49 protein-coding genes and 1 pseudogene (1 of these 50 running past the window's edge) are annotated in these 51825 nt (G+C 59.1%); 33 read left to right on the forward strand and 17 right to left on the reverse strand.

Features of this window, described 5'->3' with window-relative positions:
* The 3 genes and pseudogenes from A3H92_09520 to A3H92_09530 form a co-directional block, all read left to right on the forward strand.
* Positions 1–41 (forward strand): annotated as a pseudogene (locus A3H92_09520) (DNA topoisomerase I); it begins 2536 nt to the left of the window's first position.
* A gap of 46 nt (positions 42–87) precedes the next feature.
* Positions 88–834 carry a hypothetical protein gene (locus A3H92_09525; GenBank protein OHC74143.1) on the forward strand — a complete coding sequence of 249 codons (747 nt, stop codon included), beginning with the start codon at positions 88–90 and terminating at the stop codon, positions 832–834.
* Between the two features lie 206 nt (positions 835–1040).
* Positions 1041–1244, forward strand: coding sequence for a hypothetical protein (locus A3H92_09530; protein ID OHC74144.1), 204 nt, complete (start codon positions 1041–1043; stop codon positions 1242–1244).
* A 170-nt stretch (positions 1245–1414) separates the two neighbouring features.
* Here the strand turns inward: A3H92_09530 and A3H92_09535 are convergent, their stop codons facing one another.
* Complete coding sequence (locus tag A3H92_09535) at positions 1415–1897, reverse strand: AsnC family transcriptional regulator (GenBank protein OHC74145.1); 483 nt, start codon at positions 1895–1897, stop codon at positions 1415–1417.
* Between the two features lie 152 nt (positions 1898–2049).
* On the opposite strand from A3H92_09535, the gene A3H92_09540 reads away from it, so the two are divergent.
* Both A3H92_09540 and A3H92_09545 read left to right on the forward strand, forming a co-directional pair.
* Positions 2050–2988, forward strand: a complete 939-nt coding sequence (locus A3H92_09540; protein OHC74192.1) for a thioredoxin-disulfide reductase — start codon at positions 2050–2052, stop codon at positions 2986–2988.
* Positions 2989–2997: 9 nt separating this feature from the next.
* Positions 2998–3885 carry a LysR family transcriptional regulator gene (locus A3H92_09545; GenBank protein OHC74146.1) on the forward strand — a complete coding sequence of 296 codons (888 nt, stop codon included), beginning with the start codon at positions 2998–3000 and terminating at the stop codon, positions 3883–3885.
* Positions 3886–4141: 256 nt separating this feature from the next.
* Here the strand turns inward: A3H92_09545 and A3H92_09550 are convergent, their stop codons facing one another.
* Positions 4142–4426, reverse strand: coding sequence for a ferritin (locus A3H92_09550; protein OHC74147.1), 285 nt, complete (start codon positions 4424–4426; stop codon positions 4142–4144).
* A 131-nt stretch (positions 4427–4557) separates the two neighbouring features.
* Here A3H92_09550 and A3H92_09555 point away from each other — a divergent pair, with 131 nt between their 5' ends.
* Complete coding sequence (locus A3H92_09555) at positions 4558–5670, forward strand: hypothetical protein (GenBank protein OHC74148.1); 1113 nt, start codon at positions 4558–4560, stop codon at positions 5668–5670.
* A gap of 13 nt (positions 5671–5683) precedes the next feature.
* On the opposite strand, the gene A3H92_09560 is transcribed toward A3H92_09555, so the two are convergent.
* The 5 genes from A3H92_09560 to A3H92_09580 form a co-directional block, all read right to left on the reverse strand.
* Positions 5684–6841, reverse strand: a complete 1158-nt coding sequence (locus tag A3H92_09560) for a hypothetical protein (GenBank protein ID OHC74149.1) — start codon at positions 6839–6841, stop codon at positions 5684–5686.
* Entirely contained in the window at positions 6832–7908 is a 1077-nt protein-coding gene (locus tag A3H92_09565; GenBank protein ID OHC74150.1) for a hypothetical protein, read from the reverse strand. The genes A3H92_09560 and A3H92_09565 overlap by 10 nt, the downstream gene beginning before the upstream one ends.
* A 56-nt stretch (positions 7909–7964) precedes the next feature.
* A complete protein-coding gene (locus tag A3H92_09570; protein ID OHC74151.1) occupies positions 7965–10271 on the reverse strand; it encodes a hypothetical protein in 2307 nt (768 codons plus the stop codon).
* 333 nt (positions 10272–10604) lie between these two features.
* Positions 10605–20402, reverse strand: coding sequence for a hypothetical protein (locus A3H92_09575; protein ID OHC74152.1), 9798 nt, complete (start codon positions 20400–20402; stop codon positions 10605–10607).
* Between the two features lie 180 nt (positions 20403–20582).
* A complete protein-coding gene (locus tag A3H92_09580) occupies positions 20583–21947 on the reverse strand; it encodes a cobyrinic acid a,c-diamide synthase (GenBank protein ID OHC74193.1) in 1365 nt (454 codons plus the stop codon).
* 98 nt (positions 21948–22045) lie between these two features.
* Between A3H92_09580 and A3H92_09585 the strand changes: the two genes are divergently transcribed.
* From A3H92_09585 to A3H92_09615, 7 genes are all read left to right on the forward strand, one after another.
* Entirely contained in the window at positions 22046–23011 is a 966-nt protein-coding gene (locus tag A3H92_09585; GenBank protein ID OHC74153.1) for a hypothetical protein, read from the forward strand.
* A gap of 54 nt (positions 23012–23065) precedes the next feature.
* Positions 23066–23365 (forward strand): hypothetical protein, encoded by a 300-nt coding sequence (locus tag A3H92_09590; protein ID OHC74154.1) that lies wholly within the window; start codon positions 23066–23068, stop codon positions 23363–23365.
* A complete protein-coding gene (locus A3H92_09595; protein OHC74155.1) occupies positions 23358–23729 on the forward strand; it encodes an antitoxin in 372 nt (123 codons plus the stop codon). Before A3H92_09590 ends, A3H92_09595 begins: the two co-directional genes overlap by 8 nt.
* A 33-nt stretch (positions 23730–23762) precedes the next feature.
* Positions 23763–24965, forward strand: coding sequence for an aspartate aminotransferase (locus A3H92_09600; protein OHC74156.1), 1203 nt, complete (start codon positions 23763–23765; stop codon positions 24963–24965).
* A gap of 227 nt (positions 24966–25192) precedes the next feature.
* Entirely contained in the window at positions 25193–25600 is a 408-nt protein-coding gene (locus A3H92_09605; protein ID OHC74194.1) for a hypothetical protein, read from the forward strand.
* The gene (locus A3H92_09610; GenBank protein OHC74157.1) at positions 25600–25944 is read left to right on the forward strand and encodes a hypothetical protein; all 345 of its coding nucleotides are present in this window, start codon (positions 25600–25602) and stop codon (positions 25942–25944) included. Before A3H92_09605 ends, A3H92_09610 begins: the two co-directional genes overlap by 1 nt.
* Positions 25945–26024: 80 nt before the next feature.
* Positions 26025–28061 carry an elongation factor G gene (locus tag A3H92_09615; protein OHC74158.1) on the forward strand — a complete coding sequence of 679 codons (2037 nt, stop codon included), beginning with the start codon at positions 26025–26027 and terminating at the stop codon, positions 28059–28061.
* A 326-nt stretch (positions 28062–28387) separates the two neighbouring features.
* On the opposite strand, the gene A3H92_09620 is transcribed toward A3H92_09615, so the two are convergent.
* From A3H92_09620 to A3H92_09640, 5 genes are all read right to left on the reverse strand, one after another.
* Positions 28388–28576, reverse strand: a complete 189-nt coding sequence (locus tag A3H92_09620) for a hypothetical protein (protein ID OHC74159.1) — start codon at positions 28574–28576, stop codon at positions 28388–28390.
* A 253-nt stretch (positions 28577–28829) separates the two neighbouring features.
* Entirely contained in the window at positions 28830–29033 is a 204-nt protein-coding gene (locus tag A3H92_09625; protein ID OHC74160.1) for a hypothetical protein, read from the reverse strand.
* Between the two features lie 6 nt (positions 29034–29039).
* Positions 29040–29525, reverse strand: coding sequence for a hypothetical protein (locus A3H92_09630; GenBank protein ID OHC74161.1), 486 nt, complete (start codon positions 29523–29525; stop codon positions 29040–29042).
* A gap of 9 nt (positions 29526–29534) precedes the next feature.
* A complete protein-coding gene (locus A3H92_09635; GenBank protein OHC74162.1) occupies positions 29535–31439 on the reverse strand; it encodes a molecular chaperone HtpG in 1905 nt (634 codons plus the stop codon).
* Between the two features lie 160 nt (positions 31440–31599).
* The gene (locus A3H92_09640) at positions 31600–31863 is read right to left on the reverse strand and encodes a hypothetical protein (GenBank protein OHC74163.1); all 264 of its coding nucleotides are present in this window, start codon (positions 31861–31863) and stop codon (positions 31600–31602) included.
* Positions 31864–32002: 139 nt separating this feature from the next.
* Between A3H92_09640 and A3H92_09645 the strand changes: the two genes are divergently transcribed.
* Both A3H92_09645 and A3H92_09650 read left to right on the forward strand, forming a co-directional pair.
* Positions 32003–32293 (forward strand): hypothetical protein, encoded by a 291-nt coding sequence (locus A3H92_09645; GenBank protein ID OHC74164.1) that lies wholly within the window; start codon positions 32003–32005, stop codon positions 32291–32293.
* Complete coding sequence (locus tag A3H92_09650; protein ID OHC74165.1) at positions 32277–32531, forward strand: hypothetical protein; 255 nt, start codon at positions 32277–32279, stop codon at positions 32529–32531. The genes A3H92_09645 and A3H92_09650 overlap by 17 nt, the downstream gene beginning before the upstream one ends.
* A 20-nt stretch (positions 32532–32551) precedes the next feature.
* Here the strand turns inward: A3H92_09650 and A3H92_09655 are convergent, their stop codons facing one another.
* A complete protein-coding gene (locus A3H92_09655) occupies positions 32552–33250 on the reverse strand; it encodes a hypothetical protein (protein OHC74166.1) in 699 nt (232 codons plus the stop codon).
* Positions 33229–33978: a hypothetical protein gene (locus A3H92_09660; protein OHC74167.1), complete on the reverse strand. Its 750-nt coding sequence runs from the start codon at positions 33976–33978 to the stop codon at positions 33229–33231. The genes A3H92_09655 and A3H92_09660 overlap by 22 nt, the downstream gene beginning before the upstream one ends.
* Positions 33979–34103: 125 nt before the next feature.
* On the opposite strand from A3H92_09660, the gene A3H92_09665 reads away from it, so the two are divergent.
* From A3H92_09665 to A3H92_09710, 10 genes are all read left to right on the forward strand, one after another.
* Complete coding sequence (locus A3H92_09665) at positions 34104–34712, forward strand: hypothetical protein (protein OHC74168.1); 609 nt, start codon at positions 34104–34106, stop codon at positions 34710–34712.
* Between the two features lie 17 nt (positions 34713–34729).
* Positions 34730–35308 (forward strand): hypothetical protein, encoded by a 579-nt coding sequence (locus A3H92_09670; protein ID OHC74169.1) that lies wholly within the window; start codon positions 34730–34732, stop codon positions 35306–35308.
* Positions 35301–36749, forward strand: coding sequence for a hypothetical protein (locus A3H92_09675; protein OHC74170.1), 1449 nt, complete (start codon positions 35301–35303; stop codon positions 36747–36749). Before A3H92_09670 ends, A3H92_09675 begins: the two co-directional genes overlap by 8 nt.
* A 15-nt stretch (positions 36750–36764) precedes the next feature.
* Positions 36765–37556 (forward strand): hypothetical protein, encoded by a 792-nt coding sequence (locus A3H92_09680; protein OHC74171.1) that lies wholly within the window; start codon positions 36765–36767, stop codon positions 37554–37556.
* Between the two features lie 277 nt (positions 37557–37833).
* On the forward strand, positions 37834–38502 hold the full coding sequence (locus tag A3H92_09685) for a hypothetical protein (GenBank protein OHC74172.1): 669 nt from the start codon (positions 37834–37836) through the stop codon (positions 38500–38502).
* Between the two features lie 6 nt (positions 38503–38508).
* Entirely contained in the window at positions 38509–39021 is a 513-nt protein-coding gene (locus A3H92_09690; protein OHC74173.1) for a pyridoxamine 5'-phosphate oxidase, read from the forward strand.
* Positions 39022–39031: 10 nt separating this feature from the next.
* Positions 39032–39970 (forward strand): radical SAM protein, encoded by a 939-nt coding sequence (locus A3H92_09695; protein OHC74174.1) that lies wholly within the window; start codon positions 39032–39034, stop codon positions 39968–39970.
* A gap of 67 nt (positions 39971–40037) precedes the next feature.
* Positions 40038–40328, forward strand: coding sequence for a DNA polymerase subunit beta (locus A3H92_09700; GenBank protein OHC74195.1), 291 nt, complete (start codon positions 40038–40040; stop codon positions 40326–40328).
* Positions 40321–40686 carry a nucleotidyltransferase gene (locus A3H92_09705; protein OHC74175.1) on the forward strand — a complete coding sequence of 122 codons (366 nt, stop codon included), beginning with the start codon at positions 40321–40323 and terminating at the stop codon, positions 40684–40686. The genes A3H92_09700 and A3H92_09705 overlap by 8 nt, the downstream gene beginning before the upstream one ends.
* A 205-nt stretch (positions 40687–40891) precedes the next feature.
* Positions 40892–41293, forward strand: coding sequence for a clan AA aspartic protease (locus A3H92_09710; GenBank protein ID OHC74176.1), 402 nt, complete (start codon positions 40892–40894; stop codon positions 41291–41293).
* Between the two features lie 13 nt (positions 41294–41306).
* Here the strand turns inward: A3H92_09710 and A3H92_09715 are convergent, their stop codons facing one another.
* Entirely contained in the window at positions 41307–42149 is an 843-nt protein-coding gene (locus A3H92_09715) for a pantoate--beta-alanine ligase (protein ID OHC74177.1), read from the reverse strand.
* Entirely contained in the window at positions 42139–42981 is an 843-nt protein-coding gene (locus A3H92_09720) for a 3-methyl-2-oxobutanoate hydroxymethyltransferase (GenBank protein OHC74178.1), read from the reverse strand. Before A3H92_09720 ends, A3H92_09715 begins: the two co-directional genes overlap by 11 nt.
* A 43-nt stretch (positions 42982–43024) precedes the next feature.
* Between A3H92_09720 and A3H92_09725 the strand changes: the two genes are divergently transcribed.
* From A3H92_09725 to A3H92_09735, 3 genes are all read left to right on the forward strand, one after another.
* Entirely contained in the window at positions 43025–43291 is a 267-nt protein-coding gene (locus A3H92_09725) for a hypothetical protein (GenBank protein ID OHC74179.1), read from the forward strand.
* 63 nt (positions 43292–43354) lie between these two features.
* Positions 43355–45118, forward strand: a complete 1764-nt coding sequence (locus tag A3H92_09730) for a gamma-glutamyltransferase (GenBank protein ID OHC74180.1) — start codon at positions 43355–43357, stop codon at positions 45116–45118.
* Entirely contained in the window at positions 45118–46317 is a 1200-nt protein-coding gene (locus A3H92_09735; GenBank protein OHC74181.1) for an SAM-dependent methyltransferase, read from the forward strand. Before A3H92_09730 ends, A3H92_09735 begins: the two co-directional genes overlap by 1 nt.
* Here the strand turns inward: A3H92_09735 and A3H92_09740 are convergent.
* Entirely contained in the window at positions 46314–47024 is a 711-nt protein-coding gene (locus tag A3H92_09740; GenBank protein ID OHC74196.1) for a hypothetical protein, read from the reverse strand. The two genes, A3H92_09735 and A3H92_09740, sit on opposite strands and share 4 nt — an antisense overlap.
* Before the next feature lie 334 nt (positions 47025–47358).
* Between A3H92_09740 and A3H92_09745 the strand changes: the two genes are divergently transcribed.
* From A3H92_09745 to A3H92_09765, 5 genes are read left to right on the forward strand one after another with little or no spacing between them, the layout of a single operon-like run.
* Complete coding sequence (locus A3H92_09745) at positions 47359–47724, forward strand: ribonuclease P protein component (protein OHC74197.1); 366 nt, start codon at positions 47359–47361, stop codon at positions 47722–47724.
* Between the two features lie 27 nt (positions 47725–47751).
* Entirely contained in the window at positions 47752–47994 is a 243-nt protein-coding gene (locus tag A3H92_09750; protein OHC74182.1) for a membrane protein insertion efficiency factor YidD, read from the forward strand.
* On the forward strand, positions 47991–49730 hold the full coding sequence (locus tag A3H92_09755; GenBank protein OHC74183.1) for a membrane protein insertase YidC: 1740 nt from the start codon (positions 47991–47993) through the stop codon (positions 49728–49730). The genes A3H92_09750 and A3H92_09755 overlap by 4 nt, the downstream gene beginning before the upstream one ends.
* 11 nt (positions 49731–49741) lie before the next feature.
* On the forward strand, positions 49742–50380 hold the full coding sequence (locus A3H92_09760) for a YihA family ribosome biogenesis GTP-binding protein (protein OHC74184.1): 639 nt from the start codon (positions 49742–49744) through the stop codon (positions 50378–50380).
* A gap of 41 nt (positions 50381–50421) precedes the next feature.
* The gene (locus tag A3H92_09765; protein OHC74185.1) at positions 50422–51330 is read left to right on the forward strand and encodes an acetylglutamate kinase; all 909 of its coding nucleotides are present in this window, start codon (positions 50422–50424) and stop codon (positions 51328–51330) included.
* Positions 51331–51825: the final 495 nt, after the last annotated feature.

The following is a 51825-nucleotide window of genomic DNA, read 5'->3' on the forward strand; positions in this document are numbered from 1 at the left end:
CCAAGAAGAAAAAGCCCGCCGCTAAAAAAGCCGCAGCCTGACACGATTCGTTAACTAATTTCCTTCATGGTCGGCAGTCACAACTGTATGGAGAAGGAATCCATGTTCCGGTTCTCACGCCTGTCCGCCTTTGTTGTTTTCCCCCTGTTCCTGTCCGGCTGCGGGATCGAGATGCAGGTCGCGGCCCTGGTCGCCGACGGCATCAGCCTGTTCGCCACCGAAAAGACAATCGCCGATCACGGCATTTCTGCGGTCGCCGCCAAAGACTGCGCCGTCTGGCGCGGCGTTTCCGGCGGAGAGTTCTGTCAGGATAATGGAACAGCGGTCGCCAAGGTTGTTAAGGTCGCCAACGAAGGAGACGAATGGGACGGCGGGCCGGAAGACAAGTCGGTTCCTGTCGAGGTTGTTGATTCCCGGCCTGCTCGGCCGGCGGCGCCGAGCGCCCCCAAAATCACCCCAGGCACGGTGCTGGTCTCCGCCCTCGAACCGGAGTTTGAAGCCAGATTCGCCGCTATGTCCGCCGCTGCGCCGGACGCAAAACCCGCCCCCGAACCGGCTATAGCTTCAGAAAGCGGCGGCCTGCATTTTGTGCTGGCCAGCTTCGCCGCGCCCGGAAACGCCGAACGCATGGCGCGGCGTAATTCCGGCCTTTCCGCCAGGGTGGTGGCGGCAACGGTCGGCCGACGCACCGTGCATCGGGTAGTGGTCGGCCCCCTCACCCCCGAAGACGCCAAAGCTTTGCGTCCCCGTCTGGAGAGCGCCGGGTTCAACGCCGCTTGGGCTTTGAACATTGATGCCGGTCCTCAATCCTATCAACTGGCGGCGCTGCGCTAGGCTTGGAAAGAAGCCACCAGGCGGCGCTCGCCATAAAGACGCCCATGGCGGCGAGTAGGTGCCAGGGGGCTTCAGAGAACAGGGATACATAGATCATGCTGCCGGTCATCCCCGCTATTGCTCCCAGTTTGGCGATGGGCGGGATCACGCGGTGCTTCTCCCATAGCTGAAGGGAAGGGCCGAAGAGACGGTGGGTGTAAAGCCATGTGTGGAACCGCTCCGAACTGCGGGCGAAGCACCATAAAGCCAATATCATGAACGGCATCGTCGGCATTACGGGCAAAAACGCGCCTATTATCCCGAGGCCGACGAAAAACAGGCCGGCCGCCAGAAAAAAACTCCGCTTGATGCGTTTCCTCATTGATCAGCCTGATTTACTCTGGAAGCGGTTGGAATTTTCCGCAATTTAACCCCTCCTGACCTCCCCTTAGTTAAGGGGAGGAACTTTTCTCCCCTCCTTGCCAAGGAGGGGCCGGGGGAGGTTATACCAGAGGTCGCCATTAATGACCTTTGGTATTATGGAACCACGGATAAACACCGATGAACCCGGATGATTATCTTCGCGGCTGTTTTAAGGCGCTCACCACTCAATGGGAATGCCGGGAGCGTGTTTCGAGGTGCGGATGGTTTCCAGCGTCGTTACCTTGGCGACATGAGGGGCGGCGGTGAGGCGCATGGTCAGATCGTCACGGTGTTCCTTGTCCCGCGCCACCAGTTTCAACAAAAAGTCGCCGCCGCCCCGGATCATGTGGCATTCCCGCGCCTCGGGCCAAGCGGCGGCCAAGGCCTCGAACTCCTGAAGCACCGTCTGCGCCTGACTGTCCAGGCCGACCAGCGCGAAAAATGATTCCTTGAAGCCGAGCAGCGCCTGGTCGATATCGGCGTGGTAGCCGTGGATATAGCCGGATTCCTCCAACGCCCGCACCCGGCGCAGGCATGGCGGCGGCGAAATGCCGGCGCGTTCGGCCAGTTCGACGTTGGTGATGCGGCCATGGGCTTGCAGGTCGTTGAGGATGTGCCGGTCAACGCGGTCCAGCTTGACCCGTTGTCTCTTGTCTTTCATCGGCGGCGCCTCCTTTCACGCAACAATATTACAAAAAAGCCGCCAAAAAGCAAATATATTGCCTGCGGAAAAATGAACGGCTTTACTTGCTTCCTATCCGCCATGTTCTTATCTTGGGGGCATTCAGGAAATCACAGGAAACCATCTTCGCCATGGCCCCCGCGCACCATACCAAGATTCTGATCATCGGTTCGGGACCGGCCGGCTATACCGCCGCCATTTACGCCGCCCGCGCCAATTTCAAGCCTATTCTGATCAAGGGGCTTCAGCCGGGCGGACAACTCACCATCACCACCGATGTGGAGAACTTCCCCGGCTTTGCCGAACCGATTCAAGGCCCTGTCCTGATGGAGCGGATGCGCGCCCAGGCCGAGGCCGTCGGCGCCGTCATGTTCGACGACATTATCGTCAATGCCGACCTGTCAAAACGCCCGTTCGTGCTGAAAGGCGACGGCGGCGCCGTCTATACCGGAGACACGGTGATCATCTGCACCGGAGCTTCGGCGCGCTGGCTGGGCACGGAGAGCGAAAAGAAGTTCATGGGCTGGGGCGTATCGGCCTGCGCCACCTGCGACGCCTTTTTCTTTCGCGGCAAGAAAGTCGCGGTGATCGGCGGCGGCGACACCGCCGTCGAGGAGGCCATCTACCTTACCCATCATGCCTCGGAGGTAATCCTGATCCATCGCCGCGATGAATTGCGCGCAAGCAAGCTCATGCAACAGCGCCTGTTCAAGAATGATAAAATCAGCGTGGTGTGGGATAGCGTGCCGGACGAGATTCTCGGCGCTGAAAAACCCCTTAACGTTACCGGCATAAGGATCAGGAACGTTAAAACAGGAACACTGAGCGAGATTGCCGTTGACGGGGTGTTCATCGCCATCGGACATACGCCCAACACCGATTTGTTCAAGGGGCAGCTTGATATGGACAATGACGGCTACCTGATCACCAGACCGGGTTCAACCGTCACCAACGTGCCGGGCGTCTTCGCCGCCGGCGACGTTCAGGACAAGCTTTTCCGCCAGGCGGTGACCGCCGCCGGCACCGGCTGCATGAGCGCTATCGAGGCCGAGCATTTCCTGGACAGCTAAGGAACTTTCATGGATTGGGACAAGTTACGTATTTTCCATGTGGTCGCCGAGGCCGGTAGTTTCACCCATGCGGGCGATACGCTCAACCTCAGCCAGTCGGCCGTCAGCCGGCAGGTCGGCGCCCTCGAAAAAAGCCTCAACGTCACCTTGTTCCATCGCCACGCCCGTGGCCTGATCCTTACCGAACAAGGCGACCTGCTGTACCGCACGGCGCAGGAAATATTCACCAAGTTAACCCGCACCAAGGCCAGACTCTGCGAAAATACCGAGCGCCCTCAGGGACCGCTTAAGATAACGACGACGGTCGCCTTCGGTTCGGTGTGGCTGACCCCGCGCATCAAGGAATTCCTTGAGATGTATCCCGATATCAAGGTCTCGCTGGTGCTTGCCGACAACGAGCTTGACATAGCCATGCGCGAGGCCGATGTCGCCATCCGCATGACGAAGCCGCATCAACCCGATCTTATCCGCCGTCGCCTGATGACCATGCACTACCGCGTATTTGCGACGATCGAGTATTTGAACAAGCACGGTACGCCGAAAACCGTCGAAGACCTGGATAATCACAATCTCATCGTCTACGGCGAGGACTCTCCGCCGGCGGCGGACCTCAACTGGTTATTGGAGGTGGGACGAAAAGCCGGCGACAAGCGCAACGCCATCCTTAAAGTGAACAGCATTTACGGCATCTTCCTTGCCGTGCAGAAGGGACTGGGCATCGGCGGTCTTCCCGACTACATGAGCCGTGAATCCGGCGATCTGATCGAGTTGCTGCCCGAAATACGCGGCCCCAGCTATGACACTTTCTTTGTTTACCCCGAGGAATTGCGGCACTCGCAACGAATCGGCGCTTTCCGCGACTTTCTGGTGAAGCGAATCGCCAAGGACGGGCTTTAGGGTAGGTCTCTATGCGTTTTATGCATGGCAGGGCTTCTGTAATGCGGCTGGTGGATTTTTAAAAAGATTCTATATTTTACTAATGCGATGTTGCTCAAGCGGCATCGCCGAATAATCGGGCGCAATGCTCGTTGTTTGGGGCCTGTCTTACCTCCCCCCCCTTGGTAAACAGGTCCGGGCGTCCTTAGGACGCCGTTCTACCCTGTTACACTCGCCGGGCCTCAAATAGGCCCGGCGTTTTTTTGCGCACGGTCAATTATTTGTGATCTCCGGCGATGGGGCCGTCCTTGAACAGTATATCCCCGAATTCTCCGGCGAAGTCCTTGTTGTTGCGGCGTATCCATTCCATCAGCATGGATGCGTGCTCAATTTCTTCGCGCATATTATGCAGCATGATTTCCTTGAGCGTCGCGTCGCCGCAGGCATCGCTTCGTTGACGATAGAAATCGACGGCCTCCAATTCTTCCCTTAATGAAATGATTGCCCGATGAAGGTCAAGGGTCGCCCCGGATAGATTCTCGCACGGCTCCTGAAGTGTCATGATTTGCCTCCTTATGGTCCATATCGGCGCACATCAAGATTTATATGCCGAAGCGCGTCAGGATGTTATGATGCCACTATAGAGGAATTTACCGACAACAGTGAACATTTTCAGATCATAAACGGCAAGACATGAGCGACAGTTCCATCGACTACTTAACTGAATACATGAAGGTCTACTCCGAGAGAAAAAAGGCCGAAATGAATAAGACCCGAAGGGTCATCGTATTCTTCTCCGGCGCCGGCTTCGGCGACTTCATTCACCAGAACGTGATGGCGGCGGCATTGACCAAGCCCCTGCACACCTCCGTGCTGGCCGTCTTCAAGAACCACCCGCCGTACAGGGAGTTTATCGTCGAGTGTAATCCGTACATCCACGCGGAAATAAAGGCTGAACGGGATTCAGACGTTACCATTCCTATCGATTGGTTTGACATCGGCGTCGCCGCTCCTATCAAATGTCCTGATCCCATATGGAAAGAGCGTCAGTTCGGCGAGCCTGATCTTGTTCTGTTGCCGGGCATGCTTCGCACCGATGCGGCGCGCCTTTCGGGCCTTGCCGAAGCCCCTCCCCTGTTCCGCATTCCTCCCGAGCGCGAGGAACCTCTGCAAAAAAACCTCGAACAACGCAAGATAGCCCCGGGCAAATGGTTCGCCTGTCTGCACCTGACCAAAACGGCGGAGATAGAGAGCCAATTGCAGATGATCCGCCACATTACCGGAAAGCAAGGCGGCCGCGTGGTCATAATCGGAAAACCGGAAACGGCGGCGCTGACGGAAATGAAAGGCGTGATCGACCTGAGACAAATCCCCGATTCCCTGCCCGAGCAGGCGGCGGCCATCAGTTCGGCCCGCTATTTCATCGGCGGCGATTCCGGCCCCGCGACGCTGGCCTCGGCGTTTATGTCGCCGTGCGCCGTGACCAACGTCCGGCGATTCGCCGACAGGGTATGGAACAAGGGGGACGTTGTGTTGGCGAAAAAGATTGTTGAAACGGAAGAAAGGGAGCTTGGAACCCGCGAAGCCTATGAGAAAGGCTACCTGGACAACCCGTTGCCCGAAACCATGGAATATCGGGACAATACGCCGGATGAACTGATCGCCGTCGCCGACCATATGTATGAACTGACCTCGGGGTGCGACGGATGGCGGCCCAAAGCCGACGAGATCGCCGCTGAAAAGTCCGCCAAACTGACCTTTCCGTTCCCGATGCGCGACGAGCCGCTGGTGACCTTCTGGGAATAGTGCTCTAGAGCGTCTATTCCCATAGGGTCAGATCGGCGTACTCATGGATATGCCTCCATTGAAGGGGCAGGGAAATGCCGGACGACGACGCATGCGTGTTCGGCTCTTCCGTAATTTCCTTCCGCCAGGCTACGCAATCGGAAGTAATTTTATACATATGGTCGGCGACGGCGATCAGCTCATCCGGCGTGTTGTCGATCTTTTTTATTCCCACCGGGCGCAAGGTATGGATGGTCAGCGCGCCGCTTTTTAGCATATCGCGGGGGGCGATGATGTTCCCGTCGGGCAAAACACTTTTCTTCACCATCGCGACGTCGCCGTCGTTCCATACTCCGATCGCGCTATGGACGTTGGAGGTGACCGCCGGCGCCTTCATGGCGCTGGCGAGTTGCGTCGTCCCGGACTCGGCGCCGACAAAAAATCGCGCCCGGCTCAAGGCAAACGCCTGTTCGGGGAAATTGTTGTCGCTCCGGCTGAGGTCGATAAGGCCGTCCATTTCAGGAAAGGGAGTCATTGAGGGATCGCCCAGCCGCACCACTTGCCCCCCCTGCTTGTTGATGATGTTGCTTATCATCGGGAGATAACTTTTCGGATCAACATTACGGAACGGATCAACATCATAACGCCAGAAGTAATGCGGTTCGCGCATGTGAACGCAGGCGAACCAGCGGTCCCGGTCCACGCCCCGCTGCACAAGCGATTGTGACAATATATCCGTCATGTGCGGCGGTATGCGCAATACGGGCGTAGGCGCAAGGCATCTCCCTATATCCAACATTGACGGAGTAAGAAAAATGTCGGGGTTATGGAAGCCCTGATCGCGCCATGCCGCGTCGAAGGGACGGTTGGGAGCGTCGTCGTCGCCGTCAAACCAGTCAAGCGGAATAACGGCGTTGTTGCCCGCCGGAATCCTGATCGTAGCGGAAACGTAGGGATTCATCAGGGTGATGAAGTTCTTGTATGACCTGTCATCGCGGTAGATAACTCCCAGCTTGCTTCCCGGCAAGGCCCCGGCGATGGAGGCGGCGGTCAAGTGCTGCATCACGAACTCGCCGAGCGCCTGATGTCCCAGAAACGCGGCGATCACCATGGGGCGATCATGCTTCGAGGTAAATAACGGCGTTTTCCCCGCCATCGTCGATTTTCCGTGCGCCATTATTTCTATTCCCACAGGGTCAGATCGGCATACTCATGGATGTGCCTCCATTGAAGAGGCAGGGAGATGCCCGCCGGAGACGTATGCGCGTCGGCCTCTTCCGTAATTTCCTTCCGCCATGCTACGCAATCGGAAGTAATCTTGTGCATGTGGTCGGCGACGGCAATTAATTCGTCGGATGTATTATCAATTACTTCGGTTCCCACCATGCGCAATTTGTTAATGGTCAGCGTCCCGCTTTCGAGCATCTCGCGGGGACTGATTATATTGCCGTCCGGCAATATGACTTTCTTTATCATCGCGACGTCGCCGTCGTTCCATACTCCGATCTCAATATAGGTGTTGGTAGTCGCCGTCGGCGCCTTCATGGCGCAGGCTAGTTGCGTCATCCCGGACTCGGCGCCGACAAAAAATCGCGCCCGGCTCAAGGCAAAGGCTTGTTCGGGGAAATTGTTATCGCTCCGGCTGAGGTCGATGAGGCCGTCCATTTCAGGAAGGGGAGTCATTGAGGGATCGCCCAGCCGCACCACTTGCCCTCCCTGTTTATTGATGATGTTGCTTATCATCGGGAGATAACTTTTCGAGTTCACGCAACGAACGCGGTCAATTCCGAAACGCCACCGGTAATGATGCTCGCGCATGTGAACGCAGGCGAACCAGCGGTCCCGATCCACCCCCCGCCGCACAAGCGCCTGCGACAACAGGTCAATCATGTGCGGCGGTATGCGCAATCCCGGCGCCGGCGCAAGACAGCACCCGATGTCCAACATTGACGGAGTAAGAAAAATGTCGGGTTTATGGAAACCTTGCTCACGCCATGTCGCGTCAAAGGGGCGGTCGGGAGCGTCGTCATCGCCGTCAACCCAATCAAGGGGAATAACGGCGTTGTTGCCCGCCGGAATCCTGATCGTAGCGGAAACATAGGGATTCATCATGGTGATGAAGTTCTTGTATGGCCTGTCGTCGCGGTAGATGACCCCCATCCTGCTTCCCGGCAAGGCCCTGGCGACAGAGGCGGCGGTCAAGTGCTGCATCACGAACTCGCCAAGCGCCTGATGTCCCAGAAACGCGGTGATCGCCATGGGGCGATCATGCTTCGAGGCAGATAACGGCGTTTTCGACGTTTTCCCCGCCATCGTCAATTCTCGCCTTCCCCCCATTCCAGGCTTTTCAGAAAATCCATCACTGTTTGCCTGGTATTGCCGATGTCATCAGCCAGTATGCCGTGGCGGTTAGAAGAAATCATCACCAACCGATTGTCCTTGCTGCCGACATTTTTGTGAATGATGAGGCTGCTTTCGGGATCGACCACCGGATCATCGGCGGCCTGGGTAATCAGCAGCGGGCAGGTCACGGCCGGCAGCCTGCGTTCGGTCTCGTCCACCATGTGGCGAAGTTCATGAAGGCCGCGCAAGGGAATGCTCTTGTAATTGATATCCGGGTGTTCGCTGTCGTTATTGCGAAAAGGCATGACCCCCTCGTAAGAGGAAAACCATTGGGTAAGTTTGTTAATCCCGTGAACCAGCGGAACAAACACCATGCGGCGATCCTTGAAGCGCAGGGGAACGCTGATTGCCGCGACGCCGGCAAGATTCGGCGGTTCCTCCGAGGCGAAGCGGAGCGCCAGGGCGCCTCCCGATGAGAAGCCGACTATGGCAATGGTCTCGGAGAATGCCGCCATGATGCGGTAGCCCCGGCGCACCGAATCCAGCCATTCCCGCCATTCCCGGTTACGAAGGTCCCAGGGCGAAGTCCCATGCCCCGCCAGCCGCACCCCGACCACCGGGTGACCGGCCGCCGTCAGTTTTTCGGCGAACGGCCTCAGCTCGGCGGGGGAAGCCAGAAAGCCATGCACCATGACGACGCCGACGCCGGTGATTGTTTTCGGCAAAAGCAGATAGGGTTCGCCGCTTTTCGTCGCCGTCTCCTTGTCATTGATCTCCCGGTAGGCCGGTTCAAGGTAGCGGGCCTTGCTCCAGGCGTGTCCCCGCAGTTCATCTTCAAACAGGTCCGAGGCGATAACGTCCGCCTGCACGGTTCCGGCCCGCTCAAGCCCGTCGATAACGGCGGCGCGCACATCGGAAAGAGGCGCAATCTCATTAGCGTAAACCATAATCGGGTTCTCGATGCGGACCTCGTCGATTTCATACTCGCTGCGTAATTTGCCCATGAAGCGGTAGGATTTGGGCGTGCGTCCGACCAGCCCCGCGTCTTTGGCCGTCTTCAGAAAACGTTCCAGCCCCAGGCAGTCTCCTTCCAGCAATCCCCGGTATTTCTCGGGATTAAGCAGGCTTTCATGCAGGTTGACGGAGGGAATGGTTTGAACGTTCTTGATCGCCAGATAGAGGGCCTTGTTAAACTCGTCCTTGCCTATTTCCATCCGGTCCCTGCCGATCAATTCAATCACCAGACGCGCCGCCAGATGGCTGAAGTTCACCGTCACCATCGAGTAAATGGAACGCATGTATTCATCGCGGAGATTCAGAACCTGACTGCTCATGCTGCGGGCCAGAATTTTTTCATCCCAGCTCATAGCCCGATCCTTGAGAGAGAACAGTTCTTCAAGAGTATGGATGTTCCTGAACATGGCGTTCAGAAGCTTTCGCTCCCACCAACTCCATTGCATGGCGGCGTCGATGGGAGATCCGAAGCGGATATCCATGTCGGTGTCCTTCAACAGGATATTGCCCTCGATGATAAGCTCCTCGGAGAAATTGCCGGACATGTTCTTGAAAAACATTTCGGCGGCCTTGTTCAGCAGGTTGTCCGCCCCCCGCAGCGGATAGAAAGTGATGTTGGCGGGAATGATGAGCGTCGGTTCGCGGGCGCGCTCGATCAGCACGTCAACGCTTTCCAGTCCGAGAGCGCGCACCCAGCGCTCCAGCCTCTCGGTTTCTCCTCTCTTGTGGACCGAAAGGATGCGCTGCTTGAAGGTGTCCAGCGTCTGGGCGATGACGGCGGCCCCCCGGTGATGCTTGCGGCGTTCATGGGCGGTCGGGGAATAAATGTTATAGCCGCCGCTTTTATCCATAACGCGGCGGTCTTTAACCATGCCGCCTTCCGGGAACACCACCACCTTGCGTCCCCGCAGCACCTCGGCGGCGAGGAAAGGCATCAGTTGCGGCAGATTATTGGGCAAAGCGCCGACATCGGACAGGAATTCGGCGAAGGTCTCGTTTCCCTCAAACAGGGTGTGGTCGGCGACGGAGCGGCAATAAGCTCCGGTATGATGGTAGATCAGATAGGGCGGGATAAAGGTTTCAAAGCGGGCGAAATGATTAAAAACGAAAATCTGGCCGCGCCGCATATCCTCGGCGGCGGCGTGAAGTTTGATATTCAGCCCCAGGTGTTTCTCAAGCCACGAGACTCCCTTCGCGCACCACTCATAAACACTTGCGTTGATTTTGAATTCTTCAATGTCTTTCACGCTGTGCGCCCTTTTTATACGACGCCGCGAAAGATACAGGAAAAGAACGCCGTCGCCGATGAAAAAAGATAAGGCTGATAATCCACAGATTACGCAGATTCAAACGGCCTTAATCATTGACCCATAGCGGCCCCGGCGCTTTCCCCTCCTTACCAAGGAGGGGTCAGGGGAGGTTACTCTTACCCCCTCCTGACCTCCCCCTTGAAGCAAGGGGGAGGAATTTTTCTCCACAGAGGCTCAGAGACACAGAGGAAGATAAAGAGAAAAAAAAGCAGAAAGAAAACTTTGCTCAAATCTTCTCTGTGCCTCTGCGCCTCTGTGTTTTTCTTCCCCCTGTACACAATTTCAAAATTAAATCATGCCGAGCGACAAGGTCTCGGTCGCGGCGTTGGCGGCGTCATCGGCGACGGCAATAATGATCGAGCCGTCAACAAGGTCGCCGTCGCTGACATAGATGGACGCATTATCATCCACGGCCACGGCGACATCGGTCGGCTCCGCCGGCAAATAATAGCTGAAGTTATCGACGGCGGCCTCGGCGGCGTCATATCCCAGCACCATCGCCTTGTAGGCATTGCCGCCGGTGACCGTGATGTATTCCAGGTTGGCGTAGGAAGGCGTCGCAACCTTCAGGGCGGCTTCGATGAAGTCTCCCTGCCCGCCATCTTCGTATTTGAATACGCCTTGAGAAAGGACCACCCCTTCTTCCCGTTGCAGCCCGACGCCCTGGGCGTCAAGCGAAATGGCGGCAATCTTCGCCTCGCCCAGCGACGTCAGTTCGCCGGCGTCGGTAATGCTGTCGGAATTGGCGTCGCGCCAGATGGACATCGACGAAAACGCCTCGTCGCCTTTGTCGATGACGCCGTCATGATTTCCGTCCATTGTCGTCAACGCCTGCAAGGCGGAGTTCGCTCCGTCAACGAAAAACTCCGAAAACATTTCGGTGATGTTGTCGATTTCGGCGTTGCCGTTCCTGTCCATGACCAGGAAGCCGTCGTCAGGCCCGGCCCAGCCGGAGGGGAAGTATTGACCGTCGGGAGTCATCGAGAAACTGCGGCTCGTCTCCGGCAGGGTAATCAGTTCGACGCCGTCGCCGTCCAGATCGACAATCAAGGGATCAACGAGCCGTAGCGCCAAGTCAACGCCGCCAGGTTCGGCCCAGTTCCCTGTAAAATGGTCGGCTCGGATGCCGCCGGCATCTATATTCGCGTAGAAAAATATTTCCGCAGAGTTGGGATCGGTGGCGGCGACTTTTCCGGCTCCGGTTATACCGTCACGAGCAACGTATGAATCGAGGATAACGGCGTACCGTTGGCCAATAACCAGGTTGCTCAACCCAGGACTAACGGAAACTTCCGTCATGGCGGAACCGACGGCCACCGTTTGCGTGGCGCTTTCGTAAAGGATCGTTACGGGGTTCACCTCGCCGCTGTTGATCGTGACCGTGGTCACCAGGATGCGGAAATCAACGCCATCCAGTGAGCCGCTTGGAGAACTGACGCCAACCGCAACGCTGCTTAAATTCGTACTCTGCGCCGTAAATGTCTGTCCGAAATAGGCTGTGTTGGGTTCACCTAAATCGCCTTGTATTGTTGTAGCTGTCGTAAGGGTGTCATAGACGACGCCGCCGCCGTTGAAGGTGATGGTGTCGGTGGCGGCGCTGAACGCCGTGGCGCCGCCGCTTGTAGTAGTGTCCGCCGTCTGCCCCGCCGTACCCGCGCTCTTGTCCCAGGCCTTGAAGGTAATGGTCGCCGCGCCGTTCCAGTTGGCGCTGGGAACGAAGCGCACCATGTCGGTACTGTCGAGAAGCCGCGCCGCCGATGCCGATGGCGCTCCGAAGGCCGTCCATGAGCCGGCGCCGATTTTGTACTGCCAGACGCCGTGGGCATTGTCCACCGCCGTCACCGCGATGGCCTCGACCGCCGCGCCGTCAGCGTCGGTGATCGAGCCGTTGACCACCAATTGGTTGACGGTGTTGCCGGCGTTAGTCGGCGCGTCCTTGGAGGGGGTCGTCCAGCCGGCGCCGTTGACGAGGGCGCCGTCGTTGGTAGTGGTGGTGGTGGTGATATCGTCAACCGTGACGCCATGGCTCTGGTCCAGCTTCCAGTTGCCGACCAGATTGGCCTCGTTGCCGACCAGGGTCTTGTTCATGTTGGCCTGGATTTCGTCTACCGTGCGGGCCACGTTCCATAAACGGGCGTCGGCTAATTTTCCGGCAGAAGCATTATTGACACTTGTCAACAATTCCTTGCCCAATTCCCATGCCGGATTGGTTTGGGTAAGAGCAAGGGTTGTTGTTGTCGCGCCAAGCAAAACACCGTCGCCATAGAGTTTAATTGTCGTTGTCCCCGAGACAGTTTCCCACGATGCGGCGATATGATGCCAAGAACCATTAGTCCAACCATCGCTCACCGTGCTGGCCACATAAACATTTCCCCCTTCGCTTGTGCCGCCATAACGAACATGCAATCCGACATCGCCATGAATCGATAAATACAGCGACCCATTGGTTAAACCATTTATGCCGTTGCTGAAGATGTCATAATTGGTGCTACCCGTTTTATTCCAGACATCGCTACTGGCCCAAATCTCCATGGCGCCGGCAGCGCCGATATTCAACCGCCCATTCGTGACCCCTGTTCCCAGGTCCACATAATCATTCACCCCATCAAGCATCAGCGCATTGCCTTGTCCGTTGGGGGGAGTCATCTTGCCGGCGAAATCGACGCCGTTGGTCAGCGTCCCGTCGTAATGGTTGGCGGTCTGGTCGAAGGCCTTGAACCCGGCGCCCTCGTTCATGGTCCAGTAGCCCTTGAGGTTGGCGTTGGCCGTGGCGTCCAGGGAATTGTTCATGTTGGCCTGGATTTCGCTCGCCGTGCGGGCCACGTTCCATACCCGCACCTCGTCGATCTTGCCTTGGAAATTATTTCCCGGCCATGTGGTGTTGCCGATACAGAGTGTGCCGGTTCCCTGATAGTCGGCGGTAGCGGTATCGCGCGTCACTTCCGAACCATTCTTGTAGATGATGCGCAGGTTGGTGCCGGCATCATAGGTGCCGGCCCAGTGGACCCACTCATTGGTGTTAGGACCGCTGTCGGCGTAGGCGAGGTCGCTGCCGAAGAAATTGAACTGGAACTGGTTGTTGGAGTAGCCGATGTGAAGCCCCTGCATGGAAGCGCCGGGGCCTTGGCTGAAGATGAAGTCGTTGCCGCTCGAAGAGGTCCTGTACGACCAGAACTCCCACGAAAAGGAGTTGTTGGCGAGGTCGATGCCTGACACGGTGACTACGTCATCCACCCCGTCAAATACCAGCGCATCGTCGCGTTCGACCGGAGCGGAGCCTTCGGTCCAGGCGGGGGAACCGGAAAAGGTCAGATTTTGCGCCCCGCCGTTTGCGGCCAGGTCATAGGCCGTCGTTCCCGTTCCCTCGTCGAAGCGCCAATAGGCCAACAGATCGGTCTCGTTGCCGGCCAGTTGCCGGGTGTAATTCTCGGAAATCTCGGTGCCCGTGCGCACGTCGGACCACAGGCGCATGTCGTCGAGCTTGCCGTCGAAGAGCGCCCAACTCCCACTGGTCCAGTTGCCGACGAACAGATTGCCGCTTCCGGTATAGTCGCCGGTGGAGGTATCGGTCGCCACCTGGGCGCCATTCTTGTACAGGATGCGCTGGTTGCTCGTTCCGTCATAGGTGCCCGCCCAATGCACCCACTGGCCGACATCCGTGCCGCTGGTATAGTTCAAGTCGTTGCCCCAGAAGCCGAAGACGAATACGTTTGGATTATCGCTAATGTTTACGCCCCGATAGCCGATATGCAGCCCCTGATCGCTGGCGGAAGCTCCCTGACCCAGGGCGAGATCGAAGCTGGTGCCGTCGCGATAGGACCAGAACTCCCACGAGAACGAGGCGTTGTTGTTGAGCGTGAATCCGCTGGTCGTGCCGTAATCATTCACCCCGTCGAATGTCAACGCCGCCGGGTTGTTGACCAGCACCGGCGCGTCATTGACGGCGGTGACATTCATGGTCAAGGTCTTTGCCGTGGCCGAAAAAGCGGCGCCGTCATTAACGTCAAAAGAGAAACCGGCATAACCGGCGCCGTTGGCGTTGGCCGCAGGCGTGAAGCGCAGATTACCCGCATCAATGTCGGCCTTGGTGAAACTCTGCGCCCCGCCGCCGAGATTGACCGCCGACCACACGCCGCCGCTATTGTGTTCCAGCGCGCCCGCCCCTGTCTGGCTGTTGAAGCGGACGGAAGAAAGGGCATCGCCCTCAACATCGGCATAGCCGAAATCGACCGCAGAAAACGGGCGCGAAGCATCTTCGTTCAGGGTCAGCGTGGCGTTCGCCGCCGTCGGCGCGTCGTTGACGGCGGTGACGTTGATGGATGCGGTATCGGTGAGGGCGCTGAACGCCGTCGCGCCGCCGCCGGCAGTGGTGTCCGCCGTCTGCCCCGCCGTACCCGCGCTCTTGTCCCAGGCCTTGAAGGTAATATTCGCCGCGCCGTTCCAGTCAGCATTGGGAACGAAGCGCACCATGTCAGTACTGTCGAGAAGCCGCGCCGCCGATGCCGATGGCGTTCCGAATGCGGTCCATGAGCCGGCGCCGATTTTGTACTGCCAGGCGCCGTGGGCATTATCCACCGCCGTCACCGCGATGGCCTCAACCGCCGCGCCGTCAACGTCGGTGATTGAGCCGTCAACCACCAAATCAGCCACCGTTTTTCCGCCGCTCGCCGTGTTATCCTCGCTGATGACGGTGAACACCGGCGTGGCGGCGGTGTTGAGCGCCGGCGCGGTGTTAACGAGGGGATCGACGACGTTAGTAACACCGATGATCAAGTTCTTCTCGTAGATCAGGCCGCTGGAATCAGTGGCCCGGATTTTCACGGTGTGGCTGGTCGCCGTCTCGTAATCAATAACGGCGCCGCCGGCGACCCTGAGTTCGTTGCCGACGATAACAAAGCGCCCATTCGCATCGTCGGTGAGCGAGAAGGTAATAACGTCGCCGGACGTGGCGTCGGTGGCGGCAAGGGTCGCCACCGCAACGCCGCCGACCGAATTCTCTTGAACGCCAATACTGTCCGCCACATTCCCGCTGCGCACCTGCCAATAGAATACGCCGGCCTGTCCGATGTTGGACATGGAGGCCAGACCGCTCATGGCGCTGGTCCGTGAGCCTGTAATCTCGGAATAGTTGACCCCATTGCCTGATGACCAGCCTGCGGATGTGTACGATCCGCTATGGCTGGACCAGCCGATGTCTTCATAACGGAACTCAATGTCGAAATCGGCGCCGCCCTTATTATACAAGCGTACCTGGAAAGCGTTGGAATGGGTAGTTATGCCTGAATATTCCCCAATATCGTCGAAGGTCACGGTGACGACGCCGTTTGTCGTGTCCTTGTCGACATAGATGGCGTTGCTGCCGGTGGAATTTCCGGCAGTGTTGTAGGTTGTTGAGGTCGGTCTGGTATCTACATCCAAATAAAACGGCGCGATGATTGGTCGCGTCGACACCGATATTCCGGCGGGAACGTATCCGCCATCGCCGGTCGAACCCATGGTGATATAGCCGTTTATCCCGATGTGAAACTGAGTGGCGGCGCTCCAGGGAGTGCTTCCGAAAAATCCGAAGCCACCGGGAAATACCGACGATACATCAATGGTCTGATAGCCGTCGTCGCCGCGAGTCAGCATGGTTTCGCCGAATCCGGACGACCCGCCGAGTCCGCTGATGATGGAATGCCCGGAGATGACGTTGGTCGGCGAGGGGGCCGAGGCCGGGCGGGTCGCAGTGATCGCCGTCGGCGCCTGCGAGGAGGTCGGCGTTATGGTGAAGGTGCTGGTCGAGATCGCGCCACCCTGTCCATCGGCCACACTGAAAGTGAAGCTGTCGCTCGAACCTCCGCCGGAGTTGGTATAGGTGATTCGATTGTTGTCGATGTCGTTCTGGGTGAAGGCGCTGCCGTTGCCGAGGGCGGCCCCCGATTTGTACAAGGTTCCGCCGGAAGGCGCGCTGCCCAGGGTGAAGGTCAACTGGGACGATGTGTTGTCGACGTCCGTTGTCCGCAGCATGGAATTGGTGATAGTGGCGCCCACCGTGCCACGGGCGACGCTCAATCCTGTGTTGGCGGCCGGCGCCGGAGCGTCATTGACGGGGGTGACGGTGATGGTGGAGATAGCCGTCGAGCCACCCAGCCCGCCGGCGGCGGCGCTGGTCGATGCTGCCTGCGCGGTGAACGCCCCCGCTATGTTGGAGTTGGCGGTCGGGCGGAAGTAGACGTTGGTGGTCGCGCCCGCCGAGACGATGAAAGCCTCGTTGGCGATCTGGCTGCTATATCCGGAGTCGCTGTACAGCGAGCCGCCGGAGATCGAGGTGATCTTGTAATGGGTTATCTCGGCCCCATCGACGGCATTGCGGCTGATGGCGATGGCCCCGCTGTTCGTATCCTCGTTGATGGTAGGAGAAGCGACCGTCGGCGTGTCGGCAATCGGCGCGACGGTGATGGCGGCGGTGTCGTCCGCCGAACTGAACGCCGTTATGCCGCCGCTGGCGGTGGTGTTCGCCGTCTCTCCCGCCGCGCCCGCACTCTTGTCCCAGGCCTTGAAGGTAATAGTCGCCGAGCCGTGCCGGTTGGCAGAGGGAACAAAGCGCACCATGTCGGTACTGCCGAGAAGCCGCGCCGCCGTTATTGACGGCGCGCCAAAGGCCGACCACGAGTTGCCGTCGAGTGAGTACTGCCAGGCGCCGTTAATGTTATCCACCGCCGTCACCGCGATGGCCTCAACCGCCGCGCCGTCAACGTCGGTGATCGAGCCGTCAACCACCAGATCGGCCACCGTTTTTCCGGCGCTGGTCGTGTCCTCGTTAGTGGCGGTGAATACCGGCGCGGCCGCAGTGTTGAGCACCGGGGCGTCGTTGACGGGGGTGGCGGTGATGGCGGCAGTGACCGCCTCGCCGCCCAGCCCGGCGGCGGCGTTGCCGGTCGAGGCTTGCGCGGTGAATTCCCATGTCGTGTTGGCGTTGGCGGTCGGCATAAACCTGAGGCCGGCGTGGCCTTCGGCGTAGGTGATAAAATCGCCGTTGTTGATCGCCGTCGTGCCGTTATTCTGATAAAGCGCGCCGCCGGTGAGTCCGGCAATCTTGAAGTGGGTAACTTCCGCCCCGTCCGCCGCGTTGCGGCTGAGCACCAGCCCGGTTGAAGACTGGGTATCCTCGCTGGTGACGGCGTTGGTCACGCTAGGCGTGTCGGCAATCGGGTTGACGGCGATAGTCGCCGTCGCCATTGAGCCGCCCAGCCCGCCGTCGCCGTCGCCGGTCGATGCCTGAAAGTTAAAGCTGCCGTTGCTGATCGAATTGGCGGTCGGCGTGAACTTGAGGCCGGCGTTGCCTTCGGCGTAGGTGAGGAAGGTATTGTTGATGACCACCGTCACGCCGTCGTTCTTGTAAAGGACGCCGCCGGTAATGTTGGTGATCTTGAAGTGGGTAACCTCGGCGCCGTCCACAACATTGCGAGTTAGCGCCAAGCCGGAAGATGATTGCGTGTCCTCATCGGTCGTGGCGTTAACGGCGTTTGGAGTATCGGCAATCGGCGTGACGGTAATGGCGGCGGTGTCGATAGTCGCGCCGAACGCCGTCGTGCCGCCGCTTGTGGTGGTATCGGCTATGCCCCCCGCCGCGCCCGCAGTCTGGTCCCATGCCTTGAAGGAAATAGTCGGGGAGCCATGCCAATCGGCGTTGGGAACAAAGCGCACCATATCGGCGCCGTCGAGAAGCCGCGCCGCCGATGCCGACGGCGTTCCGAAGGCTGTCCATGCGCCGCTGCCGACCTTGTACTGCCAGGCGCCGTTAGTGTTGTCCACCGCCGTCACCGCGATGGCCTCAACCGCCGTTCCGTCAGCGTCGGTGATTGAAGCATCAACCACCAGATCGGCCACCGTTTTTCCGGCGCTGGTTGTGTCCTCGTTGGTGGCGGTGAATACCGGCGTCGCCGTAGCGTCAAGCACAGGCGCGTCGTTGACGGCGTTGATGGTGATGGTGACCAGGGATGAGGCCCCCGAATAGGCCTCCCCGTCATAGCCCTTCCATTCAAAGCCGGCGATGCCGTTCCAATCGGCGGTCGGCGCGAAGGTCAGGGCATCCAAGTCGATGGCGGCGATGGCCTGATCGACGATGACGGCGACGCCGCCCAGCTTCAGTATGCCGTTCGCCGCCAGTGAGGTGACCCGAACACTGCTCATGGCGTCTCCATCGGCGTCGGCGTACGCGCTCGTGAAGTTGAGCTTGGTGAAGGCGACGGTATTATCCTCGTCGCCCGCCTTGGCGAAGTCGGAAACCGTCGGCGCGTTATTGGCCGGCGGCGGTTTAAGGGTGTAAACGACCGGCGGAGGCGGAGGCGGCAATACCACCACCACCGGCGGCGGCGGAGGCGGCGGTGGCGGCGGAGTGTAAACAGGCGGCGGCGGCGGTGGCGGCGGTGTGAACACAGGCATGGAAACCGGGGGCGGAGGCGGCGGCGGGGGGGGCGGAGGCGGCGGCGGAGGCGGCGGCGGTGGAGCAAAAGTCGGCACAAACGGGGCCGGAGATGATGCCGAGCCGCTTGGCGGCGTTACCGGATTCACTGCCGCCGTGGCGCTGGCTATGGCGTTGGAAATATCGGTGGCGGCGGCGACTGCGGCCGCCGGGTTCGCTCCATTCCCCAGGGCGTCGGACAAGGCATTCTGGAACGCCGCCGATCCGCCGATCGCCGAATCGACATTCTGGCCCGAGGCCAGAGCGGCGAGAACCGGATCGCCTCGGCCCTGATCCATGGCGGAGGCCGCCTGGTTAAAGGCGCTGATGGCGGCGCCGGCCGCCTGCGCGGCGGCGGCGGGCGAGCCGCCCTGATTCAAGGCGTCGGACAAGGCGTTCTGAAAGGCCGCAGAATTGCCGATCACCTGATCCACATTGTCGCCGGTGGCCAGGGCGGCCAGCATGGGATCGCCGCCGCCGCGATCCGCCGCCGCCTCTCCCCTGGCGACAGCATCATTGGCGGCGTTGGCGGCGCCGACGGCGTCGGCCAGGGAGCCGCCGTTTTGCAGGGCGTCGGACATGGCCTGCATAAAGTCCCTGGAGCCGCCGGCGAACATATCCATATTATCGCCGGTGGCCAGGGCGGCCAGCATGGGATCGCCTTCCACGGACAACGCGGACTGCGCCCGAAGGACGGCGGCGTTGGCGGCGTTGGCGCTTTGAACGGCAAGGTCGGGAGCGGCGCCCTTCTCCAGGGCGTCGGACAGGGCGGCCTGGAACTCTTCCGATCCGCCGAATATCTCATTAAAGTTCTCACCCGTCGCCAGAGCGCCGAGAATCCCGCCGTCGCCGGTCGCCGCCTCTTCCTGGGCGGTGGCGGCGGCGTTGGCGATCTGAATGGCGTCATCGAGAGAGCCGCCATTTTGCAAGGCTTCGGACAGGGCGGCCTGGAACTCTTCCGACCCGCCAACGGCCTCATTAAGATTCTCACCGGTGGCCAAAGCGTCAAGAAGCGTGTTCCCGACCGACGCCGCCGCCGACACGGCGGCAAATCCCCCCGTAAACACGCTCTTGGCGTTGGCCAGGGCCTCCGCCGGGGTGAGGCCCTGGTTAATAGAAGAAACCAAAAGATTGGTGAAGGATTCCACCGCCGCCATCGCCTCATCGGCGGGCATTCCGCCGGCAATAGCTTCCGCCGCCGCCTTCTGGAAGACGGCCCGCATCGCCTCGGTTATTTCTCCGCCGTCGGACAGGGAAGTCAGCAGGTCTTCCAGCGCCGAGGTAAAAGCATCGCCGGGGGCAGCCGTGTCGGCAGGAGCAACGTCGCCGGGGGCAACGTCGCCGGAGGCGGCGTCTGTGGCTGCGGTCTCGGCCTGGGCGACCTGATAAGGCAAAGCGGCCTCGACGGCGGCTTTGACTCGCAGGGCGGGGATGTTTGTTCCCGACAGCGTCATCAGCGCCGGCGGAGAAACGGCCGAGAAATAACCGGAAACAACGACGGCGGAACCGTCCGCCGCCGTGATCACCAGATCGGCGCCCGACCGCTCGAAAGAGGCATGATCAAGAACCCAGTCCGGGACCACCGTTTCGGCGATCAACCCGTCCGGGCGGACAATCTTTTCATCGGCCCCCCTCGCCAAGGGTAAGTCTAACGCTACCGCCACCGACCAAAGCCTCCCCTTCGTACTGAAATTCACATTACCACAATTAAAGATAAATTGCCGTATGTTTTATCAGGATTTCATCAGGGTAATCTTAGGCCGACGCCGGATTGGCGTCACGGCAATAACCAAGGCAAACATATCATGAACCCTATGCGATCATCGCGCCGAGCGCACGAAATCAACGAAGCGTTTGGTCCAGCGGTTGCCCTCGACATCGCGCTGGTGGATGAAACAGGCCAGCAGGTTCTTGTAGACGATGCCGTCGCGGCCTTTGCCCAGTCCTTCGCCGCGCAACATCTTGTAAGCGAAATCATAGCCGTCCCTCAGATTTTCCAGGCTCGAATAATGGAATTCGTGGGCGGGAAAGGCGCCGGGGCGGCCCTCGCCGTCAAGCAGCGGCCATGGCCCCTTCCCGGTCTCCTGCACCCGCACATAGCCCCGGCCCACGGGCCGGCGGCGCATCACCGCGTCGCCGTCGATAACTCCCGCCATTTTATGGCGGCGTTCGTTCCATTCAATTGACCTCGACAGATACATCAGTCCGCCGCATTCGGCATAGGCCGGCATTCCGCCCTCAATGGCGTCGCGGATGGCGGCCCGGAGCGGAGCATTGGCCTCCAGCGCCTCCATATGGGTTTCCGGGAAGCCGCCGCCGATGAACAGGCCGTCCACCTCGGGCAGACCTGAATCCTGCAAAGTGTTGAACTCGACCACCTCGGCGCCCGCCGCCCGCAAGCCTTCCACGTCGTCGGCGTAGTAAAAACCGAAGGCGGCGTCGCGGGCGAGGCCGATGCGTACGTCGGCGACAACGGAAGGCGAGGCTTTCCGCGAGACGCGCCGAACCGGCGCCGCCTTTTCAAGCAACCGATCAAGGTCCACCTGATCGGCCACCTGCAAGGCGATGGCGGCGATTTTTTCATTGGTCCGCAATGATTCATCAGGGGGGATCAGCCCCAGATGGCGCTCGTTTATCTCCATCTCCCGGCTGCGCCGCACCGCCCCCAGCACCGGAAGGTCGGTGTAGCGCTCAATGGCGGCTCTCAGCTTGCTCTCGTGCCGCTCCCCGGCGACTTTGTTGAGAATGACCCCGGCAAAAGGGAGGTCCGGAACAAATGCCTGACAGCCGAGCAGCAGGGAAGCGACGCCCCGCGTGATCCCCTCTGCGTCAAACACCAACGCCACCGGCGCCCCCAGCAAGGCCGCCAGCGCCGCCGTGCTGTCGCCGCCTTCGGGATCAAGGCCGTCGTGAAGGCCCTTGGACCCCTCGATCAGGCAGATATCGGCGCCGCAGGCATGGCGGCGAAAGCAGGCGCTTATCTCATCGGCGCTCATGGTGTTGTAGTCGAGATTGCGGCACGTTCCTTCGGCGGCGGCGCTCAACCACAGGGGGTCGATATAATCGGGGCCTTTCTTGAAGGGCTGCGCCTTCAGCCCGCGCCCGGCCAGCGCCGCGCACAGTCCGACGGCGACGGCGGTCTTCCCGGATGACTTGCGGGTCGCGGAAATCAGCAGTTGTGACATATTGGACATATTAGGGACGGCCCCGGCGCAGGCAAGGGGAGTTGTCTGTCGAAGCGTCTTATGTGTAGGTTAGGGAAATTTAACCGGGAGTAATTCGGATGTTTCGGGAGAAGATCAAGGTCCTTGACTGCACGATCCGCGACGGCGGGCTGATCAACAATTACCATTTCACCGAGGATTTCGTTAAGGCGGTCTATCGCGCCGCCTGCGACGCCGGCGTTGACATCGTCGAACTGGGCAAGAAGCTGGCGGTAAGCGACGAGTACAATCGCAAGGACTACGGGGCGTGGAATTTCTGTGACGACGACGACCTCAACCGGATCGTCGGCTCCCACGAATGCGAACATCCGCCGATGATCGCCGTGATGTTCGACGTCGGGCGGGTGAATATCGCCGGGTTGAAAGCCGCCGACCAGACGCCGGTGGGAATGATCCGCACCGCCTGTTATGTGGCCGACATCGACAAGGGTATCGATCTCGCCAGGCGCTGCAAGGACCTGGGTTATCAGACCACCATCAATATCATGGCCTCCTCGGCGTCGATCAGGACCGATCTGATTGAGGCGCTTGAGCAGGTCAACGAAGTCAACGAAGTGGATTACCTGTATCTGGTGGATAGCTACGGCGCCTATTATTCCGAGCAGGTGACCGATTACCTGAACCTGTATAAAAAGCACGCACCGAACAGGGAACTGGGCTTCCATGCCCACAATAATCAGCAATTGGCCTTTTCCAACACCCAGCAGGCGATTATCGACGGGGTGAACCTGCTGGACGCCACCATCAACGGCATCGGCAGGGGAGCGGGCAACTGCAACCTGGAGCTTCTGCTGAACTTCCTGAAGAACCCCAAGTTCGACGCCCGCCCGATCTATAAGGTCATTGAGGAAGAGTTCGTCCCGCTGCGCAAGGAGATCGAATGGGGATTCAACGACCTCTACGGGATCAGCGGCTACCTCAACCAGCATCCGAGGACGGCGATGAGATGGCGGGGGAACGAGGACATGAAGGACAAATGCCACGACTTCTTCGTTCACTCCATGGACCCCGACAACATCAAGTGAACGCACCGGAGGCAGGGATAAGATGGCGCGACTGACGATAGTGAAGGTGAGGATATGACGGCAACCCGACGGGATGAGGTTCTTGAGATATTGCGCCGTCACAAGGCGGAGTTTGCCGAGCGCTATGGAATAACCGCGTTGGGAGTGTTCGGCTCGGTGGCGCGGGACGAGTCCGGGAAGAAGAGTGATGTAGATATCGTGTTCAAGACCGATGCCCCCAACCTGTTTCGCACAGTGCGAATGAAACAGGAATTAGAGGCTTTGTTGGCCTGCCCTGTGGATGTTGTGCGGTTGCGCGAGCGCATGAACCCAAGCTTGAAAAAACGGATATTGCAGGAGGCGCGCTATGTCTGACCCGTCTCTGTTGCGTGAGCGGCTGGAAAACGTGCTGGAGGCGCTGGAGCGGATTCCCCGGCGCTTTGCAGACATTCGATCCGCCGATGATTTTTCTCAAAGCGAGGAAGGCTATGATCGCCTGGATGCGATCTGCATGATCCTCATTGCGGTAGGCGAAGCCTTTAAGCAGATTGACCGTAAGACAGAGGGCAAACTGTTGGCGCGTTACCCGGAGGTCGAGTGGTCCGGCGTAAAAGGCGTACGGGATGTGATTGCGCATGGGTACTTTGATATTGACGCCGAAGAGGTCTTCGGCATTTGCCGAACTGACATTCCTGTCCTGATCGCCACAGTGCGCAAGATCATCGAAGAGTTGCCATAATGGCCCTGCAACCAACCATAACGCGGAGATAACATGCCGTTTATAGCCTCCCGGCTCAGCCGCATTCAGCCCAGCCCGACCATCGCCATTTCCACCAAGGCCCGCGAGATGAAGGCCGCCGGGCATGATGTTATCAGCCTCGGCGCCGGCGAACCGGACTTCGAGACCCCCGAACACATCAAGGAAGCGGCCAAGGCGGCCATGGACCGGGGCGAAACCCGCTACACGGCGGTGCAGGGCACGCCGGAGCTGCGCAAAGCCATCTGCGCCAAGTTCAAACGGGACAACGAACTGGACTACAAGCCCGACCAGATCACCGTCGGCTGCGGCGGCAAGCAGACCATCTACAACGCCATGATGGCCACCCTTGACCCCGGCGACGAGGTGATCATCCCGGCGCCCTACTGGGTGTCGTACCCGGACATCGCGTTGCTGGCGGAAGGGACGCCGGTGATCGTGGCGTGTCCGGCGGAAAACGGCTTCAAGCTCCGGCCCGAAGACCTGGAAAAGGCGATCACCGCCAGAACCAAGTGGCTGATTATCAACTCGCCGTCCAACCCCACCGGCGCCGGGTATTCAAAAAACGACATGAAGGCGATCACCGACGTGCTGCTGCGCCATCCCCATGTGTGGATAATGACCGACGACATATACGAACATCTCGTCTACGACGACTTCAGGTTTGTCACCCCGGCCCAGGTGGAGCCTCGCCTGTACGAACGCACCCTGACCCTGAACGGCGTCTCCAAGACCTATTGCATGACAGGATGGCGGGTCGGTTACGCCGCCGGAGCGGTAAAGCTGATCGAGGCGATGAACACGGTGCAGTCGCAAAGCACCACTCACACCTCGTCAATCAGCCAGGCCGCCGCCGTCGCCGCCATCAACGGTCCCCAGAACTTCGTCGCCAAGCACAACGCCGTATTCAAGGAACGCCGCGATCTGGTGGTTGACATGATGAACCAAACGGAGGGCCTGTCATGCCCTACGCCGGAGGGAGCATTCTACGTTTATCCCTCGTGCGCCGGCGTCATCGGCAAGAAGACCCAAGACGGCAAGGCAATCAAAACCGATGATGACTTCGTCGCCTACCTGCTGGAATCAGAGGGCGTCGCCGCCGTCCAGGGATCGGCCTTCGGCCTGTCCCCCCACTTCAGGATATCCTACGCTATTGCGACGGAAACGCTGAAGGAGGCCTGCGCACGCATTCAGAGGGCGTGCGGGAAGCTGTCATGAACGAGATTGCCGCGCCGGATGAACAGAGCGCGGTTGTGCTATCAAGAATCAGGCGACTATTGTAATATTGGCAGCCGTAAAGAATGACTCTAAAAATTCTCCCCCTTTCGAAGGGGGAGTTAGAGGGGGCGCCGGCGGCAGCCTCCCCTGCCCCCTCCTTCGTAAGGAGGGGAAAGCGCCGGGGCTGCCGTGGGTAAATGATTGAGGCCGATGCTATAAGGATTGCCATGACGGAAGATATTCGCTGGAAGCAGCGCTTTGACAATCTGCAATCGGCTTATCAACGGTTACGGCGCGCCGTACAAGCCAACGCGCAAGCGCCCGATAATGACCTGTTCCAGATGGCGCTTGTCAAGGCGTTTGAAATGACGTTTGAACTGTCATGGAAAACCATGAAGGACTACCTCAAGTACAACGGCGTCGAGGTTAAACTGCCACGGGAAGTCATCAAGCAGGCTTTTGCCAATGACATCATCGCCGATGGCCAACTGTGGATAGACATGCTCGAAGACCGCAACCTGATGGCGCACACCTATGACGAAGCCCGAGCGCTCGAAGCGGTGGACCATATTTGCCGACGCTACATGACGGGGCTGGAACAGCTTCATCAATATCTGCTCGCAAGGCTGACCTGATGTTCGGTTTAAGCGTGGAAACGCTGGCGGCTATCAAAGATTGCCTGCGACAATATCCCGAAATTATCTGGGCTAAAATTTACGGTTCACGCGCCAGGGGCAACCATGAACGTGGTTCGGATATTGATCTGGCTTTCAGCAGTCCTGCCGACTGCTCGGCGGACTTGCGCGAAGCGCTCGACAACCTGCCCACCCCTTACCTGTTCGACGTGACGCATTACGAAAGCCTGAAACATAAAGGCCTGAAAGCGCACATTGACCGCGTGGGGGTGGTGTTTTATGAGCGGGGAAGTCACGCCGCCGCCCTGAAGAGCGGCCGGCAAACGAAAAAGCCGGGGTGTTAAAGCCGATCATTTGCCCCACGGGCGGTAGTGCTGTAAAATACTCAGCATGGGGGAATTGATCCCCGGAAGGGGGGGGACTCGTGGATAAAAAAACACCATCGGCGCCGCGTTGCGCGGCCATTGTCGGGCCTTATCTCAGCGGCAAGACGACGCTGCTGGAAAGCATCATGGTGCGTTGCGGCGCCGTTAACCGCAGGGGCGGCGTCAAGGAAGGCAATGCCGTCGGCGACGGCTCGCCGGAAGCCCGCGCCCGCCGGATAAGCACCGAATTGAACGTCGCCTCCGCCGACTACAAAGGCGACAAATGGACATTCATCGACTGTCCCGGCTCCGTCGAATTGTCCCAGGACGCCGTCAATGCCCTGATGGTGGCGGACACGGCGATTGTTGTCTGCGAACCCGACCCCGGCAAGGTGCTGATCGTGTCGCCCCTGTTGAAGTTCCTCGAAGACAGAAACATTCCTCACATCATCTTTATCAACAAGATGGACCACGAGATGGTCAGCGCCCGCGAGATGCTGAAAGCCTTGCAGACGGTGTCCGGTCGTCCGCTGGTGTTGCGCTGCATCCCGATGCGCGAGGGCGACAGGATCACCGGCCATATCGACATGGTTCTGCAACGGGCCTTCAGGTGGAAGGCGGGGGAAACTTCCGCGCAAATCGACGTTCCCGACGCCTCGAAAGACGACCTTAAACTGGCCCGCGCCACCATGCTGGAGGCCCTTTCCAACTTCGATGACATGCTGCTGGAAGACCTGCTGGAAGAAAATGTCCCCTCGCAAGATGAAACTTACGGCTACATGTCCAAGGCCTTCCGGCAGGCCTTGATCGTTCCGGTATTTTTCGGCTCCGCCGAACAGAATAACGGCGTGCGCCGCCTGCTCAAGGCGCTGCGCCATGAGACGCCGGAAGTATTGCGGGCGGCGGCGAGGTTGGGCGTTGACGCCGCCGACGGCGGGCCGACGGCCCAGGTATTCAAATCCGTTCATGCCGGCCACTCGGGAAAGCTGTCGCTGGTCCGCGTCCTGACCGGCGAATTGTCCGACGGCATGACTCTCGGCGACTCGCGCATCAGCGGCATTTATCGCCTGCTCGGCCAGAAGCAGGACAAGACAACCGTCGCCGGCGCCGGCGAGGTCGCGGCGCTGGGCCGCATGGAAGATGTCGCCACCGGCGACATGCTGTCCATATCGGGCAAGAACAGGACGAAATGCTGGCCGGAGCCGTTGAAGCCTCTGTTTTCACTGGCTGTCCACGCCGTGAACCGGGCCGACGAGGTCAAGCTCGGCGGGGCGCTGGCCAAGCTGACGGAGGAAGACCCCTCGCTGTCCTGTGAGATGAACAAGGATACCAACGAGCTGCTGCTGTGGGGTCAGGGCGAGATGCATCTTCTGATCGCCATCGACCGCCTGAAGAACCGCGTCCGCATGGAGGTAAACACCCGTCGCCCCCAGATTCCCTACAAGGAAACCATCAGCAAATCGACCTCCCAACATGCCCGCCACAAGAAGCAAAGCGGCGGTCACGGCCAGTTCGCCGACATCCATGTGGACATCAAGCCGTTGCCTCGCGGCTCGGGATTTCAGTTCAAGGAAACCATCTCCGGCGGCGCCGTGCCCAGGAATTACTTTTCCTCTATCGAGGCCGGAATAATCGACTATATGAAGCGCGGCCCGTTGGGCTTCCATGTGGTGGACCTGTCGGTGACACTGACCGACGGCCAATACCATACGGTCGACAGCTCCGACATGGCGTTCAGAGCCGCCGCCCAGTTGGCCATGCGCGAAGGCATGCCCAAATGCGGCCCGGTGCTGCTGGAACCCGTCTTCAAGGTGGATATATCCCTTCCCAACGAGTTCACTTCCAAAGTTCAGCGTCTGGTCAGCGGGCGAAGGGGCCAGATCCTCGGCTTTGACGCCAAGCCCGGCTGGAACGGCTGGGACGAGGTTGCCGTGCAACTGCCGCAGGCGGAAATGCACGACCTGATCGTCGACCTGCGCTCGATGACGCTGGGCGTCGGCTCATTCAGTTGGGCGTTCGACCATCTTCAGGAACTGTTCGGCCGGGACGCCGATCAGGTGACGGCCGCCCGCGCCGAAGCCTTGCAGCAACATTAGGGTTTTTCATAAGCGCCCCCCACTATATCTTCTAAGAATGTGTATTGTTGTGTGGATAACTTGTGGGTTGAATGTGTAAATATAGTAAAATTATACACAGAAAAGTTTATTTAACTGCATTTTTTTATTGAAAATCAATATTGAAATACTCAGCATATAGCCTGCATAAGAAAGCGTCGATGTGACGAGTTCTTGCAGTTACGCAATGAATCCTTCCGGGTTTTGTCGCGTTGGCGGGGGCTGGTTGCTCCAGGGTCTTGTCGGCGCCTGCGCCGGGCGGACTTTGGATTTAAGGTGGTCGATTGGGCTGATTGGGGCTTTTGCTCTCATGACGCCGGTTCGGTTACCGGGCGGGGGGCCGCGTCTCCTTCGGGAGACGGATTGTTCGTGAATTTGTCGTTTCCTCCCCTGTGGGGACCGTTCAGATTCACGATTTCGGACTTATGTCCGTAGGCGATCATGGTTTCCCGTTTCGGCGGTTTGCGCTGGAAGACGCCCCGGCGACGAGGCTTCAAAGGCGTGGGCTGCGGCTGCTTAGGCCCGAAGGTGAATCTCTGCCCAGGGTACGCCTTCGGCGAAGGGCAGCGCGGTGAAAGAGCTGCTTTCCGGTGCAAAAGGGGGCCTGGCCGGCTCCTGGAGGCGTCAGGGACGTCGCTACCGCGACGTCAATATGTAGGTTTCCCAGGACCCGCATGCCTGACGCCTCCTACTTTCCACCGACAACCTTAACAATTGGTTACGCGAAAAATAATTTTTCGCCTTTTGACGTCACGCCGACTCGTCCTTATCCCCTGAAGGCGCAGGCTCATCGCCGTTTCTGTCTCCCATCAGCGGCGGGCCGGGAAATTTCTTTTGAAACCCGAACATGCGGACGGCGAAAGCCGCCAGCACCGCCAATAAGGCGACGATGCCGAGAATCGCCGCCGTTTTTCCCGATGATTCGGTGAATGCCCTTGATGGGTCAAAAGCCATGTTCGTTTACCCCTCCCCGGTGAACCAGAACGCCGGCCGATCATACTCCCGCCGGTCGCACCATCGGCCGAAATCGTCCCTGGAGACGATCATCGCTTCAAGATAAGCCATGCGCACCAGATTGCCGAATTGGGCCGGAGGCAAGGCCGCCAGCGCGGCGAACATTTCTTCGTCAGCCTCGACTCTCAGCGCAGGCAGCGGCGGCAATATGCCTTTCAACTCCAGCACCCGGACCAGCCCCCTGCGGGTCAGGGCGACGGCGCCGTCAAGGTCGGGAACTTCGCCGTCAGCGCCCGCCGCCGCGCCCGGCTCCAGCGCGTGACCCGGCAGCACGATGGAAAGCATGCTCTCGCCGCCGGCTTCAAACTCGCCCATCCATGCCGCCTGAAGCAAGCGGTGCAGAACCTCGTCGCGGGCAGCGGCGACCTCCCGCGCCCAGGCATCGGCGATCAGCCCGAAAGTCAAATTATGATGCGCGCCGTGAGTCATCATCTTAGCGGCCTACATCAACCCCTTCTCCAGGACCTTGGCCAGGCGCTTTGAAAAAGCGGCGGCGTCAGGCACCGTTTCGCCCTCGACGATACGCGCCTGATCCAGCAGCAGATGAGCGGCGTCGGACAACGAACTGCTGTCGCCGGCGCCGGCCAGTTCGGCCAGCTTCCCGATCAGCGGATGGCCGGGATTCACCTCAAGGATACGCCTGGAGGTCACGCCGGCGCCCAGTTGCTGATGCTGTTTCAGCATACGTTCCAGGTGCATGTCCATGTCGCCTTCGGCGGCGACCAGACAGACGGGGCTGTCAGTGAGACGTTCCGAGACGCGCACGTCCTTGACCGATTCGCCCAGCGCCGATTTGAAGGCGGCGATCAACTTATCCATGTCGGGCGTATTCTTTTTGGCGGTCTTGTCCTCGTCTTTATCGGCCTTGTCGCCGTCGGCTTTTTTGCCCGCGATCTTGGACAGGTCGGCGCCGCCGCGCGTCGCCGACTTGAAGGCCTTTTCCTTGTATTTTACGGCGGCTGAAATCCAGAACTCGTCAACCGGGTCGGTAAGCAACAGCACCTCGACCCCACGGTCCCTGAACCCTTCCAGTTGCGGACTTTGCTTTAACTGCTCCAGATCGTCGCCGGTGATATAAAAGATCGAGTCCTGCCCTTCCTTGATGCGGCCCGCATAGTCTTCCAGGCTCACCGGCCCGTCGCCGTTGGTGGAGTGAAAGCGGCTGAGTTCCATGATCCTGTCGCGGTTTTCAAAGTCATCGTAGATGCCTTCCTTGAACACGCCGCCGAAATTGTCCCAGAACTCGGCGTATTCGTCCGGCTTTTTCTCCGCCTTCTTCTTCAGTTCGCCGAGGATGCGCTTGATCAGGCCGGAGCGAATCTTCGCCAGCTTGGGATCATGCTGGAGCATCTCGCGGCTGATGTTGAGGGTCAGGTCTTCCGAGTCGACGACGCCGCGCAGGAAACGGAAATAAGACGGCAGCAACCCCTGGCAGTCATCGGTGATGAACACCCGCTTGACGTAAAGCTTGACGTGCTGCTTGCGGTCGGACTGAAACAGGTCAAACGGTCTGGTCGAGGGAATAAACAGCAGATTGGCGTAGGACACCACCCCCTCTACCGCGTTGTGGATGGTCAGCCACGGATCGTCAAAGGTGTGGCCGACATGATGATAGAATTCCTTGTACTGATCTTCGCTGATGTCGCTTTTAGCCCGCATCCACAAGGCCGAGGCGGTATTCAGCGTCTTGTCCCCCTCCTTGCCCTTAAGCACGATAGGAACCGGAATATGGTCGGAATGAGTCTTGATGATGGTCTGAAGCCGTATTTCCTCCAGAAACTCGTCTTCGCCTTTTTTCATGTGCAAGGTGACGGTGGCGCCGCGAGTTTTGCGCTCGGCGGCGTCGATGGTGAATTCGCCCTTGCCGTCCGAGGTCCACAGCCAGGCCTTGTCCTCGCCCGCCTTGCGGGTCAGAACCTCCACCGTGTCGGCCACCATGAACGACGAGTAAAAGCCGACGCCGAACTTCCCGATAAGGGCCATGCCGTCCTTGGATTTCTTGTCATACTCGGCGCCGGCCTTGATCTGTTCAATGAAAGCCTGGGTGCCGGAGCGGGCGATGGTGCCCAGCATATCCACCAGATCGTCATGATTCATGCCGATGCCGTTATCAGAGATGGTCAGGGTGCGCTTTTTCTTGTCGATGGACAGTTCGATCCCGAGATCGGCCCCGCCGTCCAGCAACTCCGGTCCGGTGAGGGCGGCGTAGCGCAATTTGTCGCAAGCATCCGAGGCGTTGGAAGCCAACTCGCGGAGAAAAATCTCCTTGTGGCTGTAAAGCGAACCGGCGACGATCTCCAGCAGCTTGCTGACTTCCGCCTGAAACGTAAATTTTTCCTTGCTCATGACGTCGATAAAACTCCTTAACCGAGATAACTGAATTTCCGTCTGATATGTGCCGTAACGCCTCCCGGCGCAACCCCTCCCGGCCCCCCTTTCGGGATAACCCCATTCTAAAGATGTTCGTAAAACCGGGGTTAGCTCACACTAAATTATGGGGACATAATTACCCGTGTTCGCGCTCAAGGTCGATGCCGTCAAAGGGCGCGGCGGCAAGCAATGCCTTTAATCCTTTCGTCTTTCCGGCGCCGAAGCGTTCACGCAACAAGGCGCGCGCCTCGCTTTCGCGGTCGGGGTCGGCAAGGGCGCTCACCACGCCCTTTACCAGCGGGGCATCGTCCTTGCGGACCCGCACTTCCAGGCGGATGATCCCATGCCGCTTCAAACGGCGACGGTAGCAGGCGACAGCTTTCTTCCGGGCAACGGACACGGCAACCTCCTCGAACTATCTATCCGGTAATATATCCGAAAATGACCCCGGCGGTAAGCGTGTTGTTAAGGCGTATCTATCCCTGGGGTTGACGGCCTCTACCGCTGTATGTACAATAGAGTACATACAATAAGCGAAGCTGACCATGCGTATTGAGTGGGATGACGACAAGGATATCGCAAACCGGGCAAAGCATGGCGTCAGCTTTGAGGTGGCCAAGTTGGTTTTTGACGATCCACTGCACATCAGCGTACAGGATCGTTTTGAGGGCGATGAGGAACGGTGGCGGACAATAGGCCTTGTCGGCGGCGTTGTCCTGCTGCTGGTGGCCCATACCTATCGGGGTAGTGATGCCGGAGAGGTCGTAAGAATTATCTCGGCGCGCAAGGCGAGTAAGCGGGAAAGGGTTGGCTATGAGCAAGGTGATTAAACGGCAAAAGCAGGAACTCGCCGCCCTGGCGGCCACGCCTGACGACAAGATCGATACTTCGGATATTCCCGAGGTTGCCGATTGGAACGACGCGCAAAGAGGGCGCTTCTACCGCCCGATCAAAGAACCCGTCACTATCCGTCTCGACGCCGACGTGTTGGCTTGGTTCAAGGCCCACAGCAACAAATACCAGACGGCCATCAACAAGGCGCTCAGGGAATACATTGCATCCCATTAGTCTTCAAGAACGCGGTCTAACTAAGCACAACGGGGCGCGAGGACCGCTACGAAGGTCGCCGTCCATATTTTTGGGCTTTCCGTCAGCACAAGGCCGGCGAGTTTCTCGACGGGGCGTTGCAGGAAACGCTGCAATGTTCTTCCGCGCCTGACGGGAAGGCTTTGGACAAGTTCATATCCGGCCGCCGCCGCCGCCTGGCGAAGGCTGTCGGGGGTATAGGCCGCCCGATGGGTGAGATCGCCGAAATGATGGCGCGGCCCCCACGGCGAAGACATGTTCGGAACCCGGATGACGATCCTGCCGTCCGGCGTCAGGAAACGGCGCAGCCGTTCAAGAAGGGCGACGCCTTCTTCCGGCGGGAAGTGTTCAAAAACGTCAAACATGGCGACGCGGTGAAATGTCCGCTCCGGCTTTGAACAAAGATAATCATCAACGGTAGTCGTAAGGACATGCGCCGCCAGATCGGGCGGCATGTAATCCTTCACTCTTTTTTCCTGATCGACGCCGACGACATCCCTTGCCCCCTTTTCCTTGAGGTAGGCCAGAAAAAGCCCGCTGCCGCAGCCGATTTCAAGAAAAGACATATCGCTCCGGCACTCGGCCGGTCGCCAGAATATGTCATCGAACTGACGGCGATGCTTACGCTTGACCACAGGCGCAACGTAGGTTCGGCTCGTCGCCCCGGAGGCGTAGAAATCTATCGGTTCGGAGTCGGGCATGGCTTGATGACGCCGATGAAATTGGCGCTCCAGATAGCGGGGGCTTCGGTCAGAAGCCGGGACAGAACGCCATGAAAAATATCCTCGACAATCCGCTTGGACGGGCTGCCTCTTTTCTGGGGCAGAAATGCGACGGCCTCATATCCCGAAGCCTGCGCCAACTGCGCGAGGCTGTCTTGCGTGTAGGCGGCCTTGTGGGTCAGATCGCCGTACTGGTGCGAAAGCCCCCACGGCGAGGACAGGTTGGGAACCCTGATGTTGATCAGGCCGTCCTCGGCCAAAATGCTCTTGAGGCTTTGCAACAGCCTCACCGCCTCGAACGGCGAAAAATGTTCCAGCGCGTCAAGCATCGCGATGCGGTCAAAGGGCGAGGCCGGATCATGGCCGGCGATGACCTCCCGAATGTCGGCGATGCGAACATGAGCGGCGATTTCCGGCGCCAGGAACTCAACGACTTTCGGGTCGAGATCGACGCCGGTGAACCTCGTGACGCCCTTGTGTCGCAGATAAGAGAGAAAATGTCCGGCGCCGCAGCCGATCTCAAGAACCGACATGGAGGCATCACAACGGGTCGGCAGCCAGAACTCCCGGTCATACCAGCGAATATGCTTGGGACGAAGGGCTTGCCGCTCATAGGCCTTGAACCCGGCGTAATTTTCGTAGAAATCTTCGGGCTTCCTGATGGACATGACGCCTTGCTTATAACGGATACTCCCGGCCCGGCGCAATTCCGGCCTTTGTTAAGCGGCCATTCATCTTGCCTGATTTATCAACGCCGCCGGATATCGGATCGTCTGTGGAGTTAAACATGAATAAACGCACAATACTTTCAGTTTGTCTTCTTGCTTCGGCCATGTTCGGTTTCGCTTCAAAGGCCCCTGCCGCGAGTCTGCCTCCTCCTCATGATTTAAACTTTACCGTAATGCGCGAAGGCGACGCCATCGGCACGCACGTCATGAAGTTCAGACAAAACGGCGACGTTTTGAATGTAGACATCGTGACCGATGTGGCCGTGAAGCTGGCGTTCATCACCGTTTACCGATTCGAACACAAGGGCGTCGAAGGCTGGAACAACGGCAATTTATTGGTTACCTCCACCGTCAGCAATGACGACGGCACAAACCATGTGCTGAAGGCGCAGGCGGAAGGCGATCAGTTGGTGGTCAACGGTAACGGCGAAGTTCACAAAACGCCGGTCGGCATCATGCCCGCCAGCCTGTGGAACCCGGAGATCGTCAAGCATAACGTCCTGCTGAATACGCTGCACGGCAAACATATGAAAGTGACGGTGGATGACCTTGGCGATGAATCGGTCACGGTGAAGGGCGCATCTGTCGCCGCCCGCCATTATGTGATCAACGGCGAGCTGGAGCGCGAGCTTTGGTTCGACAAGGCGGGAACGCTGGTTCAGGTCCGCTTCAAGGGCGAAGATAAATCCGAAATTTTGTATGTTCTTTTGTAAAAGAGCTTCGGGCAATCATGTTTTTTGTCGCCATGGATCGTGATCACCCTCTGCGGGCCGCCGCCGAGGAACAAATCCGCGAAGTTTATCATCGGGAATACGGCGCCGTGCTGAGGGAGTTCCCCAATACGCTGGTCGCCCTTCGCGATGAAAATGGAGAAGTCGTCTGCGCCGCCGGTCTGCGCTTCGCCGATGATTCGTTCTTCTCCGAGCGCTATCTGCAAGGCTCCATCGAAGACGCGCTCAGCGATATATGGAAGCGGCCGGTTATCCGCGAACAGGTCGCCGAAGTTACCTGCCTCGCCGGGCGCAAGGCGGGCATGTCCCTGGTTCTGATCCGACATATCGTAAAGATGTGCCGTGAAAAGGGAATCGCCTGGGCATTCTTTACGGCGACCGACCGCTTGCGGACGACTCTGCGGCGGACAGGAATTCCGGTCCTGGACATGGCCCCCGCCGACATCAGCAAGGTTCCCAATCCGGACGAGTGGGGCGCCTACTACGCCACGGACCCCAGGGTAGTGGCGATCCATGACGACATGGTTCTTCTCGGTTCCGGCGGCAACCGGGCGGAGGGGGCGGCCGCCCTTGCTTGATGTGCTGAAAGCCCTCGGCGAGCATGTCAGGCATCGCCCTGACGCTACGGCGCTGGTTGAAGACGAACGAACCCTGACCTATCGGGAACTGTGCGGATTTGCCGGAGGGCTTGGCCGAAGAGTCGCCGGTCTTCGTCAGGTAATAGGAATCTTCGCTCCCAACTGCATTGAATGGATCATCGCCGATCTGGCTTTGAGCCATGCGGGAAAAACCGTCGTTCCGTTGCCGGTCTTTTTCTCGCCGCAACAACTGGCGCACATCATCAAGGACGCAAAAGTAGGATACATTCTCACCATCCCGCCGTTAGTAAAAACCGTCTCGGCGATGGGAGTTCCCTACGGCCTGATCGACCTGGAAAGCGCTCCGCTTGATGTCGAGGCGGCCCAACCTTCCGGCTGCATAATTTATACTTCCGGCGCCACCGGACAACCGAAGGGAGTGCGTCTGGGAGAACGGCAAATCAACCGGAGCGCCGCCGCGATTTCTCAAGCCGTAACCGCGACGCAAGAGGACCGCTACCTTTCGGTTCTGCCGTTTTCCCTGCTGCTGGAGCGAATCTGCGGCATATGCGCTCCGTTGCTGGCCGGCGCTCCGGTTTATATCGCCAAAGAAGCGGCAGCCTCCTGCGCCAAGGGCGACCCCGCCCCCCTGATCGAAGCGACCGAGCGTTTCCGGCCGACCGTCAGCGTGCTGACGCCTGATTTGCTGAAAGTCTGGACCATAGGACTGACGGCGAGCGCTAAAAAGGCCCCGGCATCATTGAGATTGGTAGCGGTCGGCGGCGCTCCGGTTCCTCCGGCCCTGGCTGAGGCGGCATGGCGTCGAGGCATTCCCGTACACGAGGGATACGGCTTGTCGGAATGTTGCTCGGTCGTCGCCATGAACCGTCCGCAAGGCCGGATCGCCGGCACGGTCGGCGTTCCGATCAGCGGGGTAAAGGTAACCATTGAGGACGGGGAGATCGTCGTCGCCGGGCCGACGGTGATGGACGGCTACCTTCACGGCCCGAAACCCGCCGACAAGTGGCGCACGGGCGACCTCGGCAGCCTTGACGGCAACGGGTTCCTGACCATCCACGGACGAAAAGACAATGTCCTGGTAACCTCCGCCGGACGAAACGTCAGCCCGGAATGGATCGAAGGATTGATCCTCGCCGACCCAAGGATCAGCCGGTGCATTGTCACCGGCCACGGACATTCGACTCTGACGGCGATTGTGGCGCCGTCTCCGGCGGGCGCCGACTGGTTTGCGAAAATCAACGACGAAGAAGTATCCGGTCTGCTGACAAGTCTTTGTGCGGAGGCCCCCGAATATGCCCGTCCCGGACGTCACATCATTACCGGCGAGGAATCGTTGCGGGACAATGAACTGCTGACCATGAACGGCCAGCCGCGCCGAAAGAATATTGCCGAACATTTTGCCGGGGATCTGTGTCCATGACGAAGGAGAATTCCTATGAGGCTTGAAGGCGCGTGTACGCTTCTCACCGGCGCCGGTTCCGGCATAGGCCAAGCGCTGGCCGTCGCCCTGGCGGCTAAAGGAGCGCGGCTGATCCTTGCCGACCTTCGGCGGGAAGGTCTGGAGGAAACCATGTCTATGCTCGATGACCCGGCCAAGGCCGTCCCGATTGTGGCCGATGTCACCAATGTCAATGATCGCGCCGCCATGGTTCAAGCCGTTACGCAGAATTTCGGTCGCCTGAACCTGCTTATCAACAATGCCGGAGCCATCAATGTTGAGCCGATCACCCGGACTTCCGATGAAGCTCTTCGCCTGATGACGGACGTTAATCTGGTGGCGCCGATGGCGCTGGTGCGCGACCTTGCCGACCTGCTTGAATCATCGGCCCCGTCAAGGGTGGTCAATATCGGTTCCATGTTCGGCGATATCGCTTTCCCGTTGTTCGCCGCCTATTCCGCCACCAAGTTCGGCATCAGGGGATTCTCCGACGCCTTGCGGCGGGAATTTCACGTCAAGGACATCGGCGTCACCTATGTGGCGCCGCGAGCGACCAGAACGCCCGCTTCCAGGAAATTCGAGCATCTGATTGCGCCGTTCAATATGGCTTTTGATACCCCGGAGAAAGTCGCCAAGAGCATCGTCGCCGGCATCGAGAAGGATAAACGCTCGGTATATCCGATGGGGCCGGAGCGTATTTTCGTTCTGGTGCAACGCCTGTTTCCCGGCGTTATCGATTCAAATCTTATTTTCCAGTTGGCGGGGGTAGAGCACTTAAAGATTGATTAGGATCATCTGCGTTGCGCATTGGCGAGGCGATCCGCCAGGCGCGCCGTGAAGAGCGATGCAAAAGCATCGGTCGAACGGCGCAACGAAGCGGGCGTCCGCCAAGGCGCAACCCGAAGGGCCGGGGTCTTTTTCGGCGCGGGTTTGTCAAAGGGCTTGCCCGTAGTGGCCGCTACGCGCTACGCCCTTTTCCTGCCCGCGCCAAAAAATACCTCCGGCGCAGCCGATTCTAATCAATCTTTAAATGCTCTAATCCCGAAAGATCAGGAGACAACCACAGATGACCGGCAAACGGCTTTTACTTTCGGTTCTGTGCGTCGGCGTTCTTGCCGCATCCTTGATCGGTCGGCCGGCGCAGGCGGCGGACATCAGCGAGGAAGCACGCCTGTTCATCGAAATAAAGGGAAACGAAGCCATCCGAACATTCGGAGTGGAAAATCGTGAAGAGCGTTACGCCAGGTTTCGCAAGCTGCTGACCGAATCATTCGCCCTTAACGGAATCGCCAAATTCGTAATCGGGCGTTTCTGGGATCAGGCGACCAAGGAACAACAGAAGCGTTACCTTGACCAATTCGAGACTTATATCGTCGCCAACTACGCCGCCAAGTCCTGGATTGTTGAAAATGTTAAACTGAACGTCGTCAAGGTCACAATGGGCAAGGACAACGAAGCTTCCGTCGATACCCTGATTCATATCCCCCACAAGGAAAACAAGGACGTTGCGCTCGGCTTCACCGTTCGCAAGGGCAGTAACGGCCTGAAAATTGTTGACCTTATGGTCGATCATGTAAGCCTTATCATTTCTCACCGTTCCGAGTTCACTTCCGTGATGGGCGCGCAAGGCGGCGACATGGACAAATTCGTCGAATTTCTCGCCGACCGCACCGGCAAGCTTGAAAACACGGCAAAGGTGCTGGAAGCGAGACTCAATAAACAGGCCATCAAATAGGCGCATATGGCGAACGACCCGACGCAACGGAAAATATTCCACGAAGGCGAACTGCGCGCCCAGAAAACCTGGGGCGACCCCGCCATCTGGGACGAGGCGCGAGTCAACAGGCTGTTGTGGAACGCCATCCCCGAGAAACTGCATCAGCGCATCGAATCAGCGCCTTTCTTTTTTCTGGCCACCGGCGACAAACAAGGCCGTTGCGACTGCTCGTTCAAGGGCGGCGGGCCGGGACTGATTCGCATGTCGGCGCCGGATCGCATGGCTTTTGCCGATTTTAACGGCAACGGCGCTTTCATGAGCCTCGGCAATATCCTGGAAAATCCCCAGGTCGGGATTCTTTTCATCGACTTTAATGACGGCTCCCGCCTGCGCGTCAACGGACGCGCCGCCATCCACGACAAGGGTGATATTTTGGCCCTTTTTACCGACGCCCCAAGGGTGGTGACCGTCGATATCGAACTGGTGGTTCCCAACTGCTCGAAATACGTTCCGCGCCTCATCCCGGCGCCGGAATAAGCCCAGGGCCATGGCCAAGTATCGCATCGCCGTCAACATTGAGTGGACCAGCAAGTGCAATGCCGCCTGCGTGATGTGTCCACGCGACAAAATCCCCGACTTGCTGGTGATGGATATCGGCACTTTCAGGCAGGTTCTTGACCGGCTTTCTCCCGCCGAGGCGTTTCGCGCGGTGATCGCCGGCTACGGCGAACCGACCACTCACCCCCGCTTTGAAGAATTCATCGGCATGGTCCGCGAGCACCCCCTGAATTTCGACATGGTGAGCAACGGCCAACTGCTGGACGCCGACAGGCTGGACCTGCTGGACGGCGTCGTCGGCACATTGATTATCTCTTTTTCCAGCACCACCCGCGAAATCTATGAGCGCGTTCACGTTAACCTTGACTGTGAGCTGGTCATGGACAACATCGCCCTTGCCGTCCGGCGCCTGAAAAAAACCAAACTGGCCATCAGCCTGACGCCGATGCCCGAATGTCTGGCAACCCTGCCCACGACCATAAAATGGCTGCACGGGCTTGGAATCAAGAACCTTACCATGTCGCCGTCGCTGTATGACCGCGCCGGGACGTTTCACGACGCCACGCAAAGCTACAAGGACCTGAGGGGCATTATCCGCGACTTTGATCTGCACAGCCAGGAGCTTGATTTTGTGCCCAGCGCCCGCGAGATAGCGGCCCAATGGCTGTTCAATCGCTACAAGTGCATCCCCCGCAATACGGATTTTCTGATCTCGGCCCTTGGCGAGTATATGTATTGCTTCAATGATATCGCCCACAGCCGCCCGCTCGGCCACGTTGCCGATATGAGTCTGCGCGACGCCTTGAGGCTTCGTGAGAAAAGCTCCATCGACCATGATATTTGCGATGCCTGCTCGATCCGCAAACGCTACCGCCCGGCGGAACTGATAACCGCCGCCCTCGGCTACCTCAAGATGCGAATGACCTAAGCCCCGGCGGCTTTCTTTGACGGCAAGGTCATTTCGGCTTATGGTGTCAACCATGGCTGTAGAAACCATGAATCGATCACGGGTATTGGAACTGCTGGCGAGGCACAAGGGCGAGTTGGCTCGACAGTTTGGCGTCACCCGTCTGGCCTTGTTCGGATCGCTGGCGCGGGATGCCGGACGCGACGACAGCGACATGGATATCTTGGTGGACTTCGACGGACCGGCCACGTCAGTCCGCTATTTCGGTGTGCAATTCTATCTGGAAGATATTTTTGGTCGCCCGGTGGACTTGGTGACGGAAAAGGCCCTGCGCCCGGAATTGCGCCCCCGTATTGAGCGGGAAGCCATTCATGTCTGATTCAAAGCCGAAAACGCCGGAACGAGAATGGCGATTCTTCCTGGACGACATGATTACTTGCGCCGAGAAGGTTATTGCCTACACCAGGAAACTGGATCAAGCCGGGTTCGAGGCCGATTGCAAATCTTACGACGCCACCATCCGCAACCTGGAACTGATCGGCGAAGCCGCCACTCACATCCCCCAGTCCGTGCGTGACGCCGCCACCTCAATTCCCTGGCGACAGATCATCGCTACCCGCAACCGGCTGATTCACGGCTATCTCGGCATTGACAACGACACTTTGTGGAGCATCGTTCAAGATGACATTCCCGGTCTGCTCTCCCACCTGCGCGAACTGAAGAAGCTGGCTCCATAACCGGGAAACAGAAACTTACCCTCGCAGCTATGATCCGACTTTTTATAGACGTCGCCTTAGGGAAGGTTTTCTCTTCGCGTTAGACGGACACGCAGTAAAACATTGGGAAATTCTGGGCGGAACATGACCCCGCAAAGACAGCGCCGGTTGACCGGCGGGGCGGGAAAATGCGAGAATAAGGCGATATCAAGGAGGCTGAACTCCGATGGGCATCATCTACGCCGACCTGAGACTGTCCAACCCGTCCCGCCCCGATCTCGAAGAGATCAACGCCAAGGCGGTCGTGGATACGGGCGCTTTGCACCTTTGCATCCCTGAGCACGTTGCCGTGCAGCTTGGCCTTAAGATCGTTGAGCAACGCGAGGCAAAAACGGCGGACGGCAAATCTCATCTGGTTGATTACGCCGGGCCGATTCAAATCGAGGTCTTCGGTCGCCATTGCCTGACCGGCGCTCTTATTCTCGGAGATCAGGTCCTGCTGGGCGCAATTCCCCTTGAGGACATGGATATTGTCGTCGATCCGGCCCGCCGGAAGATCACCGTCAATCCGGCCAGCCCGAATATCGCTTTATCCCTGGCCCTGGGGTTCAAAGCGCATCAGGATTGAGCGGCCGCCGGCATTATAGGGCGACGTTATCGATAAGACGGGTCTTGCCCAGGCGAACGGCGGCCAGCGCCCGAGCCGGGTGGCCGGGAACTTCGGCGGCGGCCAGGGTTTCGGCGTCGCGGACCTCAAGGTAATCAACGGCGGCAAACCCCGCCTCGATAAGCCGTAGGCGGCCAAGAGCGGTCTGGTCGTCAATAGCCGCCCCGTCCGCTACGTTGCCGGCGACAGAGGTCAGGACGGCGTACAGGGCGGGAGCGATCAGGCGCTCTTTCGCCGTCAGGTAAGCATTGCGGGACGACATAGCCAGGCCGTCGGCCTCGCGCACCGTCGGGCCGGAGCGGATGGCTACCGGGATATTCAAATCGTCGACCATGCGCCTGATGACCAAAAGCTGCTGGTAATCCTTTTCGCCGAAGAAAGCGGAGTCGGGCAATGCCTGTAGCAAAAGCTTGGCGACCACGGTGGCGACGCCGGTAAAGAAGCCGGGGCGATGCTCGCCTTCCAGTATGGCGCCGATGCCGGGAACCGAGACGCAGCTTGCGTAACCGTCGGCATACATCTCTTGCGTGGTCGGGGCGAACAACAGGTGAGCGCCGGCGCCGGTCAACAGGGCGGCGTCGGCGTCCTCATGGCGGGGGTAGACGGCAAAGTCTTCGCCTTCGCTGAACTGTTTGGGGTTAACGAAAATCGTAACGATGGTGCGCTCGGTCTTTTTCAGCGACAGACGAACCAGCGACAGGTGGCCCTCGTGCAGGCCGCCCATGGTCGGAACCAGACCGACGGCGAGGCCCTCGCCGCGCCATGCGTGAACGCGGTCCCGCAGGTCTTTGACCGTGCGGACGATGTCAATCGCCATCGCCGTCCTTGCCGGATTTGGCCTGAAAACAGTGGTCCAACGTCGGGAAACGACCGGCGCGCACATCGTCTGCGTAGGCCTTGGCGGCGTCGGCGATCATCAGGCCCAGTTCGCCGTAACGCTTGACGAACCTGGGGCGAAACTCGCTGAACAAACCGACTAGGTCCTCGGTGACCAGAATCTGGCCGTCGCAAGCCGGCGAAGCGCCGATGCCGATGGTGGGGATGGCGACGGTCCTGGTGATCTTGCGGGCCAACGGCTCCATCGTGCCTTCAATGACCATGGCGAAGGCTCCGGCGTCGGCCACCGCTTCGGCGTCGGCGAGAATTGCCGCCGCCTCTTTTTTATCGCGGCCACGGGGCCGATAGCCCCCGATGATGTTAACGGATTGGGGAAGCAACCCCACATGTCCCATCACCGGAATGCCGCGCTTGGTCAAAAAGCTGATGGTGGGGGCCATCTCGACACCGCCTTCCAGCTTGACGCCGGCGCAGCCGACCTCTTTCATTACGCGGGCGCACGAGCGGAAAGCGGCTTCCGGGGATTCCTGATAGGAACCAAAGGGCATATCGACGATGACGCAAGCCTTCTTCGCGCCGCGCATCACCGCTTGACCGTGGGCGATCATCATTTCCAGAGTAACGCCGACGGTGGAGGCCATGCCGTACAGCACCATGCCCAGCGAGTCGCCTACCAGCAACAGGTCAACATGCTCGTCCAGCAACGTCGCCGTAAGACTTGTATAGGCGGTAAGACAGACAATGGGGCCGGAACCCTTGCGCCCCTTGATGTCGGTGATAGTGACCGCCCGCCTGTCGCCGGTTGCGCTCAAGATATTTTCTCCAAGACTACCAGGGCCAAAACTCATTAAATTCATGAAATTCTGTGACATCAAAATGACTGAGGGACAAGGAGAATCGGCGAAGGCGGGCTTGAAGGCCCCCGGCGAGCCGATTTTCCGCCGTCCATTCGGCCATTCTGATGTCACCCTTCTCGGGCGCGGCAGAAAAGGCGACCGGACGTCTTCAAAGGCCTCAACCGTAGCAAATACTACGCTTTTCGGCCTTCTCATAGCCGGGTCGCCTTTTCTGCTTCGCGCAGAATTCATGGATTTAATGAGTCTTGGCCCTGATTACCGCTAATAACATATCCACTTCTGCGCCGTCACGGAGTACATTACGAAAAATTCACCCGGAGACGCTACTATGAAGTACGCGGCGAAGACGATCATGGCCTTGGCCATGCCGGCTATAATGGCCGGTTGCCAGACATCGTCTGAGAAAGCGGACGTAGTGAAAATAGAAGCTGAAGCCGTCAAACCGGCGGAGCCGGTTCGCGCCGCGCGGCAGATGATTTCCACCGCCAATCCGCTGGCCACCGAGGCGGGCCTGAAAATGCTGCGCGAGGGCGGCTCCGCCGTTGACGCCGCCATCGCCGCCGGGATGGTACTGAATCTGGTGGAGCCTCAATCATCGGGGATCGGCGGCGGCGGGTTCATGATCCATTTCGCCGCCAAGTCCGGCGAGATCGCCTCCTACGACGGGCGCGAAACGGCGCCGGCCTCGGCCACCCCCTATATGTTTCTCGACGGACAGGGCCGGCCGAGGAAATTCAACGATGTCGTCGCCGGCGGCCTTTCCGTCGGCGTGCCGGGGCTGCTGAGGATGCTGGAGACGGCCCACAAGGAACACGGCAAGCTACCCTGGAAGCAACTGTTTGAACCGGCGATCAAACTGGCCACGGAAGGCTTCACGGTGTCCAAGCGCCTGAATGCGATGATTGACGGCACCGCGCACATCAAGGACTTCCCGGAAGCCGCCGCCTATTTCCTGACCAAAGACGGAAAAGCCAAGCCGGAGGGAAGCAAACTGGTCAACAAGCAGTTGGCCGAGACCTTCCGCCTGATTTCCACCGGCGGCGCCGACGCCTTCTATAACGGCGGCATCGCCGATGACATCGTCGCCACCGTGCGTAAAGCCGGTAAAAATAACGGCAGCATGAAAACCGCCGACCTTGCTTCCTACAAGGCGATAAAACGCGACCCGACCTGTCTTTTCTACCGCGTGTGGATGGTTTGCGGCATGGGACCGCCGTCATCGGGAGGAATCGCCACCTTGCAGATTCTCGGCATCCTGCAAAAGTTTGACATGGCGGCGCTGAAACCCGAGGCGGGCGCTCCTGCCCTGCCGGCCGTCCATCTGATGATCGAGGCCGGGCGGCTGGCGTTCGCCGACCGCTCCACCTACATAGCCGATCCCGCCTTCATCCCGGTGCCTGTTTCCGGCATGCTCGATCCCGGATATCTTGACTCGCGGGCCGCCGAGATTTCAAAAACCAAAAGCATGGGCAAGGCAATGCCGGGAATGCCGGGCGCTTCTTCCGGGCTTCGCCCGGCGCCGGACGACTCCTCCGAGGGCGTATCAACTACCCACCTCAGCGTTGTCGACAGTGACGGAAACGCCGTTTCATTGACCTCCAGCATCGAGGATATGTTCGGATCACGGCTGATGGTGCGCGGCTTTTTGCTCAACAACCAATTAACCGATTTCTCGTTCTCCCCGATTGAGGACGGCGTCCAAATCGCCAACCGGGCGGAGCCGGGCAAGCGTCCCCGCAGTTCCATGGCGCCGACTATGGTCTTTGACGGCGACGGACGGGTGGTTATGGCCGTAGGCTCGCCCGGCGGCCCGCATATCATCAGCTATGTGGCCAAGACGCTGATCGCCGCGCTTGACTGGCGCCTGAACATCAGGCAAGCCGTCGATCTGCCCAACTTTACCAACCTTAACGGCGCCGTCGAACTGGAACAGGGAACCGCACTGGAAGCGATGAAAAAAGCTCTTACAGAAATGGGACATGAAGTCCGAATTAATCCGCTGGTCAGCGGCCTGCACGCCGTCACCGCCTCCAGGGAAGGCCTCGCCGGAGCCGCTGATAAACGCCTTGAAGGCGCGGCGCAGGGCGATTGATGGCTTGCTCTTCATCCGATCTCCCCCGCATATTTCTGCTGCCGGGCCAGGAACGACGGATCGCCTCCGGCCACCCATGGGTTTATTCCAATGAAGTGCGGATGAACGATGAGGCCAAGGCGCTGGAGCCGGGAACCCCGGTCATACTTTGCCGGGCTGACGGCAAACCCCTGGGCGTCGGCGCTTTCAACCCGCGTTGCCTGATCTGCTTTCGGATGATGACCGACGACGCGAAGGTAACGGTGGACCGACCCTTCATCGCCGGACGATTAAAGCGGGCGCTTGATCTGCGCCGACGGCTGTTCCCGAAGCCTTACTATCGGCTGGTTCACGGCGAGGCCGACGGGCTGCCGGGGCTGGTGGTGGATCGCTTCGGCGATGCGTTCAGCGTTCAGACCTCCACCGCCGGCATGGAGCGGATGCTGGATGATGTGCCGGCCGCCATCGACGAGGTTTGCGCCGCCAAGGTTGTGGTAATTAACAACAACGGCGCCTTCCGCAAGCTGGAAAGCCTGGACAGCTACGTCCGCGTCGCCAAGGGGACCGTCGAGGGGCCGGTTGAAGTCCACGAAGGGGGGGTGATCTTCCTTGCCGATCTGCTCGAAGGGCAAAAAACGGGGTGGTTCTACGACCAACGTGACAACCACGCCTTCGTCGCCGGCTTGTGCCGGGACGTCCGCATGCTGGATATCTTCTGTTACGGCGGCGGCTTCGCCGTTTCCGCCGCCGCCGCCGGCGCCCGCGAGGTAATTGCCGTGGACAGCTCGGCTGGCGCCATCGCCTTGGCCGAAAAGGCCGCCCGGCTGAACGGCGTTGACCATCGCTGCTCATTCGTACGCGCCGACGCCTTCACTGAACTGGAACGTCTGGCCGGGGCCGGCGAACGCTTCGGCGTGGTGAGCGCCGACCCGCCCGCCTTCGTCAAGTCCCGCAAAGACCTGAAGTCTGGCCTTAAAGGGTACCGGAAACTGGCGCGAATGGCGGCGGAACTGGTCGAACCGGGAGGGTTCCTGTTTATCGCCTCATGCTCTCATAACGTCGATGCCGAAACTTTCGCCAAAGAGATAGCGATAGGCATCGCCAGGGCCGAACGCTCGGGGCGCATTATCCGCTCCTCCGGGGCGGCGGCGGATCACCCCGTGCATCCCAATCTGCCCGAATCCGCCTACCTGAAGGCGCTGACGCTGCAACTGGATTAGGATTTGGTTTTGTATTTCCTGTAAGCGACGGGGGCCAGCGACAACGCCGCCAGACCGACCAGACCGGCGATGATTTCAGGCGTCATCACTCCGGCCAAGGAAAACTCCTCATTAGCGTCAAAGACGTCGCCGAGGCCGGCGCCGACAACGGCGTAGACGATAACGCCGGGAATAATGCCGATAAAGGTGCCGATCACAAAGGTGCGCAGGCGCACGCCGAGAAACGCCGGAGCGATATTGACCAGCCAGAACGGAAACAGCGGAATCAGCCGAAGAAACAGCATGTAGCTCATCTCGTCTCGGCGGAACCCGGACGCCATTTTTTGCAGGACGGACTCGTCCAGCTTGCGCGCCAAGTCACGGGCGGAATATCTGACGACCAGAAACAGCGCCGTCGCCCCGATAGTCGCCCCGATCATCACCGAGACGGTTGCGACAACCGCTCCGAAGATAAAACCGCCGGCCAGGGTAATCACCGTTCCCGACGGCGGCAGGAAAACGACCGCGACGGCGTACCCGGCGATATAAGCGGCGATGGCCGACACATTATGGTTCTTGACCCAGCCGATAAGCAGGTCACGGTGCTCACGCAAGGCCTCGAAAGTCAGCAATTTGTGGAGACCCAAGGCGAAAAACAGCACGGCCCCCGCCGCCAAAACGACCACCGGCAGCAAGCGCCGCAAAGAGATCGTTTTTACCGTGGGCAGGGGGACTTTTTCCGACACGGTTGTTTCTTTCCTTGCTGGTTAAAACGGCATAGTTCCAACAATGATCTTAAGATGTTCCTTTTGCCGCCGTAAGGTGAAAATCTCATTATGGCGTTAAAACACTTCGCGGCGTTGACTTCGCCGAGGCAAGACCGTATACAGCGGACCTTGAATTTCCTTAGGAGTTAACCCGTGAAACGCACTTTTCAGCCGAGCAACTTCGTTCGCAAGCGCCGGCATGGTTTCCGCAGCCGTATGTCGACAGTCGGCGGCCGCAAAGTTCTGGCCGGCCGGCGGGCAAAGGGACGCAAGCGTCTTTCCGCCTGAGTCGGCTGTGTCCTTCGTTGTCAAACGACTGAAGAACCGACCGGAATTCCTCCGCGTAGCCGGCGCCGGACGCAAATGGGTTACTCCCGGTCTGATCCTTCAGGCCAGGCGTCATGATCATGGCGAAGGAGAAAACGCCGAAGTATCTCCGGTTCGCGTCGGGTTGACGGTCAGCCGAAAGGTGGGCAACGCGGTAAAGCGCAATCGGGCGCGGCGCCGTCTGCGCGCCGCCGTCGAACAGGTTATTTCGGATCATGCCGAAAACGGGCATGATTTCGTGGTTATCGGACGAACCGCCACCTTAGATAGGCCGTTCGCCGCGCTGCTGAACGATTTAGAGACGGCTTTGAAGCGATTGAATGCCTATCGTTAAGTTGGAGAGAACTGAGGCGGGGGTGGTATGAAGGCGCTGAAAATATCTGTTTGGTGGCTGATCAGGGGATACCAGTTGCTGGTGTCGCCGGTGCTGCCGGGAAGCTGCCGTTATCATCCCACCTGTTCCCAATATGCCCTTGACGCCGTTGATCGTTTCGGCGGGTTGCGGGGGAGCCGGCTGGCGCTCAAGCGCATCGGGCGCTGCCATCCGTGGGGCGGTTCCGGCTTCGATCCGGTTCCAGAGCGTCCGGGCGGGCATGATTCATGATTGATTACCGCAATATTGTTCTGGCGATTGTTCTTTCCGTCGTGATCCTGTTCGGATTTGAAATCTATTACGGCGCCCGCCATGCGCCGGCGCCTGTCGAAACCGCGCCGCAAAGTGAACAGAAAGCGGAAGCGCCCGCCTCCAAAGCCCCGCAATCCTCCAAGGAGGACCAAGTGCCGCCGACTCCCGGCGTTGCTTCGCCGATCCGGGAGCCGGCAGTCGAAAAAAGCCGCGAGGCGCTGCTTGCCGCCGGTCAAAGAGTTTCCATCAAATCATCGCGGCTACATGGGTCAATCGCCCTCGCCGGCGCTAGAATTGATGACCTTACCCTTGCCGATTACCATGAGGACCTGGCCCCCTCCAGCCCCGAGATCGTTGTTCTTACTCCGCAAGGATCAAGCAAGGCCTACTACGCCCAGTTCGGTTGGGTCGCCGGGGCCGGCGTCGACGCGCCCGGCCCCGAAACCTTGTGGAAAGCCGACCGCGACGTTCTTACCGAGGATAGCCCGGTAACAATGAGCTGGGACAACGGCAAGGGCCTGCGTTTTTCCAGAACCTACGCCATTGACGCCGATTTTATGTTTACGGTGACCCAACGGGTGGAAAATACGGGCGCCGAGTCCGTCGATTTATATCCGTTCGGCCTGATCTCCCGCCGCAGCACGCCCAAGGTGACCGGCTACATCATCCTGCATGAGGGCCTGCTCGGCGTCTTCAACGGCACTCTTGCCGAAGTTGACTACACCGAAATCAAGGATGCCGGCACCATCAAGCAGTCAACCGTCGGAGGGTGGATCGGAATCACCGACAAGTACTGGCTGGCGGCCCTGGTGCCTGACCAGAAGATTCCGGTGAACGCCCGCTTCTTCCACAGCCTGGACGGCGAGACTGATCTCTATCAGGTGGACTATGTAGGCCCGCAAGCGACCGTCGCCCCCGGAGCGTCAGTCAAATCGGTTAATGGCCTGTTCGTCGGCGCCAAGGAAGCAAAGCTGCTTGACGCCTACGAATCGCAAAAAGGGGTCTCCCGGTTTGATCTGGCCATCGACTTCGGCTGGTTGTACTTCCTGACAAAGCCCATCTTCTATGTCTTGGTTTTCATCAATGAGCATGTCGGTAATTTCGGCGTCTCCATCCTGTTGTTGACGGTGGTAATCAAGCTTCTGTTTTTCCCGCTGGCCAACAAGTCTTATGTGGCGATGAGCAAGATGAAGAAGCTTCAGCCCGAGATGCTCAAACTGCGCGAGCGCTTCGGCGAGGACAAGACGCGGCTGAACCAGGAGATGATGGCCCTTTACAAGCGTGAGAAAGCGAACCCCGCCGCCGGCTGTCTTCCCATCCTCATCCAGATTCCGGTGTTTTTTGCGCTTTACAAGGTGCTGTTCGTCACCATCGAGATGCGCCATGCTCCTTTCTTCGGCTGGATAAAAGATTTGTCGGCGCCCGATCCGACGACGATATTCAATCTTTTCGGTCTGCTGCCGTTCACTCCGCCCGATTTCCTGATGATCGGCGTGTGGCCGCTGATCATGGGAATAACCATGTTTTTACAGCAGAGGCTGAACCCTCAGCCGGCGGACCAGATACAGGCCAAGATATTCATGTTTCTTCCCATCATGTTTACCTTCCTGCTGGCCCCCTTCCCGGCCGGACTGGTGATCTACTGGGCGTGGAACAACACCCTCTCTATCGCCCAGCAGTGGATCATCATGAGGCGCATGGGAGTTAAGGCTTAAAACGGATTGCAATGGCCCCTAAGGAACAAGATGCCGAGGAAATCGGCCGGCGGCTATTCGCCCAAGATTGCGTGTTCATTCTCGGCGCCGCCGCCCTTGCCCAGGTTCCCGAGACCGCTTTATCCGAGATCGCCTTCGCCGGCCGCTCCAATGTCGGCAAGTCCTCGCTGATCAACGCCCTGACCGGACAAAAGACGCTGGCCCGCATCTCCAATACGCCGGGACGCACCCAGCAGATCAACTTTTTCACCCTGGGCGGACGGCTGATGCTGGCCGACCTTCCCGGCTACGGCTACGCAAAAGCGCCCAAGGATATCGTCAAGCGCTGGACGCGGCTGGTGAACTCCTATCTCAAGGGGCGTCAGGCCCTGCGCCGCACCTGCATGTTGATCGACGCCCGTCACGGCATCAAAGACACGGATCGCCCGGTCATGACCATGCTCGACAAGGCGGCGCAGCCCTATCAGGTGGTGCTGACCAAGTGCGACAAGATTTCAGCGGGCAGGCTTGAAAGCCTTATTGGTGAAGTCGCCAAGGAGCTGGCAACCCACGGGGCGGCCAACCCCGAAGTCATCGCCACCAGCGCCATAAAAGGAATCGGCATCCCCTATCTTCGATCAACCCTGGCGGCGTTGGCCTCTCCCGCCTAAAGTTAGTGCAAAATCAGCTTCAAGGGCTTAGATTTCCGGGCATGAACACACAAACTAAAAAAACCAGGCAGGAATGGCTGGATCAGGCGAAAACCTTATCCGAGGCCCTGCCCTATATGCGGCGTCACGCCGGCAAGACCATCGTCATCAAGTACGGCGGCAGCGCCATGGGCGATGACGGGCTGGCGCGGCTGTTCGCTCGTGATGTGGTGCTGATGAAGCATGTCGGCATCAACCCCGTGGTGGTGCATGGCGGCGGCCCTCAAATCGGCAGTATGCTGGAAAAGCTGAAGATCAAGAGCGAGTTTATCGACGGCCTGCGCGTCACCGACAAGGAAACGGTGGATGTCGTCGAAATGGTGCTTTCCGGGGCCATCAACAAAAAGATCGTCTCGGCCATCAACGAAGCGGGCGGTTTCGCCGTCGGCCTTTCGGGCAAGGACGGCAACCTGATCCAGGCCCGCAAGCTGCGGCGGACCAAGCGCGACCCCGATTCCAACATCGAGAAGGTGCTGGACCTGGGTCTGGTCGGCGAACCCGAGGAAGTCACCCCTCATATCCTTCACTTGTTCGAAAAATCGGACGTTATCCCGGTAATCGCCCCCATCGGCAGCAGTCTCAACGGAGAGACGCTGAACATCAATGCCGATACGGTGGCGGGAGCCGTCGCTTCCGCCTTATCGGCGAAACGTCTGTTGATGCTGACCGATGTGGAGGGGGTGCTCGACGCCGACGGCGCCCTGATCAACGAACTGACCATATCGCAGATCAAAAAACGGATTAAGGACGGGTCAATCCGGGGCGGGATGATTCCAAAGACCGAAACCTGCATCGCCGCCATCGAGGGAGGAGTCGAGGGCGCCGTCATCATCGATGGCCGGGTTCCCCATGCCATCCTTCTGGAACTGTTCACCGAACACGGCGCCGGAACCCTCATCCGCCCGGATTAGGGCTTATTATGCCGGCGGCCATTAATATTGACCCATGGCAACCCCGGCGCTTTCCCCTCCTTACCAAGGAGGGGTCAGGGGAGGTTACTGCAAATACCCCTAACGCCCGGCGCGTTGACCGGAATAAGCACTGTTTTTTTAACCACAGAGGCTCAGAGACACAGAGGAGGTATAGAGAAAAAAGAAAAAGCAGGAAGAAAACTTCGCTTGATCTTCTCTGCGCCTCTGTGCCTCTGTGCCTCTGTGTCAAAACACACAGGCTGATAATTCCATCTTCGATACCCCCTCTTAACTCCCCCTTGAAGCAAGGGGGAGGATTCTTCCTTAAGGGAATCCTGACCCCGCCGACAACGAGTCATCGTCAATAGCCGTTGGCATTGCCCTCTTTATTACCCTTACTAAAAGGTAATTAGTCGACCGTTAATAAGCCGGGTTGAGTGCTGATTGAGGCATTATTACGACCCATATGGCGGCGATGATTCGGCGCAAAAGTTC

The organism is Rhodospirillales bacterium RIFCSPLOWO2_02_FULL_58_16, assembly GCA_001830425.1.
Taxonomy (GTDB): Bacteria; Pseudomonadota; Alphaproteobacteria; order Rhodospirillales; family 2-02-FULL-58-16; genus 2-02-FULL-58-16.

What these genes read in the sequence shown, in the direction of transcription:
- A3H92_09525 (OHC74143.1), top strand. Translation starts at nt 88, where the DNA reads ATGGAGAAGGAATCCATGTTCCGGTTCTCACGCCTGTCCGCCTTTGTT.
- A3H92_09535 (OHC74145.1), bottom strand. Translation starts at nt 1,897, where the DNA reads ATGAAAGACAAGAGACAACGGGTCAAGCTGGACCGCGTTGACCGGCAC.
- A3H92_09540 (OHC74192.1), top strand. Translation starts at nt 2,050, where the DNA reads ATGGCCCCCGCGCACCATACCAAGATTCTGATCATCGGTTCGGGACCG.
- A3H92_09545 (OHC74146.1), top strand. Translation starts at nt 2,998, where the DNA reads ATGGATTGGGACAAGTTACGTATTTTCCATGTGGTCGCCGAGGCCGGT.
- A3H92_09550 (OHC74147.1), bottom strand. Translation starts at nt 4,426, where the DNA reads ATGACACTTCAGGAGCCGTGCGAGAATCTATCCGGGGCGACCCTTGAC.
- A3H92_09555 (OHC74148.1), top strand. Translation starts at nt 4,558, where the DNA reads ATGAGCGACAGTTCCATCGACTACTTAACTGAATACATGAAGGTCTAC.
- A3H92_09565 (OHC74150.1), bottom strand. Translation starts at nt 7,908, where the DNA reads ATGGCGATCACCGCGTTTCTGGGACATCAGGCGCTTGGCGAGTTCGTG.
- A3H92_09580 (OHC74193.1), bottom strand. Translation starts at nt 21,947, where the DNA reads ATGTCACAACTGCTGATTTCCGCGACCCGCAAGTCATCCGGGAAGACC.
- A3H92_09585 (OHC74153.1), top strand. Translation starts at nt 22,046, where the DNA reads ATGTTTCGGGAGAAGATCAAGGTCCTTGACTGCACGATCCGCGACGGC.
- A3H92_09590 (OHC74154.1), top strand. Translation starts at nt 23,066, where the DNA reads ATGACGGCAACCCGACGGGATGAGGTTCTTGAGATATTGCGCCGTCAC.
- A3H92_09595 (OHC74155.1), top strand. Translation starts at nt 23,358, where the DNA reads ATGTCTGACCCGTCTCTGTTGCGTGAGCGGCTGGAAAACGTGCTGGAG.
- A3H92_09600 (OHC74156.1), top strand. Translation starts at nt 23,763, where the DNA reads ATGCCGTTTATAGCCTCCCGGCTCAGCCGCATTCAGCCCAGCCCGACC.
- A3H92_09605 (OHC74194.1), top strand. Translation starts at nt 25,193, where the DNA reads ATGACGGAAGATATTCGCTGGAAGCAGCGCTTTGACAATCTGCAATCG.
- A3H92_09610 (OHC74157.1), top strand. Translation starts at nt 25,600, where the DNA reads ATGTTCGGTTTAAGCGTGGAAACGCTGGCGGCTATCAAAGATTGCCTG.
- A3H92_09625 (OHC74160.1), bottom strand. Translation starts at nt 29,033, where the DNA reads ATGGCTTTTGACCCATCAAGGGCATTCACCGAATCATCGGGAAAAACG.
- A3H92_09630 (OHC74161.1), bottom strand. Translation starts at nt 29,525, where the DNA reads ATGATGACTCACGGCGCGCATCATAATTTGACTTTCGGGCTGATCGCC.
- A3H92_09635 (OHC74162.1), bottom strand. Translation starts at nt 31,439, where the DNA reads ATGAGCAAGGAAAAATTTACGTTTCAGGCGGAAGTCAGCAAGCTGCTG.
- A3H92_09650 (OHC74165.1), top strand. Translation starts at nt 32,277, where the DNA reads ATGAGCAAGGTGATTAAACGGCAAAAGCAGGAACTCGCCGCCCTGGCG.
- A3H92_09655 (OHC74166.1), bottom strand. Translation starts at nt 33,250, where the DNA reads ATGCCCGACTCCGAACCGATAGATTTCTACGCCTCCGGGGCGACGAGC.
- A3H92_09665 (OHC74168.1), top strand. Translation starts at nt 34,104, where the DNA reads ATGTTCGGTTTCGCTTCAAAGGCCCCTGCCGCGAGTCTGCCTCCTCCT.
- A3H92_09670 (OHC74169.1), top strand. Translation starts at nt 34,730, where the DNA reads ATGTTTTTTGTCGCCATGGATCGTGATCACCCTCTGCGGGCCGCCGCC.
- A3H92_09680 (OHC74171.1), top strand. Translation starts at nt 36,765, where the DNA reads ATGAGGCTTGAAGGCGCGTGTACGCTTCTCACCGGCGCCGGTTCCGGC.
- A3H92_09685 (OHC74172.1), top strand. Translation starts at nt 37,834, where the DNA reads ATGACCGGCAAACGGCTTTTACTTTCGGTTCTGTGCGTCGGCGTTCTT.
- A3H92_09690 (OHC74173.1), top strand. Translation starts at nt 38,509, where the DNA reads ATGGCGAACGACCCGACGCAACGGAAAATATTCCACGAAGGCGAACTG.
- A3H92_09695 (OHC74174.1), top strand. Translation starts at nt 39,032, where the DNA reads ATGGCCAAGTATCGCATCGCCGTCAACATTGAGTGGACCAGCAAGTGC.
- A3H92_09700 (OHC74195.1), top strand. Translation starts at nt 40,038, where the DNA reads ATGAATCGATCACGGGTATTGGAACTGCTGGCGAGGCACAAGGGCGAG.
- A3H92_09705 (OHC74175.1), top strand. Translation starts at nt 40,321, where the DNA reads ATGTCTGATTCAAAGCCGAAAACGCCGGAACGAGAATGGCGATTCTTC.
- A3H92_09710 (OHC74176.1), top strand. Translation starts at nt 40,892, where the DNA reads ATGGGCATCATCTACGCCGACCTGAGACTGTCCAACCCGTCCCGCCCC.
- A3H92_09715 (OHC74177.1), bottom strand. Translation starts at nt 42,149, where the DNA reads ATGGCGATTGACATCGTCCGCACGGTCAAAGACCTGCGGGACCGCGTT.
- A3H92_09725 (OHC74179.1), top strand. Translation starts at nt 43,025, where the DNA reads ATGAAATTCTGTGACATCAAAATGACTGAGGGACAAGGAGAATCGGCG.
- A3H92_09730 (OHC74180.1), top strand. Translation starts at nt 43,355, where the DNA reads ATGAAGTACGCGGCGAAGACGATCATGGCCTTGGCCATGCCGGCTATA.
- A3H92_09735 (OHC74181.1), top strand. Translation starts at nt 45,118, where the DNA reads ATGGCTTGCTCTTCATCCGATCTCCCCCGCATATTTCTGCTGCCGGGC.
- A3H92_09750 (OHC74182.1), top strand. Translation starts at nt 47,752, where the DNA reads ATGAAGGCGCTGAAAATATCTGTTTGGTGGCTGATCAGGGGATACCAG.
- A3H92_09755 (OHC74183.1), top strand. Translation starts at nt 47,991, where the DNA reads ATGATTGATTACCGCAATATTGTTCTGGCGATTGTTCTTTCCGTCGTG.
- A3H92_09760 (OHC74184.1), top strand. Translation starts at nt 49,742, where the DNA reads ATGGCCCCTAAGGAACAAGATGCCGAGGAAATCGGCCGGCGGCTATTC.
- A3H92_09765 (OHC74185.1), top strand. Translation starts at nt 50,422, where the DNA reads ATGAACACACAAACTAAAAAAACCAGGCAGGAATGGCTGGATCAGGCG.